This window comes from Microcoleus sp. S13_B4 (assembly GCF_036700885.1).
Taxonomy (GTDB): Bacteria; Cyanobacteriota; Cyanobacteriia; order Cyanobacteriales; family Microcoleaceae; genus Microcoleus.
Window position 1 is genome coordinate 41,052 of the sequence record NZ_JAUBPU010000006.1, and the last position, 57,671, is coordinate 98,722.

40 protein-coding genes and 3 pseudogenes (1 of these 43 only partly in view) are annotated in these 57,671 nt (G+C 46.1%); 17 read left to right on the forward strand and 26 right to left on the reverse strand.

The features are described from left to right. Positions 1–265: 265 nt before the first annotated feature. The 8 genes from QT994_RS05795 to QT994_RS05830 all read right to left on the reverse strand — a co-directional run bounded on the left by QT994_RS05795 (position 266) and on the right by QT994_RS05830 (position 13,387). Positions 266–1,546, reverse strand: a complete 1,281-nt coding sequence (locus QT994_RS05795; protein WP_333044909.1) for a glycosyltransferase family 4 protein — start codon at positions 1,544–1,546, stop codon at positions 266–268. Between the two features lie 81 nt (positions 1,547–1,627). Beyond that, positions 1,628–2,344, reverse strand: a complete 717-nt coding sequence (locus QT994_RS05800; protein ID WP_333172438.1) for a class I SAM-dependent methyltransferase — start codon at positions 2,342–2,344, stop codon at positions 1,628–1,630. Further along, on the reverse strand, positions 2,335–3,348 hold the full coding sequence (locus QT994_RS05805; RefSeq protein ID WP_333044913.1) for a class I SAM-dependent methyltransferase: 1,014 nt from the start codon (positions 3,346–3,348) through the stop codon (positions 2,335–2,337). The genes QT994_RS05800 and QT994_RS05805 overlap by 10 nt, the downstream gene beginning before the upstream one ends. Next, positions 3,305–8,656 (reverse strand): glycosyltransferase, encoded by a 5,352-nt coding sequence (locus tag QT994_RS05810; RefSeq protein WP_333172440.1) that lies wholly within the window; start codon positions 8,654–8,656, stop codon positions 3,305–3,307. The genes QT994_RS05805 and QT994_RS05810 overlap by 44 nt, the downstream gene beginning before the upstream one ends. A 48-nt stretch (positions 8,657–8,704) precedes the next feature. Then, positions 8,705–10,204, reverse strand: a complete 1,500-nt coding sequence (locus QT994_RS05815) for a methyltransferase (RefSeq protein ID WP_333172442.1) — start codon at positions 10,202–10,204, stop codon at positions 8,705–8,707. A gap of 15 nt (positions 10,205–10,219) precedes the next feature. Then, complete coding sequence (locus QT994_RS05820) at positions 10,220–11,632, reverse strand: ABC transporter ATP-binding protein (protein ID WP_333044918.1); 1,413 nt, start codon at positions 11,630–11,632, stop codon at positions 10,220–10,222. Positions 11,633–11,811: 179 nt separating this feature from the next. Continuing rightward, a complete protein-coding gene (locus QT994_RS05825; RefSeq protein ID WP_333044920.1) occupies positions 11,812–12,666 on the reverse strand; it encodes an ABC transporter permease in 855 nt (284 codons plus the stop codon). Between the two features lie 181 nt (positions 12,667–12,847). Further along, the gene (locus tag QT994_RS05830) at positions 12,848–13,387 is read right to left on the reverse strand and encodes a hypothetical protein (protein WP_333172444.1); all 540 of its coding nucleotides are present in this window, start codon (positions 13,385–13,387) and stop codon (positions 12,848–12,850) included. 71 nt (positions 13,388–13,458) lie between these two features. Here QT994_RS05830 and ruvB point away from each other — a divergent pair, with 71 nt between their 5' ends. From ruvB to QT994_RS05885, 11 genes are all read left to right on the forward strand, one after another. Then, positions 13,459–14,547, forward strand: coding sequence for a Holliday junction branch migration DNA helicase RuvB (gene ruvB / locus QT994_RS05835; RefSeq protein WP_333172446.1), 1,089 nt, complete (start codon positions 13,459–13,461; stop codon positions 14,545–14,547). 12 nt (positions 14,548–14,559) lie between these two features. Further along, the gene (locus QT994_RS05840; RefSeq protein ID WP_333172448.1) at positions 14,560–15,123 is read left to right on the forward strand and encodes a Uma2 family endonuclease; all 564 of its coding nucleotides are present in this window, start codon (positions 14,560–14,562) and stop codon (positions 15,121–15,123) included. A 101-nt stretch (positions 15,124–15,224) separates the two neighbouring features. Beyond that, on the forward strand, positions 15,225–16,979 hold the full coding sequence (recN, locus tag QT994_RS05845; protein WP_333172450.1) for a DNA repair protein RecN: 1,755 nt from the start codon (positions 15,225–15,227) through the stop codon (positions 16,977–16,979). A gap of 600 nt (positions 16,980–17,579) precedes the next feature. Continuing rightward, the gene (locus QT994_RS05850; RefSeq protein WP_333172452.1) at positions 17,580–20,762 is read left to right on the forward strand and encodes a GAF domain-containing protein; all 3,183 of its coding nucleotides are present in this window, start codon (positions 17,580–17,582) and stop codon (positions 20,760–20,762) included. A 453-nt stretch (positions 20,763–21,215) separates the two neighbouring features. After that, positions 21,216–21,764 carry an inorganic pyrophosphatase gene (locus QT994_RS05855; RefSeq protein ID WP_333172454.1) on the forward strand — a complete coding sequence of 183 codons (549 nt, stop codon included), beginning with the start codon at positions 21,216–21,218 and terminating at the stop codon, positions 21,762–21,764. 161 nt (positions 21,765–21,925) lie between these two features. After that, the gene (locus tag QT994_RS05860) at positions 21,926–23,269 is read left to right on the forward strand and encodes a serine/threonine-protein kinase (protein WP_333172456.1); all 1,344 of its coding nucleotides are present in this window, start codon (positions 21,926–21,928) and stop codon (positions 23,267–23,269) included. Positions 23,270–23,289: 20 nt separating this feature from the next. After that, positions 23,290–24,657, forward strand: a complete 1,368-nt coding sequence (locus tag QT994_RS05865) for a serine/threonine-protein kinase (protein ID WP_333172458.1) — start codon at positions 23,290–23,292, stop codon at positions 24,655–24,657. Between the two features lie 251 nt (positions 24,658–24,908). Beyond that, positions 24,909–25,421 (forward strand): inorganic diphosphatase, encoded by a 513-nt coding sequence (locus QT994_RS05870; RefSeq protein WP_006634582.1) that lies wholly within the window; start codon positions 24,909–24,911, stop codon positions 25,419–25,421. 483 nt (positions 25,422–25,904) lie between these two features. Continuing rightward, positions 25,905–26,813: an MBL fold metallo-hydrolase gene (locus QT994_RS05875; RefSeq protein WP_333044932.1), complete on the forward strand. Its 909-nt coding sequence runs from the start codon at positions 25,905–25,907 to the stop codon at positions 26,811–26,813. Positions 26,814–26,833: 20 nt separating this feature from the next. Next, the gene (locus QT994_RS05880) at positions 26,834–27,400 is read left to right on the forward strand and encodes a diheme cytochrome C (protein WP_333172460.1); all 567 of its coding nucleotides are present in this window, start codon (positions 26,834–26,836) and stop codon (positions 27,398–27,400) included. A gap of 455 nt (positions 27,401–27,855) precedes the next feature. Beyond that, on the forward strand, positions 27,856–28,413 hold the full coding sequence (locus QT994_RS05885) for an HPP family protein (RefSeq protein ID WP_445243874.1): 558 nt from the start codon (positions 27,856–27,858) through the stop codon (positions 28,411–28,413). Here the strand turns inward: QT994_RS05885 and QT994_RS05890 are convergent. The 4 genes from QT994_RS05890 to QT994_RS05905 all read right to left on the reverse strand — a co-directional run bounded on the left by QT994_RS05890 (position 28,408) and on the right by QT994_RS05905 (position 33,621). After that, a complete protein-coding gene (locus QT994_RS05890; protein ID WP_333172462.1) occupies positions 28,408–28,566 on the reverse strand; it encodes a hypothetical protein in 159 nt (52 codons plus the stop codon). The two genes, QT994_RS05885 and QT994_RS05890, sit on opposite strands and share 6 nt — an antisense overlap. Beyond that, positions 28,559–29,695 carry a phosphodiester glycosidase family protein gene (locus tag QT994_RS05895; protein ID WP_333172464.1) on the reverse strand — a complete coding sequence of 379 codons (1,137 nt, stop codon included), beginning with the start codon at positions 29,693–29,695 and terminating at the stop codon, positions 28,559–28,561. Before QT994_RS05895 ends, QT994_RS05890 begins: the two co-directional genes overlap by 8 nt. Positions 29,696–29,831: 136 nt before the next feature. Beyond that, positions 29,832–32,957, reverse strand: coding sequence for a phosphoenolpyruvate carboxylase (gene ppc / locus QT994_RS05900; RefSeq protein WP_333172466.1), 3,126 nt, complete (start codon positions 32,955–32,957; stop codon positions 29,832–29,834). A gap of 421 nt (positions 32,958–33,378) precedes the next feature. Beyond that, positions 33,379–33,621: a hypothetical protein gene (locus QT994_RS05905; RefSeq protein WP_333172468.1), complete on the reverse strand. Its 243-nt coding sequence runs from the start codon at positions 33,619–33,621 to the stop codon at positions 33,379–33,381. 614 nt (positions 33,622–34,235) lie between these two features. Here QT994_RS05905 and QT994_RS05910 point away from each other — a divergent pair. Together QT994_RS05910 and QT994_RS05915 are read left to right on the forward strand one after the other, a co-directional pair. After that, a complete protein-coding gene (locus QT994_RS05910; protein WP_333172470.1) occupies positions 34,236–37,754 on the forward strand; it encodes a hypothetical protein in 3,519 nt (1,172 codons plus the stop codon). 106 nt (positions 37,755–37,860) lie between these two features. Then, positions 37,861–40,734 carry a zinc-dependent metalloprotease gene (locus tag QT994_RS05915; RefSeq protein ID WP_333172472.1) on the forward strand — a complete coding sequence of 958 codons (2,874 nt, stop codon included), beginning with the start codon at positions 37,861–37,863 and terminating at the stop codon, positions 40,732–40,734. A gap of 252 nt (positions 40,735–40,986) precedes the next feature. Here QT994_RS05915 and QT994_RS05920 read toward each other — a convergent pair whose 3' ends face one another. From QT994_RS05920 to QT994_RS05985, 13 genes and pseudogenes are all read right to left on the reverse strand, one after another. Further along, positions 40,987–41,610 carry a Uma2 family endonuclease gene (locus tag QT994_RS05920; RefSeq protein WP_333172474.1) on the reverse strand — a complete coding sequence of 208 codons (624 nt, stop codon included), beginning with the start codon at positions 41,608–41,610 and terminating at the stop codon, positions 40,987–40,989. Between the two features lie 382 nt (positions 41,611–41,992). Continuing rightward, positions 41,993–42,277 (reverse strand): HNH endonuclease, encoded by a 285-nt coding sequence (locus QT994_RS27755; RefSeq protein WP_445243875.1) that lies wholly within the window; start codon positions 42,275–42,277, stop codon positions 41,993–41,995. Further along, complete coding sequence (locus QT994_RS05930) at positions 42,264–42,518, reverse strand: hypothetical protein (protein ID WP_333172478.1); 255 nt, start codon at positions 42,516–42,518, stop codon at positions 42,264–42,266. The genes QT994_RS27755 and QT994_RS05930 overlap by 14 nt, the downstream gene beginning before the upstream one ends. Positions 42,519–42,550: 32 nt before the next feature. Continuing rightward, positions 42,551–42,685 carry a hypothetical protein gene (locus tag QT994_RS05935; protein WP_333172480.1) on the reverse strand — a complete coding sequence of 45 codons (135 nt, stop codon included), beginning with the start codon at positions 42,683–42,685 and terminating at the stop codon, positions 42,551–42,553. Positions 42,686–43,023: 338 nt separating this feature from the next. Beyond that, positions 43,024–43,578: a hypothetical protein gene (locus QT994_RS05940; protein WP_333172482.1), complete on the reverse strand. Its 555-nt coding sequence runs from the start codon at positions 43,576–43,578 to the stop codon at positions 43,024–43,026. A 124-nt stretch (positions 43,579–43,702) separates the two neighbouring features. Then, positions 43,703–44,804, reverse strand: a pseudogene (locus QT994_RS27760) (ISAs1 family transposase). A gap of 52 nt (positions 44,805–44,856) precedes the next feature. Further along, a complete protein-coding gene (locus QT994_RS05955; protein ID WP_333172487.1) occupies positions 44,857–45,306 on the reverse strand; it encodes a hypothetical protein in 450 nt (149 codons plus the stop codon). A 570-nt stretch (positions 45,307–45,876) separates the two neighbouring features. Beyond that, complete coding sequence (locus QT994_RS05960) at positions 45,877–46,113, reverse strand: DUF433 domain-containing protein (RefSeq protein ID WP_333172489.1); 237 nt, start codon at positions 46,111–46,113, stop codon at positions 45,877–45,879. A gap of 123 nt (positions 46,114–46,236) precedes the next feature. Beyond that, positions 46,237–46,476: a DUF4926 domain-containing protein gene (locus tag QT994_RS05965; protein ID WP_333172491.1), complete on the reverse strand. Its 240-nt coding sequence runs from the start codon at positions 46,474–46,476 to the stop codon at positions 46,237–46,239. A 10-nt stretch (positions 46,477–46,486) separates the two neighbouring features. Continuing rightward, a pseudogene (locus tag QT994_RS05970) lies at positions 46,487–46,807 on the reverse strand (DUF6883 domain-containing protein); the annotation flags it as partial. Positions 46,808–46,876: 69 nt separating this feature from the next. Continuing rightward, complete coding sequence (locus QT994_RS05975) at positions 46,877–47,122, reverse strand: DUF433 domain-containing protein (protein ID WP_333172493.1); 246 nt, start codon at positions 47,120–47,122, stop codon at positions 46,877–46,879. A 154-nt stretch (positions 47,123–47,276) separates the two neighbouring features. Beyond that, complete coding sequence (locus tag QT994_RS05980) at positions 47,277–48,254, reverse strand: heme o synthase (protein ID WP_333172641.1); 978 nt, start codon at positions 48,252–48,254, stop codon at positions 47,277–47,279. Positions 48,255–48,387: 133 nt separating this feature from the next. Then, positions 48,388–49,302 (reverse strand): heme A synthase, encoded by a 915-nt coding sequence (locus tag QT994_RS05985; protein WP_333172495.1) that lies wholly within the window; start codon positions 49,300–49,302, stop codon positions 48,388–48,390. Positions 49,303–49,865: 563 nt separating this feature from the next. On the opposite strand from QT994_RS05985, the gene QT994_RS05990 reads away from it, so the two are divergent. The 4 genes and pseudogenes from QT994_RS05990 (at position 49,866) to QT994_RS06005 (ending at position 52,685) form a co-directional block, all read left to right on the forward strand. Beyond that, entirely contained in the window at positions 49,866–50,072 is a 207-nt protein-coding gene (locus QT994_RS05990; protein ID WP_333172498.1) for a hypothetical protein, read from the forward strand. Between the two features lie 220 nt (positions 50,073–50,292). After that, positions 50,293–51,726, forward strand: coding sequence for an ABC transporter substrate-binding protein (locus tag QT994_RS05995; protein WP_333172500.1), 1,434 nt, complete (start codon positions 50,293–50,295; stop codon positions 51,724–51,726). 109 nt (positions 51,727–51,835) lie between these two features. Then, positions 51,836–52,245 (forward strand): annotated as a pseudogene (locus QT994_RS06000) (XisH family protein). Next, a complete protein-coding gene (locus QT994_RS06005; RefSeq protein ID WP_333172503.1) occupies positions 52,236–52,685 on the forward strand; it encodes a XisI protein in 450 nt (149 codons plus the stop codon). The pseudogene QT994_RS06000 and the gene QT994_RS06005 overlap by 10 nt, the downstream one beginning before the upstream one ends. A 353-nt stretch (positions 52,686–53,038) precedes the next feature. Here the strand turns inward: QT994_RS06005 and QT994_RS06010 are convergent, their stop codons facing one another. After that, positions 53,039–57,671 carry the 3' portion of an AAA family ATPase gene (locus QT994_RS06010; protein WP_333172506.1) on the reverse strand. Its footprint extends 713 nt past the window's final position, so 4,633 of the gene's 5,346 nt are visible here — the last part of the coding sequence; the start codon falls outside the window, past its right edge — the gene reads right to left on this strand; its stop codon occupies positions 53,039–53,041.

A 57,671-nucleotide genomic window follows, 5' to 3' on the forward strand; every position in this document is an offset into this window, starting at 1 on the left:
GGACTGCCTTCCATTATGCAACGCCGGAAAATAAGCCGGACGGGCGGGACGCCCATCCCACAAAAAAATCAAAATCATCCCGCTATTATGCAACGCCTAAATTATTGCTCTCGAAGCTAGTTTGCGACTAGCCTAGAAGGGATTAACGGACTGCCTTCCATTATGCAACGCCGGAAAATAAGCCGGACGGGCGGGACGCCCATCCCACAAAAAAATCAAAATCACCCCGCTATTATGCAGCGCGTAGTCCTGACTAACTTTATTGCTAAATTCTCACGGCAAAAGATGCTGCTAATTCCCGTTCTGGTTCCATACCAACTGTAGGTGGCATGGAACGATTGGCTACTTGCTCGATCAGTTGTAAATGTTGTGGCAGCATTTTAGCTAAACTGTAGCGTTCTAGGGCTGTTTGACGGGCTTTGACGCGAATTTCTGCCATGCGGGTAGGATGGTCTAAAACTTCATCAATGCGATCGGCTACTTGTTTCGGTGAGAAGTAATCGACTAGCAAACCGTTTTCTCCGTCGCGGATAACTTCTCTGACTGGCCCTGTGTCGGAACCGATTACTAAACATCCGGTTGATAGAGATTCAATCATGGACCAAGATAGCACAAAAGGTCTGGTCAAATAAACGTGTACGTCGGATGCTTGAATTACTTTTAAATACAGTCCGTAAGGTAGGGGCCCGACAAAGTGAACTCGCGACAAATCTAGGGGTACTTTTTTGAGCATATAGTCTTTGTAAGACTCGCCGTTGGGTAAAGAACGCCCATAACAAACTCTTTCGGAACCAACGATTACGACGTGACAGTTGGGGCGGCGTTCTTGCACATAGGCGATCGACTCAATGAATTCGGGAAAACCCCGGTAAGGTTCCATTCCCCGCGATACGTAGGTGACAATTTCATCAACGCCAGACAAGTCTAAGTTAGGCAAAACCAGTTTAGCACCGGGGTCTGGTTTGAAGTAATCGGTATCTACGCCGTCGTGGAGTGTGGATAATTTTTGTTGTAATTCGGGCGGAAATTGCGATCGCTGCCAATAAGTGGGTGATAAACCCCAATCACAAGAGTATAAATCGATCAGAATCGGCGCATTTTTGATTCTAATTCTGGCCATATCGTCAACTGTTAAAGGTTCCGCTGGGTCGAAATCTGCGTCTGAACCAATAGCATGATAAAACCACTCGAAATAACACAAAAGCGGCGTATTTGGAAAAGCTTCTTTGACAAATAAGGTAGGCCCCCAACCGGAATGTCCGCAGATAATATCGGGTACAAAACCGTCTGCTTTGAGTTGTTCTGCCATTCTAAATACGGCTTGTCCGTAGATGACGGCACTTTCTAAAGGGCGGACGTATTGGTGAGTCTGCGCGTGGGGTTCGCGGCTGGGTGTAAATGCTGCTTTGCGAACGCCGGGAATGTTCCACTCTGGGCGCTCGTTTTTAGTGCCGAAAACAATTTGATTTTTGGGATCTGCGCCTAAAGCCGTGATAATGTGGCGGTATTGGGCGGGGAAGTTGGGATGGAGAAATAATGCTTTCATTGTCAGTTGTCTGTTGACTGTTGTCTGTTGACTGTTGTCTGTTGAAATAAAATATTTTGATTCGGCTAAAAAGCTTTGGTTTTATTCATTGGGTGTTGGTGCTTTGCAGATCCAGACACAATCTCGCGGTACTGAAGATGTATTTTTCAGGATGATTTCATAGTTTAAATGATGGAGAAATTTTTCCATAATTGTATCAGTCATAACTGAAAATGCTGTGCCGTCTCTGTGCCCGAGCAAGTTTTTGTCCCACTCGTCGGCAAATTTTTGCCACCCTAATTCGCTGAAAATATTGGTGTGGTGAAAGACGCAAATTCGATCGCCCCGCAGCAGTTTGGGAATTCGAGTCAGGTAGTTGAATATATCTACCGGCTCTACGTGTACCATTGTATCGTAACAAAAGCAGACATCGGCTGAACCTGGGGCGATGCTGTCTAATGTTAAACCGTCAAGTTTGAGGTAAGAAACGCGATCGTCTCCCAAGCGCGATCGGGCGGCTTGCAGCATTTGACTGGAAATGTCGGCACAAATTAGTCGATCGCAATATTTCAGCAACAGGGAACCTGTTTTTCCGCCGCCGATACCAATTTCTAAAACCGTATGTTCTTTTTTGATGTAGGGTGCAATAAATTGCTGTTCTATCAGGGCTTCGTATTCGGCTAAGGAGTTGGCGGCACCGGCAGCTTTACCTATCCATTCGTCGCCCAAATAAGCGAGTTCAGGATTATTATCTTTCCATTCTTGGGCGTAGCTGTCCCAAGCCCCTTCGTAGTCTATTTTAGGCGGTATTATTTCCATTGTTTTTTTTTAGGTCTCAGAATACACAAACAAAAGTCACTTGATAGTCCTCCCGGCTGCTCCATTAAGATTGTTTCAATCTCAAGCAATAATTTTATTATTGTTTCACTCTTGGGTTCTCCGTCGGAAAGTTGATCGTGAGCTAAGAAAGGGTAAAGTTCGTGAAGCAACCCTCCACCGGCTGGATTCAAGACTTCCACATCAAAGTAGAATTCTAAAAACGGAAGTATCAGCTTTGACCGGACTGCTTCTGAAGGGTCTCTCGCCAATACTTTCTCAATACTTGGACTCGAAAATTTTTCAGTTGTTCCCGACCTTAGCGTGTAGTGAAAACATTGGTAAATGCGATTAATCAAATCCACTTGAGCTTGATTATATATATTGTAGCAATCTCCTATGTATTCATTGACAATAAAATATCCGTCTGGTTTTAAACATTTCCGAACAATTGATAAACATCGTTCTAGTTCTCTGACGTGATGCAGCGAACCTGAGCAAAAAACTATATCGTATTTTTTACTATCATCAATACTAAATGAATTAAAATTATCTTGATAAAAGTTAACATCTACTCCTGCTGCGGCGGCATCTTTTCTAGCAATTTCTAAAGATTTTTCGGAAAAGTCAAAGGCATCAATTTGATTGACAAATCCTAATTTAGCCATCAAAATTTCGTGATTTCCCACACCACAACCAATAGACAAAAGGTTATCAAACCGTCGTTTTTTGAAAAAATTATTGATTAACCAGGTTAGCCAGTAACCCTCAGTCTTGCCACCTGACAGCCGATGGTTTATAGCTTTTTCAATAATCGGATTAGACAACCAGTAACCCTGCTTCCCAATAGCGGCTGTTGGGTTAGTCTCCCAGTAAAATTTAGCTGTTAATTCATTGGAGGTGTTCTCTTGCCTGATGCTCGAAATTTGACGCCATACTTTCTTACCATTGAATTTTGAACGATTAGTTTTTAGGAGTGAAATAAGCTTCTCTAAAAATTTGACCATAAGCTTCTGTCATTTCTGCAAAAGTATTCAACGACTCTAACACATATTTAGCATTTTCTGCTAATCGCCGACGCAAAGATTTATCCTCCAATAAAGTATTCAATGATGCTGCTAATTCCTCCTGGCGATCTGGCGTATAAAACAAACCATTAATTCCGGGTCTCACTTGTTCTCTAATTCCAAAAACAGGCGTTGTAATAATTGGCAAATCGCAGGCCATCGCCTCCAAAATCACTCTCGGAAAACTTTCGACGCGAGAAGTGCAAACAAAAATATCAGCCGCTTTGTAATATTTTCCCGTCTCCCCAGTTTCCGGGACTACTGTCACCCTTTCCCGCAACTCTTCCGGCAATTCACCCACCATATCAGCTAATTTATTGCTGTAAATACTTGGGCGATCGCCCACAATAAAACACCTAATTTTATTGTGCCATTTGTCAGGTAAAAGTGAAAGTGCCTTAACTAAATCTTGCTGTCCTTTGCGTTCGCATACCGTTCCCAGCAGCAAAATCACTACATCTTCCGCTGCAACACCTAAACTTTTTCTAGCCAATTCAGAATTCTCCGAATTTTCCAGTTTGCTCAAATCTAAGCCGTTGTGAATCACTGTAAAATTGTGGTGGCTGTTGAGAGGCAAATACCTGTCCCGCGTTGCATCCGCCACAAAAATAACTTTGTAAGGAAAGCGAAAACACTCTAAAGCTCTCGCCGCAATCTCCGAACCAAACCTATTAAAATAAGTTTGCCAAGGTTCGCTTTCGTGCACGTTCCACACCGTCGGAATTCCAATTTGCCACGCTGCGTCAACTACAAAAAAGTTTTCTAAAGTATTGGCATAAATTGCATCTATTTTTAAACTTTCAATTTCTTTGCTAAAACTGCGGATGGCTTCATCATAAGCATCGCGCTGGTAGATGTGTTCGAGAGGATTGTCGCGCACAATTACTTCAATTCCCTGCTGTTCGTAAGCTTGACGCAGAGGCCCCTCTGTTGTGCAAAGTACGATCGGCTTAATCACGCCTTCAGCCGCCAATTTCACCGCAATTTCGTACTGATGCAGCGGCGCACCGGTGAAATCCAGCGAATTGCTGCACATCAAAACTTTGATAGGATTTACAAAATTATTTACTGATATCAAAGAACCCAAATTACCAAATTTTAGTTCTTCCTTCTCCCCTGCATCCGTTACATCCGTTACACAATCCGTTGCCGAACTTCCTTCTTCTTTCATAAAAACCCGTCGGGGTTGAATATGAAAATACTCATCTTCTAAAGACAAGTGAGGACTGTAAAAACTGTCATTTTTTCCCCCATACTTGCGCCTAAAAGTCGCCACTTCTTGAGGATTGTCGGTAAAACCCCTAGAAGTTCCCTCTTTGTGCAACAACTCCGCATCGGGACAATATACGCACCGATAACCCCGTTCTAACAGCCGGTATCCGTAATCGGCATCATTGTAAGCAACAGCAAAATTCTCCTCATCAAAACCGCCCAATTCTAAAAACAATTGACGCGGAGTAATAGTGCAAGCGGCTGTTACCGCAGAGTAATTTCGCGTTACCATCGCTTGAGAAAGATAGCCTCGATTTTCGCTGTTCATCAGCTTAAAAGCGTGACCAGCTAAGCCGTGATGCAGCCCGTGAATTACGCCCGCGTGCTGAATTCTGCCGTCGGGATATAACAGCCTCGCGCCGACTGCACCCACGCCAGGGATTTGAGCGTATCCCACCATTTGACTCAGCCAGCGCGGGTTAATTACTTCAGTATCGTTGTTCAAAAACAACACATATTCGCTATCTACTTGTTCGGCAGCGCGGTTGTTAATTGCTGCAAAACTAAACTTGCCACCAGGATTTTTTATCCGCAAAACTTGGCAACTTAATTCCTTGAAATATTCCAGAGTGTTCGGCTCGTCGCTTTCGTTGTCGATGACTGCCACTTGATAATTTTTATAGGTTGTAGTTTCTAGAGAATCCAGACAGGCTTTCAGCAATTTGAGCTGATTTTTAGTAGGAATAATCACTGTTACTGATGGGCCGTTATCCGGGAAATCCTGGGCAAATATGCCCAAATTTTCTTTAATCGCCCATGCGTGCTGAGCGACATTACCGTTAATTTGGCGGCGGTTTAGTGCGTCTTGAATGGCTTTTTGACCTGCGGCAAAACTGGCGGGTTTCGCGGCCCCAGATATGGCTGTAGAACCGGGTGCGGTTCGCCAGTGATACAGCACTAACGGCAAGTGCGCGACATGGCGAGAAATTTCGGTGGCTCTCAAGGCAAAATCGTAATCTTGCGAGCCTTCAAAACCTAGCCGCAAACCGCCTATTTGTTCAAAAATGTGTTTTTTCACGGCGCACAAATGACCGAGATACATATAGGAAAGCAGCAGTTCCGGCGACCATTCCGGTTTGAATTGCGGGGCGAATCGGCGACCTTGGGTGTCGATTTTGTCGTCGTCTGAGTAGAGAAAATCGGTGGCTGGATGCGCTGCAAAATATAGGGCGACTTCGCCTAATGCGTCGGGAGTTAGTTCGTCGTCGTTGTCTAAAAACAGGATGATGTCGCCTGTTGCGAGGGCGGCGGCACTGTTGGTTGCTGCGCTGATGTTGCCGTTTTCTGTACGAAATGTGATGCGGATACGATCGTCCTTTTGAACCCAGCTTTTCAAATTTTCAGCAACAGTAAGTTCGGTGCTGCAATCATCGGCAATGCAGAGTTCCCAGTTTGGATAAACTTGATTGATTACGCTGTTAATCGCGCTTTCTAAAAAATCTATCTGCGGGTTGTAAACAGGCATTACCACCGAAATTTTTGGCAGCGGTTGCCGGCAGGATTTTAACCTATAAATTAAGTAATCGCGCGCGCGATCGTTCCACTGATTCACCTCCAGCCATGCGTCATATCTATCAATGGGTTGAGGCACCACAAAACCCGCCGGCGGTAGCAAATCTCCCGGCGCAGTAAACTGTTTTTGCTGACGGTAAATCTTCCCCAACTGGCGGAGCACTTTCACAATTTCCCAAGGCATCGGCACAATCCTGCCCAGACGCTGTTTTCTTTCCCTCGCCCGCTGCTGAATTGCGGCTGTAAACCTTGATAACTCCTCAAATTTATCTGTACTTCGCTGCCAGATATTGTAGCGCCGCACAGTCAATTTCTTCGGCGCTTGAAAAGACAAAATTTCCCCGGTTTCTAACTCAGCTTGCAGAGAAACGTGCCATTCGCCCGGAGGCAAATCGACAAGGGCCTCAAAACCGCTTTCCGAACTGTTAACCCAGTCGGGAAACACTTCGCCGACATCTTTTCGCCGCAAACCGTAGGCGCATTCTACAGAAGTATCGCCGCACAACAAGCTTAATTTACCAATTTTGCGATCGTGGTGGCAGCACCAACCTGCAAACAAAATTTGACCCTGACGCTGTTCCCACACCACCGGTACATCTAAAGATGCTTGAATCGTTGAAACTAGCAACGGATAAGCTGCCAAAAGATGCCATTTACCTCGATCGTCTTGCGCTTCCAGTAGCACTTCGTGCCGTCCGGCAGGCGCTTCCAATTGAATTGTAAAACCTGATTTCTTCGCAGCGGGAATATTAGAGTGTGCTAGCGCTATATCACTTCTCTCTATGCCGTAAACGCCTACGAAACTCTGGTCTTTAATTCTGACGCGGACTGCTGTAGTCTCTCTTTTTTGGTTAAAAACCCAGCCCACAATTAGCAGGTTGGAATCACAAACTTGCCAAGTAGTGGGTTGATCTAACGAAAAAATAAATTTAGGGAACAAGTCGCGGATTTGGCGCTGAACTTCCCACAACTTTTCTCTCACTTGCCACCCTATTGAAGACTTGATTATAGCAAGTTCTGCCCGAAACTTTTCATTTTCCTGGCGGGAGTGTTCTAATTTTTCCTGAGTATCCTTTAATCTTTCCTGATTTTGACTTTGTGCTGTTTCTAGCTGAATTAACTCAGCTAACTTTTGCTGCAATATAAATTCAGTCTCTTCAAATTGTACCTGAGTTTGCCCTAATTCTGCTTCTAATTCTAATACTTTCGCTAAAGCTGTTTGAAATTGCGATTCTGTGCCGGCAAGCTGTACCTGAGTTTGTCCTAATTCTGTTTCTAATCCGAGGAGTTTCGCTAAAGCTTCTTGAAAATTTGATTCTTGGCCGGCAAGCTGTACCTGAGTTTGCCCTAACTCTGCTTCTAATTTTAATATTTTTGTTAAAGCTTCTTGAAATTGCGATTCTTTGCCCGCAAGCTGTACCTGAGTTTGTCCTAATTCTGTTTCTAATCCGAGGAGTTTTGCTAAAGCTTCTTGAAAATTTGATTCTTGGCCGGCAAGCTGTACTTGAGTTGCTCCTAATTCTGTCTCTAATCCCAAAACTTTCGCCTGGGCCTGGTGAAATTGTTCTTGCCACTGTTTGAGTTCGGAAGAGCTAGTTTTTTGCTGTTTTTCCAGCAAGCGGATTTTTAGCCAATCTTCAAATGGCCCGACTGGAGATGCTGGGAAAGGAATAACTTGAGCGATCGCACCTTTCGACTCGCTGCTCAGATTTCCAGCTTGGGTTTCCAAAAGTTCATATAGTTCTAATGCTTCGGGAAAATATTTTTCTATTAAACTCGGTCTGTGACTTTTGACAATATCGTTGACTAATAAAGATTCTTCAAAATTGTCGCCCGGTATAGCACCTAAGTTAACATTAAATTTTTCGTTGACTCGATCGAGGAAAAGTTCAGGAGTGTTGCCGATGGGGTAAACATTGGCTAGGAGACAGCGATCGGGGAAACGTTCGTAAAGTTCTAAAACTTTTTGATTGTAGTGAATCCACATTTTTACTGCCATTTCGGGATTTTGCAGCAAGCTGACATCGGTTCCCCGGCGGTAAAGGGAATCGACTACTTCCCAGGGCGATCGATAAACACAGATAAAATTAGCTTCGGGGAGCAAAGTCAGCCAAAAATCCCAAAAAAGGGCTGTTCGCGGGTCTTTCCAACCCCAATGTTTGTGAGTTTGTTGATTTTGCTCGATCGCCCGTTTGGCGATTTCGACGTATTCCGCTGCTACCGGAATCGTTTTTTCAAACGTACAGCCGAGTTCATCAATACCGTGCGATCGCAAAACACTTTTGTGAAACTCCACAAAATCAACATTCTCGAAATGACCTTTCACATTTCCGTCGGCCGGCCCCACTAATTTTTTGCCAATATCAACCCCGGCTTTCTGAAACAAAGAAGCTGTTAAAGACGTACCGGAACGGTGCATTCCGGTAACAATAAAAACCGACGGTTTGCTGTCATTTGTACTCACAATTTCTCTCCCTCGCCCTAATTCCCACACCAAATTTACTCGCTATTGCTAGTCTCCCACTAAGCCCAAGGATCGCCTGACTTCAAACCATGCGCTTCTGATCTTCCAGAACTTGCTGCTTTCCATTGCCAAAACCCGACACTTCGCTTGCTCTAGTTCTTGCTTGACATTAATTAGTTGATTTTCAGTTTTCTCTAACTGCATTTGCACAGATACTAACTGATTTTGAGTTTGCTCCAATTGCGTTTGAGCTAAAACTAATTTAGTTTGAGCTTCTTGCAAATCAGTTTGAGTAATCATTAACTTACTTTGGCTTTGCTCCCATTCTATCTTAGCCGAAGCTAACTGAGTTTCGAGTAATTTGAGTTTTGTCTGAGTAGACCCCAACAAAGACTGCGATTGCCTTTGGTTAACCAGCGATTTAACCGTGCAAGTTTCCAGAATCCATTCCCAACCATAGTTATTGATTGCTTTGACTATTAACACATCCTCCAGCGCCACGGTGTTTTTGGGTAAATAACAGCTCCACCCCGACTGCAAAGCCCCATCAGTTTCAAAATATCCAGCCACATCCGGGCGATCGTAAAAAGGCTCGCACCTCTGTACCACCTCCCCATTTACCAGCACTTGCAGCTCCTCAACTCGACCGTCGAAATTCACATCAGCCACCCATCCTTCCAGATACAAATTCTCCTTATTCGTAAAAGCAGCAACATCAATATATCCTTCCGGGTGATGATTGAATTTTAACTCCGAAAAATCTCTAACTAGCTCATTTGTGACAACATACAAATCCTGAAATCTGCAGATGCCTTTTTTGATGCGATGAACAAAAGCTTTGCCTCCGCTAACTCGCGCCACACATTCTCTCACAAACTTTTCAGTTACATAAGTTGTGCCGTATTCCTCCTTATCTAAAGACTGGCTTTCGCTTTGAGGACTAAACAAAATACCATTAGCCGGCATTTCTATATTGGCTAGGCGCAAACACTCATCGTGAACGCTGAACATCAAAATGCCGTTAGGAGTCAACAAATCGTACAAATTTTGCAACCAACTTGTAAAAGTTCTTTCCGGCATATGGCTGAAAAAAGAATTAGCCAGAATGCAGTCAAACTTGCGGTCAATTAAATAATTTTCTGGTTTTCCAGTTGAGACAATACCATTGACGCCCAAGTATTCAGTTTGAAACTTAACCGCGTTAGCATAAATATCAGAAACCCAAATTCGTTCCGGCGGTATTTCCTGAATCAAAAACCTGGTAAATCGACCGTAACCGCAGGCAAAATCTAGAAAAGAAGGTACCTTTTCAAAACTGCCAAAATGCCATTCCACAACTTGTTTAACCGTATCCAAGATGCGACGCCCGATCGAATAATAGCGCACCAAAGCCCGATCGCGATCGTCTTTGACGTTGTTCAAGCTGAACAAATACATTTCATCGTCTTCGCAGATATTCAGTTTAAAATTTTCGGGAAACTTAGTTTGATCTTGAATAAATGCTTTGATTACGGGATTTTCGACTAAATCTAAATTGATATCGCTCATTGTTTTTACAGAATTTTAGATAACCTCTGTTGACTGCTCTTTCACTAGAGAATCAGCATTAACAACAGTTAAACACGGTTCGATCAGCAAGTCAACGATGCCGTTACCGCAGGACTCAGTACAAGACTGAACTCTAAACATCGCCACATCAACACAGCGATCCAGATAAGTTAAATCTCCATCTACGGTTCCCACAACGCCAGCATTCAAGAAATAAACCCCGGGATTCAGCAAGCATTTAAAATTAAACTTAACTACAATTGTCGTTCCCGCTTCCACATACCTAACTGACTGAGTAGAAGCCTTCAAAGAAGCACCCGCCAACTCAAAACCGCTAATTGTTTTAATCAACATTCCAAACCTAACTTTGGAAGTTGACCGGGAGAAAGTGACAGAGTAAGTATAAATATAATCTTGACGGCCGATCAAGTGATTTACCACATTTCCCTTCAGCGTCTCGATGTGGGGGTTGATAATTTCCGCTCCGCGAGACGGATACCTTACCGTATTTGACGGTATCATCCCCGGATCGTAAAATTCATCATAATATTCCTTGGGTTTAGAGAGATGTTGCTCTGGTTTAACTTCCCTCTTTGTGCTTTCTAAATTAGCCTCCTGAAGGTGGTCTTGACTTTCCTGTTTTGTCAGTTGGTTCAGAGCTCGAATATCTGACTTCAACCCCAGAACCTGATCCGGATCGGCATAAATCAGCTTTTGATACTTAGAAATTACCACCTTCGGCGTGTGAGCGAGCAGCAATTCACCGCTATCCATTAAAATCGCCGAGGTACAAAGTTGCACCACAGAAGTAGCAGCGTGAGAAACAAATAAAATCGTTCCGCCACCTTCCTGAATGCTTTGCAAGCGGGCAAAACACTTGCGCTGAAAAGCTTCGTCGCCCACCGAAAGCGCCTCGTCAACCACCAAAATATCTGGCTCGACGCTAGTTGCAACAGCAAAAGCTAGCCTGACAAACATACCGCTAGAATAAGTCTTGACTGGCTGTTCGATGAAATCGCCAATATCAGCAAAAGCAGCTATATCGTCAAATTTTTCTGCAGTTTCTTTTTGATTGAATCCCAGTAACTGAGCGTTAAAAAACACATTTTGACGCCCGGTAAATTCCGGGTTAAACCCGCTTCCGAGTTCCAACAAAGCGGAGACTCGCCCTTTAACATCCACGCTTCCTGCGGTAGGCGTCAGCGTCCCTACAATTATTTGCAGGAGAGTGCTTTTTCCCGAACCGTTGCGACCGACGATTCCCAGAGTTTGTCCTTGAGGAATTTCCAGATTGATGTCGTGTAGGGCCCAAAATTCGTCAGCAAGTTTTTTCCCGGGGTAAATAATTTCCTTTAAGCGGTCTCCTGGACGATCGTACCGCTTAAAGCATTTGGAAACATTTTTGAGTGAAATTACATTTTCTGTCATGGGCGGCAGTCAATCGATTTTAGATTTTAGATTTTAGATTTTAGATTGACTTGAAATCTAAAACATATTTACAGCACAGTCGATTTTAGATTTTAGATTTTAGATTGACTGTAGATCTCAAACAAATTTACAGCACCCTGGATTTTAGATTTTAGATTGACTGTAGATCTCAAACAAATTTACAGCACGTCAGCAAAAGCGGGACGCAAACGCCGGTAAACCGCCAAACCTCCACAAAATATAGCAGCAGAAATTACCGTGGCGACACCCCATTCCCCCCAATGCTTAACTTCTCCAAGCAGTATGAGATCTCGATAAACCTCCGAGATGGCCGCCATTGGATTCAGCCAAAATATCCACACTCGCCACTCTTGGGGGATTACTGATGCTGGGTAGACGATCGGCGTCAAATAAAACCAAAAATTTAGAATAACACCTAATGTCTGAGGAATGTCTCGCAAAAATACAGTCAAGCCGGCTGTCAAATATCCCAAACCAGCAGTTATCAGCAACTGAGGCACCCACACCAACGGCAGCAACCATAAAGTAGCGTTGAGCTTTTGCGACGACACGGCTACTATCACAATCAAAGCTGCTAAACCCAGAGAACTTTCAAGAAAAGCTGTAAAAATCGGCACTAGGGGCAGCAAACCGAGAGGAAATACCACTTTTTTCACTAAATTCGGCTGCCCCACCACGGATACTGCCGACTTGATCAAACCGCTGGTGAAGGCAGTCCAAGGCAGCAAACCTGCAAACAACCAGACTCCAAATGTAATGTCGCTGTTTTCTGGGAAGCCTGTAAGGCTGAGCTTTACCTTGAGGACGATCGAAAATACGTATGTGTAAATCACCAATTGCGATAGCTGATTCAGCAGTGGCCACAAATTGCCCAGAATCGAGCCTTTGTATTGAGCTTCCAAGTCCCGGCGCACCAATGTTGCCAGCAGATTCAGCTTCGCCCACCGCCGTTCGCGTGTACTTGCCGGCCGCCTGCCGCCCAGCCTTCGGGCCTTTTGGGCAACTCCTTTCACCGTTCTCAGCAATTTTTTCGCCCTCGTTCACTACCTTCACACCTAAATCAACTCAAGCTACAATTGTGCAGCTTTTGTTAAACCGCAATTATTCCACAGCCCCGCCGCTTTGATCAAGGATCTGCCACCCTAGCTTCGGCTGCTTCTTTCTTTCTTCTTTCCTCTTCCTTCGGAGGTTATTTTAGCCGATCGCCGATCGAACTGCCGAACCGATCGCTAGTTTTTGCTCGTCGTCGTACCCCCACCGCTGGAAAAATTTTTCATACTCGCCGTTGGCACTCTGCAAACTTTCTAGCATTTGCGACGCTCTAGTTTGACAGGTTGGCATTTGCAGCATTTGAATTAAATTGCGCGATCGCTCCTGCACTCTAGCAGAATCGGCCGCCATTTCCTCCTTTTGCTGGCGCGAATGATGTACAACCATTGCCGCCGACATCGCCAAATTTTTCACCAGCAGTTCTGCTACGATCTCAGGAGCCGATCGCAGCGCCTCGACTAATCCGGGTGACGGGTGATCTGCCTCCTGTCGATCGTCCGTTAGATAGGTGACAAAAAACCCCCTAGCACCATTTTGTGTTTTCACCAGAGATGTAACAGCTTGCTGGATGTCGGCTTGTAAAAGTCGATCGGCCTCAATGAACGACAGTAAAGATTGAGTCAGCTCGATCGCCCCCTCAAAAGTTATGCTTTCCGATGCTAATAAAGAAGATGGAATACTCATAACGAGCTCAATAATTTTAAAGATTCTGCTAACAATTGTAAACAATTCCCGCTGCGCGATCGCAAATAAATATGGCTATTATCTCCTCCAAACAACAGCCCCCCGACCCAAATCTACCCGAAGACATAGCCCCAGCCCGGCGCAAAAAAGTGGCCAAACCCCAGGCGGAATCTTTGCTAGAATCGCAAGAACTACCCGACGAAATCAACAGCAAACAAGACGACAAAATCCGCCCCCAGCGCTTAGCTGAATACATCGGGCAAAAAGACTTGAGAGAAGTTTTGGCGATCGCAATTGCAGCAGCAAAATCTCGCGGCGAACCTATGGATCACCTGTTACTCTACGGGCCTCCAGGGTTGGGAAAAACCACAATGTCGCTAATTCTAGCAGCAGAAATGGAAGTTGAATGCAAAATCACCACCGCCCCAGCTTTAGAAAAACCGCGAGATATTGTCGGATTGCTGATCAACCTCAAAGCAGGCGACGTGCTGTTTATCGACGAAATTCACCGCTTATCTAAAGTTACAGAAGAAATCCTCTATCCGGCGATGGAAGACTGTCGGTTAGATATTACGATCGGTCAAGGCAAAAGCGCCAAAATTCGCAGCATTCCCCTCAAACCCTTTACGTTAGTAGGAGCAACCACAAAAGTCGGGTCCCTCACATCTCCATTGCGCGATCGCTTCGGCTTAATCCAAAGATTGCGCTACTACGAAATAGACGAACTTAGTCTAATTGTCCAAAGAACCGCCCAAGTTCTAGACACTAAAATTACCCCAGAAGGAGCCATAGAGATTGCCCGCAGAGCTCGCGGAACGCCCCGAATCGCTAACCGTTTGCTGCGGCGAGTTAGAGACTACAGCGAAGTCAAAAACTTAAAGCCAATTGATGCCGAAGTTGCCTCGCTAGCCCTGGAATTATTCAACGTCGATCCGCTGGGTTTAGATTGGACAGATCGACGGATTTTGACAGCAATGATTGAAAACTTTAACGGTGGTCCAGTCGGATTAGAAACCCTCGCAGCTTCGACAGGAGAAGATACTCAAACCATTGAGGATGTATACGAACCGTACTTAATGCAAATCGGATTTTTGCAGCGGACAAGTCGGGGCAGAATGGTAACTCTTGCTGCTAGAAAACATTTAGGTTTTATGGAATAAAAAGAGTAAAAAATGGTACAAATACAAACAAAAACACTAACTTTGTCCGAGTTTCTAAAACTGCCAGAAACCGAACCAGCTAGCGAATATATCAACGGTCAAATAATCCAAAAACCTATGCCACAAGGAAAACATAGCCGGATTCAAGGTGAATTAGTCCCAGCCATCAATGTCGCGGTTAAGATTCATAAAATTGCCTTAGCTTTTCCTGAATTGCGGTGTAATTTTGACGGCAGGTCAATCGTGCCAGATGTCACAGTATTTACTTGGGAAAGAATACCAGTTGATGAAAATGGGGATGTTGCTAATGTATTTGAAACTTACCCAGATTGGACAATTGAAATTCTGTCTCCAGGGCAGAGTCAAACTAAAGTAACTGGGAATATTTTACACTGTCTGAAAAACGGCACTCAAATGGGTTGGCTGATCGATCCGATGGTGCGCTCGATCTTAATTTATCCCCCTGGAAAGCAACCGGAACTTTTAGCAAAACCCGAAGAAGTGTTGCCAGTTCCAGATTGGGCAGCAGAATTGCGGCTGACGGTAGGAGATTTGTTTGGGTGGTTGAAACTATAGCCGAAGTCAGTTGACAGTTGACAGTTGACAGTTGTTACCAATTCCCAATTACTAATTACTAATTACTAATTACAATTACTAATTACAATTCCCAATTCCCCATGTTAATATCCCTGAGAATAGAAAACTTTGCCTTAATTGACTGCCTGGATCTAGAATTTGGCCCGAGTTTGAACGTATTTACAGGGGAAACCGGCGCTGGTAAATCGATTATCCTAGATGCGATCGATGCAGTGTTGGGCGGGAAAGTCGATCGCCGATCGATTCGCACCGGAGCAGCGCGGGCAATATTGGAAGCTACCTTTGAATTGGACAAAGCCGCAGCTTTGTGGCTGGGCGAGCAAGAAATCGAACCCATAGACGGAAATTTAGCCGTTTGCAGCCGGGAAATTAACGCATCAAGCGGTGCTCTACGCACCAGATCGCGCTTGAACGGAATTCTCGTCAACCGCCAATTAATGGATCAACTGCGCGATCGGCTTGTCGAAATTACCGCCCAAGGCCAAACCGTCCACCTCGGACAAGAAACCCTCCAGCGAGAATGGCTTGATTTATACGGCGGCAAAAAGCTTACTGAAGCGCGATCGATCATCGCCTCCGCTTGGCTGGGAGCAAACAACGCCAAAACAGCCCTCAAACGCAGGCGTCAGTCGGAACAGCAGCGACTGCAAAGACTTGATTTGTTAGAATACCAAGTCCGAGAACTTGGCGAAGCCCATATCGAAGACGCCGACGAACTCGAACAGCTAGAACACGAATCAATCCGGCTAGGCCACGTCGTCGAATTGCAGCAGCAGAGTTACCAAGTCCACCAAGCCCTATACCAAAACGAGGGCGACAGCGCATCAGCCGCCGACTTGTTGAGCAAAGCCGAAGTAATTTTAAGCGACATGGCGGTTTACGATGTGCAGTTGCAACCAATCCTCGAAATGGTCAGCGATGCTTTAGCTCAAGCCACAGAAGCCAGCCGGCAAATTAGCAGCTACGGCGAACAATTAGAAGCAGATCCCGAAAGACTCGAAGAAGTAGAAGATCGGATTCGCGAACTCAAACAAATTTGTCGCAAATACGGGCCGCTCAAAGAAGCGATCACCTACTACCAAAGCATTCAAAACGAACTAAATGAACTTTTAGAAGGAGGCGAGTCAATGGAAGCCTTAGAACTCGCATATCAGACTGCTTTAGAGCAATTAAAAGATGCTTGTAGCCACCTCACCACCCTGCGACGCGAAACCGCCCTCAAACTAGAAACGCACCTCGTAGGAGAACTTAAACCATTAGCAATGGAAAAAGTGCAATTTCAAGTCGAGATTTCGCCTTGTACCCCAACCGCTACCGGTGCCGACCAAATCGCCTTTTGTTTCAGCCCCAATCCGGGCGAACCTTTGCAACCCCTGGGCGCGATCGCCTCCGGGGGAGAAATGAGCCGCTTTCTACTCGCCATCAAAGCCTGTTTTTCCCAAATAGAAAGTGCTGGTACGCTGATTTTTGACGAAATCGACGCCGGAGTCTCCGGGAGAGTCGCTGGGGCGATCGCCAAAAAACTCTACCAACTCTCAGACAAACACCAAGTTCTCTGCGTCACCCACCAGCCGCTGATCGCCGCGATGGCTGATTTTCATTTTCGCGTCAACAAACAGACGATCGAAGCAGAACCAAGTATCGGCGAACCCGCAGCCCACTCCGAACCAATAGAACGTACAGTAGTCAGAGTTGCCGCCCTCAACAGTGAGCAGCGGCGCGAAGAACTGGCCCAACTCGCCAGCGGCCGCTCAGCAACAGAAGCCATCGCCTTCGCCGAATCCCTGCTTGTCGAAGCCGCCGGATTGCGCCAAACTCAGTCGGCAAAACCCTGACGAGACCCTCCAGCCGATCGGGGGGCCAAAAGGCGGAGTTTTTTTAGAGTCGGAGGTTACACTAAAAATATCAACCGCAAATTTTACAAAAAAAAGCTGAAAACCCCGTGAATTTAGTGGGATGAAAGCAAAGAGCAGCAAAATAGAGAGAAATTCTAGTTAAAAACCACAATTGTGTAGAGAAGGGCACACATCACTAGCAACTGGTAGTGTCACAATTGCGGCTAGTCCCACAAGGCCACCCCTCTTTCAGCAGTCCTCCCGCCAGTACGCATTCATGTTCCTGCGGGCGATCGGCTCTTAAACCTGCCGAACCTACTTAAACCAGGCACGCACAATGTCAAAATCAGTTAATAAACCATTTAAACAAGATTTGCGCTCTCTAAAAAGATTGCAGCACTCCCACCGCCTCGTTACTCTCCCACCCTCCGTTCAGCAGCAAGGCCCACTGAATTTCCCTTGCCTGGTGGCCGGAGTTCTGTAAACTGGGAAATACTTTCACACATACTTGAGTCTTGTGCGACAGGTGACTCACTAATCAACTTCCCCGCTCTCTTCGCTTAGAGACTAACCCTTACACTTAAGCTTCTGTAAAGGTCTATGAAATCTGCATCTTCCACCAATTACTCTTCTCTGGACAACGTGATTGATGTCGCTGTTGTCGGCGGTCAAAATCATCATCAGGAAAATTATTCTCCCCCGGAAATTAGGAGCGGTGCAATTATCCCGCGCCAAGGAAACCTCTCCGGCATTCTCGACCTTCTAAATAAGCAAAGTTTTACAGTAGTAGTTAAGGAAGTAGAAGACAAACTTAAGGTTGTCAATCAAACCCTGGGAATGCTCGACAATATCCTGGAGAGCGAGGGATTTGATGCCATCCTCAACGAGATGTTGCAGTCGATTACCCTCAAAACAGGGGAATTGCTGAATGCTGCTCGCAGCACGATATTTTTATTAGACGACGAGAAAAATGAACTCTGGGCGATCGTTGCTAAAGATGAAAATGGCAAAAACCTAGAGCTCCGATTTCCCGCCCATGTGGGCATTGCCGGAGAAGTAGCCACGGAAAAAAAAGTGGTGAACATTCCTTATGATTTTTATAACGACCCCCGATCGACTAACGCCAAAAAAACTGACAAAGAAACAGGATATCGCACTTATACAATGCTTGCGATGCCCCTGATCAACGAAGAAACAGGAGAGTTAGTAGCAGTCGTTCAACTGATTAATAAACTCAAGCCCAACCACGAACATTACGGTATTTTAGAGGAACAGATTGACAAGGCAGGGTTTACTCAAGAAGACGAACAAGTTTTTAAAGAATTTGCTCCCTCGATTCGCCTAATTCTAGAATCTTCCAAATCTTTCTACGCAGCAACTCAAAGACAACGGGCGGCCACGGCGCTGATGAATGCCGTCAACGCTCTTTCTCAGAGCAGTTTAGACTTAGAAGATACTCTAAAAAGGGTGATGGATCAGGCAAAAGAACTGATGAATGCCGATCGCAGCACCCTGTGGCTGATCGATGAAGATAAAGACGAACTCTGGACGAAAATCCCGACGGCGGACAGCGTGAAAGAACTTCGCATACCCAGAACAGCCGGTTTTGCAGGCATCGTCGCCGAATCCGGCGAACCCCTGTTGATTCCCTTTGACGTATACAATGACCCCCGCGCAGAAACTTCCAAAAAAACCGATCAACAAACTGACTACCGTACTTGCAGTATGCTCTGTATGCCAGTTTTTAATGCAGACCACAAATTGATCGGAGTTACTCAATTAGTCAACAAAAAAAAACAAGGAGAATACCCTCCCTATAACCCCGAAGATTGGCCGCACGCCCCCGAACAGTGGAAAGCCAGTTTCAATCGCAACGACCTACAATTTATGGAGGCGTTTAATATCCAAGCAGGAGTCGCCCTACAAAACGCCAAACTGTTTGCCGAAGTCAAACAGCAAGAACAAAGACAAAAAGATATGCTGCACGCCCTGACTAACGGCGTGATTTCTACAGATAAAAAAGGCAATATAGTAGCGACCAATCCCAGTGCCAAAAAATTACTGGGTGTCAGCGATGCCGAATTAGCCGAAGGTCAATCTTTGCGCGAGTTAATTAAGTTAGAAAAAGGCGATTTTGCCAAATGGTTTGATGCGTCTTTGTCTCCAGAAGACGATAAGGACCGCCAGCAGTATTACCCGGATCAAGTTTTGCTGTCCTGTGAAGCAAAATCGCAGAGTATCAATCTCTCGATTAATTCAATGACCGACGCTACCGACCCCAGCAAGGTCAACGGCGCATTAGTTGTCATGGAAGATATTAGCAGCGCTAAGCAAGTCAAAAACTTGATGTACCGTTACATGACCCCAGAAGTAGCCGAAGCTTTGTTAGCTTCAGGGGATACTGGATTGGGCGGTAAGCGCAAAAATGTTTCGGTGCTGTTCTCAGACATTCGCAGCTATACCACACTTACGGAAAAATTGCAAGCCGAAGAAGTGGTAGTGATGCTGAATAAATATTTTGAAGTGATGGTAGATGTCGTATTCGAGTACGGAGGCACTCTCGACAAATACATCGGCGACGCTCTGATGGCAGTTTTTGGCTCTCCAGCGCCGCTAGAAGATCATGCTTGGTGCGCGATGCAAACCGCAGTGAAAATGCGGGAAAAACTGGCTGAGTTCAATCAAGATCGCATGGCAAATGGCGAACTGCCGATCGGCATCGGTATGGGCGTCCATTCCGATGAAGTTGTCAGCGGCAACATCGGCAGTAGCAAACGCATGGAATTGACTTCGATCGGAGACGGCGTAAACCTCGCCTCTCGCTTAGAAGGCGCTAGCAAGCAATACGGCACCGACTTAATCATCAGCGACAATACTTACAGAGATTATGCCGATCGGCTCTACGTGCGAGAACTCGACTTTATTACTGTCAAGGGCAAAAGCGAACCCGTAATCGTTTACGAACTCGTCGGCATCCGCGAGGGACACTCGCCAGTGGGCAAGTCACTAACCGAAAAACAGCAAAAAATTATAGAACATTACACCAAGGGGCGCGAACATTACAAAACTCCAGTCACCCAAAGACTCTCAGAAAGTGAGGTGAAAAATATCTTAAAGGATGTCGCCGAAATGCCGGAGGCAGAGATTAAGAAACTGTCCTACACTCTAGAGCAACAGTTGGAACACGAACTCAAGAACCTGTTATATCAACTGAAAAAGCTGTCAGAGTACGACCCGAAAAACCTATCCGAAGCAGACAAACTCATCGTACTGTTGCAGACAGAAATCCAACTGCTGAAATTGGAAGGCATCAAAAACCTCTCGGAAGACGAAGCCAAAATGCTGCTGCAAGCAAAAATCAAGCCCCTATCAGCAGACGATATTAAATACTTGCAAGAAGGCGATGTCAAAAAGCTGTTGGAATCAGACATCTTAGAACCATCAAATCCTCAAATCAAGCGGCTAAAACCTGCAGAGATCAGGCAGCTATTGCAGGCTAAAATTAAAAGTCGGGCCTGCGAGACAGTTGCAGAAATGTTAGATGAGGAATTTGAAAACCTGGGACTCGATCGGGTGAAAAAACTGCTGAGCGAGTTTAAGAAAGCTTTAGAACCAAAAGCCAAGCAAGCCTTTAAAGACGCTGCAGGCGAATTTGAGGTCGTTCTGAAAGTTGACCCGAAAAACAAGGCAGCTAAATTGCACGTCGATCGCTGTATGTTATTTCAGCATAGTTTTTCAGACGTACTCAACTGGGATGGTGTGTGGAATCTCACAGAAAAATAGCAGTAGCCCACAGCAAATCCTCGCGGTGGCGCCAGGGTTCCGGGTGGGGGCGATCGCGATCGGGGGTGCGCCTCCCATCCCACCACCAATTAACCTTAATATCCTATTGAGATAATTGTAAATAAGCTCCAACAGGTATTATGGTTATATAACCGGATTTGAATTTGCAAGCGAGATGCCGGGGTTGCGCCCTACGTGTTTCGTTCGCACTACCTACCGCAACAAACTTAGCACTTCTATTATTTGAAGCGCTTAAAAATAGTTAGGACGGGCGGCAGCGTTACCCGGTTTCTGAGAAAAATCTTGGAGAAAGGCGACGAAACATCCGCTCAAAAACCGGGTTTCTCACCCCGCCCGCGTAAGTCTTAATAGCGTTAGCGGCTCCTAAAAAGAGCTTCCTTCGCAAATAGTCAATGTTCTAGTCTTAGATATAGAAAACCACTAGCGTCAGTTATGAATAATTGGAATTCGCAATCGGGAGATGTTGAGTGGGTAGATCAGGTTTACCAACTATTGCTGGAGATTGCTCGGAGCTCCCTGTCAGATATCCCCAGAATCCCGGAAAACATCACTGTTAAGGCTATCCCTCTGATCCAGAAGGTACAAAGCATTCAGCAAAGACCTGATGGGCAAGTGTTCAAATCTGGTTCCTTTTCAGTAAACGATCACGAATGGGTCGATCGAGTCTGCCAACTATTGGTAGAACTAACCAGCGCGTCTTTGTCCGAACAGCCCAAAATGCCCGAAAACCTTGCAGGCAGATCTTTAGCCCTCGCCGATCGAGCACAAAAAATTAAAGAAGATATCGAAGAAAATGCCGCCCAAACCCCAGCAGATGAAGAGGAGAATTCCTTACAGTCTCCAGACGCGCTGCTTTCCCTCTTGCACCACAGTTTGAAAACTCAGCGCGCCAAAAGCTATAACCCCGATGCTCCCGAATGGCAGCAAGTCTTGAGCCTGCTCGACGTAGTGCAGTCAATTTACAAGCAAATCCAAAATTAAATTCAAGCTTAACTCAGGGGCGTCTTCCCCAGTGCGAGATCGCTGGCTCTTAAAGGCAGTTGCTCTTTGACATAAAAATTTTTTTGCCGTAGCCCGAACATTTCCGATTATTGGACTTTTGTCAACTACACTAGGTTTAATCGGTTCTAGGGCAGGACAACATGAGCGGACAAAACATCGGCGATTTGTCAAAAGAAATATTAGCCGATCGCTATCAGTGCGATCGGCGGCTCGGCAAGCAAGCAGGACGGCAAACTTTACTCGCCCGCGACTTAAAAACCCAACAGCAAGTAGTAGTCAAACTACTCTCATTCAGCAGCGACTTTAACTGGGAAGACTTAAAACTGTTCGAGCGAGAAGTCGAAACCTTAAAATCCCTATCCCATCCTGCAATTCCCCGATATCTCGACTCCTTTGAAATCGACACCCCCAACCGCAAAGGATTCGCCCTAGTTCAGACTTACATCGAAGCCAAATCCCTACAAGAATATCTGTCAGACGGCCGCACCTTCAGCGAAAGCGAAGTCAAACAATTAGCCACAGCATTATTAGACATCCTCGCCTACCTGCACCAGCGACAGCCCCCGGTGATTCACCGCGACATTAAACCCAGCAATATTTTACTCAAGAATCGATCAGGTAACAGCGTCGGCGAAGTCTACCTAGTCGATTTCGGTGCAGTTCAAACCCTAGCAACGCAACAAGGAAAAACAGTCACCGTTGTCGGAACTTATGGCTATATGCCGCCAGAACAATTTGGCGGGAGGGCCGTTCCCGCTTCCGACTTGTACGGGTTGGGAGCAACATTAATCGCCTTAATTACCAAGCAGCATCCTGCCGACTTGCCGCAGAAAGATTTGCAGATTGAATTCGAGCAATTCAGCCAACTGAGTCCCGCTTTTACCAACTGGCTGAAGTGGATGACACATCCCAGTTTAGAACGCCGTCCCGCCTCAGTCCAGATCGCAAAAGAAGTTCTAGAAAAACCGCAGCAAATCAATAAATATTCCCTGCCATTGAGACAGGGAAAAACCGTGAATACCTCTAGCTTGTTCAACAATGCGATCGGGCTTAGCACTGCGGCAGGAACTATAGCTGTAGGAATTTGTGCAGCATTTTACGCTACCCTTATGTTCCCGATTCTGGGGACAATTGCGGGAGGAATCCTCGGCCTTTTTCTCGGCGCGCTGCTGGGTTTGGAGAACGGAATTATCATCTCACTTGTGACGATCGTGTGGTTTTTTCCCCTAACTAATCCTCAACTTCACCGACAAGTTTTAACTGCGATAGGTATGGCCATCTGTACTTTTACAAGCATTCTCTTTATGAAGACGCTCGATTTGGAGTCTCTTTTTTTTGGCACTGGGGACGATACGTTTAGTTATGTACCCTCATTGACTGATTATATTTTTGTAGTTGTGGCACCATCGCTCATTGCAGGGCTATCAATGGGGATAGGTAGCAAGTCTTTTGCCCGGTGGTATCAAAAAGAAAGTGGACTTTAATTTAAATTAAGGGAAAAAACATGACTGGCAAAATATTAGCAGAACGCTACGAAATGCAGCGGTCACTGGGAAAAAAAACTGGCCGCCAAACACTGCTAGCTCGCGATTTGGAAACTCTAGAATTAGTTGTCATCAAACAGCTATTCCTCGGCAGCGATTTTGAATGGCAAGACATCAAGCTATTTGAACGGGAAGCGGAAACTTTAAAAACGCTTTCTCACCCAGCAATTCCCCGCTACCTCGATTACCTGGAAATTGACGAACCAGACAGTAAAGGATTTGCCTTGGTACAGACTTATGTAGGGGGAAAAACTTTAGAAGAGCATTTGCGTTCGGGCCGTAATTTTAGCGAAAGCGACGTAAAAGAATTAGCTAAATCGCTGTTAGAAATTTTGATTTATTTGCACGAGCGAAATCCCCCTGTCATCCACCGCGATATTAAACCCAGCAATATTTTACTGCACAACAGATCCGGTCACACTGTCGGACAAGTTTATTTAGTTGATTTCGGTTCGGTGCAGAACCAAGCTGCAAAATTTGGCGGCACGATTACAGTAGTGGGAACCTACGGATATATGGCGCCGGAACAATTTGGCGGGCGATCCGTTCCGGCTTCGGATCTCTACGGTTTAGGCGCAACTTTAATTTATTTGGTAACGGGTTTGCATCCCACAGAACTGTCGCAGCAGGATTTAAAAATTTTATTTGCCGATCGGGTAACGCAACTAAATCCTAATTTAATTGATTGGCTGGAGTGGATGACAGAACCGAGTTTGGAAAAACGGTTATCTTCGGCTGGAGAAGCATCGAACTCCCTCGCAAATCCCCGCGAGATATCCAAAAGGATTATGCCCGTGCAGCCGCGAGGCAGCGATATTAAATTAACAAAAAATTCGGAGTTGATAGAGATTGTAATTCCGCCGCATGGATTCGCTTTTGATTGGGTTTCCATACTTTCGGGTGCGGTTGCTGCGAGTATCGCATTGTGGACTAATTATTACCAAAGTCCGATAAATCCATTGGTTTTGAGGATGATATCAGGAAGTTTATTAGTAGCGGCTGGAGTAATGTCGATATTTGCACTATTTCGGGAATTGCATCTGGTAATCGATCGCCAGCAAATCTCCTATAGCAGCCATCTGCTGGGGTTGAGATGGAATCATTCCAAGCCAGCCCGCAGACAGGACATTTGCCAGTTGGAAATTGAACAAATTGGATACAAAGTTTCTCACATGATTATTCAAATCGGCAACCAAAAATATCGACTAGGAGTGAAGCAGGGGCTAAGTGAATCAGAAATCGAGTGGTTAGCGACAGAACTAAGCCAGTGGTTGGGATTGAAAATTCAAAGAACTTTGACAGACGGTAAAAAGAATATATCGATGTGAAAATATCTCTCTATCGCCACAACAAAGCATTACCCTCTCAATGTGTGGGATGCGTTCCGCCCCTCCGGTGTATTTTCACAGCAGGTAGGACACCCCACAAGCCTCATCCTCAAATTGTGTAACCCCGATCGCACTCCCCCGCTTTTGGTCAATCTCATGCAGCCGAAAGGCCCGATCGCCCGTAAAATGCTATCAAAGGGATTTGGCAACTAGCACTCATCCCGATCATCTGTTAACTTGGAGATATTGTTGTGGACTTATCGCTAATTCCGGCACAGCCGAAACCAGGACTGCTCAACGTCCTCATCGAAATTACCGCCGGTAGCAAAAACAAGTACGAATTTGATAAAGACTTACAAGCCTTTGCTCTCGATCGGGTGCTTTCTTCCTCAGTCCAATATCCGTGCGACTACGGCTTCATACCCAACACCTTAGCCGATGATGGCGACCCCCTCGACGGCATGGTGATGATGGATGAGCCCACATTTCCAGGGTGCATAATCGCAGCCCGTCCGATCGGAATGCTAGAAATGATCGATGGAGGAGACAGGGACGAAAAACTTTTGTGCGTTCCCGACAAAGACCCGCGCTACGCTCACTATAAGTCCCTCAAAGACGTAGCACCCCACCGCTTGGACGAAATAGCCGAATTTTTTAGAACCTACAAAAATTTGGAGAAAAAAGTCACGGAAATTCTGGGTTGGCAAGATGTTGATCAAGTCATGCCCTTAGTGGAAAAGTGCATCGCAGCAGATCGCAAATAAGCCCCTAGGCCGCACTCCTCGACTGCAACCCGACTAAAAACTCAGGGGGCCGAACTTAAGGCGATCGCTCCAGGTCTAGGGATGCAGTCGAGGAACGGGTAGCTAGAAGGTCAAATCAGTCGTCAATGCCGAGTCACCGGAACGGCATTCCTCAAAACCCTGCCCCGGCCCCAATCTTGAAAAAAATACTACTCCTAGAGTAAGATTAAGCGCACATTATACCCGTGGGGAATGCGTTCTACGTTTGAGGAAATTTTACCCTAACACTTAGATAGATCGGCGCTATCTTAATCTCAGAACACAGAACACGCCCGGCAGCCCGCATCATGCAAAAAATAATCTCTCAAGCGTGACATCTCCTACACAAACCCGTAAGGTTTCCCGATAAAGCGCTTAATTATAGTACAGATTGCTAAAAACTAAAAACTAAAAAGTAAAAACTAAGATTTCAATTCCCAAGTTCCTGCCGCCAAAACTAAAAAAATGCCAGATTCCGCACCCTCTCTACCCAATCCACAGCCTTCCGATCACAAAGCCACTATGGAAAATAGTCCTTTGACCGAGTTTGTCGTTCAGTTTTGGGGTGTGCGGGGCAGCATCGCCACCCCCGGCACCAAAACACTGCGCTACGGAGGCAACACCTCCTGTGTAGAAATGCGCTTGGGCAAAAAACGCCTAATCTTTGACGGTGGTACGGGCCTGCGAGTTCTGGGCCTCAACCTGCTGCGGCAAATGCCGGTGGAAGCCCATATGTTTTTTAGTCATACTCACTGGGATCACATTCAAGGGTTTCCGTTTTTTACTCCCGCCTTTATCCCGGGGAACTGCTTTCACATTTACGGTGCGATCGCCCCCAACGGCACTACCATCAAACACCGTCTTGCCGACCAAATGCTGCACCCCAATTTTCCCGTCCCTATCCAGGTAATGCAGTCAGACCTCAAATTCAATGATTTGACGCCTGGGGATATTCTCGAACTCGACGATGTGAAAATAGAAACGGCACTGCTGAACCATCCCAACACCGCGATCGGATATCGAGTCACCTGGGAGGGACACACGGCCGTCTACTGCACCGATACAGAACACTTTCCCGATCGCCTAGACGACAATGTGGTACACCTAGCTCGCAACGCCGACGTGCTGATTTACGACGCCAACTACACCAACGAAGAGTATTACAACTTCAAAACCCCGAAAGTCGGCTGGGGACACTCGACTTGGCAAGCAGGAGTAGAAGTAGCGAAAGCTGCTGGAGTCAAAAAAATCGTGATGTTTCACCACGATCCAGGCCATGACGACAATTTTCTCGATCGTACAGAAGCAGAAGTGCAGGCAGTTTTCGCCAATAGCTGCTTAGCCCGCGAAGGCATGAGCATACCAGTGATTTAACCAAAAATAAATTCAGAATTATGAAACAGGAAAAACCCCGCAAACGTCGCAGAGTAGGCTTGCGGGGGCTTTACTCAACTTTGCTGGTGTTGATAATTGTCTGCTGTACCGGAGGCGGATGGGTTGCAGCTCAGACTGCCTACTCTCGCACTCCGGCGCGACTGGCTCAGGTGTCTTCGATCGAGGATACTGGAACTGTCGATCGCATCCCCGAAGGCTACCAACTGGGACAGCAACTGTACCTAGAAAACTGCGCCACCTGTCACATCGGTTTACCGCCACAAGTATTACCTACAGAAACTTGGCGCAGATTGCTGCAAGATCCCCAACACTACGGACAAACGATCAAACTGCTAGTAGACCCGCCCCGCCTGTTAGTGTGGAACTACCTGCAAACTTTTTCCCGTGCCCAAGCAAAAGACGAAGAACTCGCCTACCGAGTAGCCAGTTCTCGCTATTTCAAAGCTCTGCACCCCAAAGTCAAACTGCCACAACCCGCAAATATCAGCAGTTGCGTTACTTGTCACCCCGGTGCATCTAAATACAATTTCCGCAAGCTTACCGCCGAGTGGGAAAACTCTCCGTAACGAAGATTAAGTTCGTAATTATATCCGAGTGCGATCGAGACGATCGCACTAACCAGAAAACGGCGATCGCATTCTGAACTAGAGACTTATCCAAAGTGTGGGTCCGCTCTTTCAATTCATGCTTACTGGGCATCGCACCTTACAAATAACCGACCAAACTCGCTAGTCTGTTCCAACTGAGATGTTGCACCATTGTCAATAAGCCTTTAATGAACGGGCTCTGCGGTCCTTTCCACAAGCAGAAAATCTACTCTTTGTGGAACAGGCCGGAAAGCCTGTTCTTGAGAATGGTGCAAGATATGAGTTCCAACCGAGTGGTTAGCTGGTGCTTGAGCGGCATAGAAGTAAAAAATCTGTGCCTTTAACTACTTTTTGACGAAATGTTATGATATCTTAACTTTAGCGAAGGCTAGTTCCGACAATTTAAGAAGCCTGGTTATCAAGTAACCTGATTTATGATTGACAGTAAAAAAATTCGACTGAAATGGGAAAGTTATTGGTTTAAAACCTTTGGGAGATGGGGATCGTGTCCATTGACCTGCCCAATAGACCGACCTCATCCTCGGCATATTTTTTGGAGTTGGATTGGCAGTTTTTTGGCAATTACTGCAACGTCCTATCTTGCTGTAAAAACTAATTCTCCTTTACTCATGGCTCCGTTTGGTGCTACAAGCGTTCTGATCTTTGGTGTCCCTGACAGCCCTTTGGCTCAACCCCGGAATGTCATTGGGGGCAATTTCTTAGCTGCTCTCACCAGTTTAATGATTCTGCATTTTGTCGGTTCTTCTCCCTGGGCGATGGGAATGGCTGTTTCTAGTGCGATCGGAATTATGCAGATTACCAGAACTCTACATCCCCCTTCGGGAGCAGTTGCCTTAGTGGTCATGATGACCCAACCAGACTGGAAATTTTTGCTAACACCTGCTTTTGAGGGATCAATAATCTTGGTCTTGTGCGCCGTCATCTTTAATAATTTAGCGGCAGAAAGGACCTATCCCAACCACTGGTTATAGCATTGTCTCTAATTCTCTCATCCTTCCCTTGGGAGCACTACCCAAAATCTGGATGCTCCCTCGATTCCTTCTTCCTTCTTCGTTCTTTCTTCCATCCGTTACATCCCGATCGCGTGCAACGGAAGCCGAACTTCCTTCTGCTAGATCAATCAAAAAAAACGGACGGATCTGGGGAAGGTCGAGATCCCTTTTGAAAGCGTTCCCAGGACTGCTTTAACTGAGTCGGCGCTGGATATTCGCGATCGTAAACCACCAGGACATTCGTCAAATTCCGTCCCGGCGGCAATAAAATCTGCCCTTGATGAGCCAAACCCACCGAAGCGCCCCCGTCCAAATTCATCGCTTCAAAACAGCCGATCGCCTGCATAACTTTAGCCTCTGCTTCCAAAGACAAACTGTCAAGAAAAGTCACCAAAAATAACTTATCTCTGGAAGCCGGAAAGCCGATTGCCGTTCTCGAACCCACGCCCAAAACATGAGAATCTTTAAAACCTTCCGATAAAGGACACAGCCAAACTTTCCCCCCTTTAACCAATCTCGGCCCGCAAGTCAGAGAAAACCAATGTTGGCTCCAATCCGGCTTACCTTCGATTCTAGCCGTCACCATTTCCAATTGATTTCCCGCTTTAATCCCCAAAGTCGTGCCGTAATTTTCCCATCGGCTGTATTTCAGAAACTTACCCGCCGCCACCATATTTCCCAGCACAGATTTCTGCTCATCTTTACCAAAAAAAGTCCCGTTAGCAACAATAGCAGCTCGGTAACGCGCCACCATATTTTCAAAAGGTTCGTCGCCCCGCGTGAGTTTAGAATTATTTGCAAAATCTGCATTATTAGCTAACCCAATTGTGATATAAATTTCCGGATCTGCAAGGTCAATAGTTGTGAGATAAAAACTTGCGCCCGCTACATTTTGACTGCTGACTTGTAGGGGTTTTGCTTGCTTAGCTGAACGTCTAATAACTTGAGTTTGAGACGGCTGCGTAGCCAGAGAATTTTCTGGCGATTTTACAATAGGATTACTCGGCAGAGGTTGATTGGTTTTTGCCGATTTTATAATGGGATTGTTAGGGAGAGGTTGAGGAGTTTGATTTGATTGTATACTTGATAAAAAAGCGAGTGACTTTTGCCACAGTTGACCCATGAGACTCAAGAAACTATCTCGGTTTTTGGCGAGCGCAAAATAGTCAGCCACAAACCGCGCCAAAGCTAAGCCTGTTAAAAATAAAAAAGTGCGCCGCAGCATCGGGCGACAACCTTCAGACTGTTTGCGTTTAGACATAAAAAATCTCAGCTAGGATAGCGAACAGTTTCCTATGGCTGTGACTACAATGGGCGATCGCGCGAATTCTGAAACTACCAGTAGCAAGGTGCGCTAGGCGCACCTCACCACTAATTAAAAACTCAAAACTATTCCCCTAGCCCGTATTCCGCATCCCCGCAGCAATTCCATTAATCGTCAGCAAAGCTCCCCGCAACAATTCACCCTTGCTGTAACGCGAGTGAATCACCCCCGGAACCCCGCCACTACCGTGCTGCCGCAAGCGTTTCAGCAGCGAAACCTGCAACAAACCCAAAGGCACAATCGTCGCATTTCGCAACTGCACCGAACGCTGCAATGCCGGATCTTCGTCCAACAAACGTTGGTGTCCGGTAATAGTTAAAACCAAATCGCGGATTAAGTGAAATTCGGCAGCAATTTGATCGAATAAAGCCTTAAAACGCTCCTTATCAGCAGGCAAAGCTAACTCCTGCACGTAGTGTTCTGCAATCTGCAAATCCACCTTAGATAAAGTCATTTCCACCTTAGAAATTACCATTCTAAAAAATGGCCATTTCAAGTAGAAATACTGCAAAAGTTTCATGTGTTCTTCCGGTTCCTCCAGCAAAAACTCTTGCAAAGCTGTGCCGACACCGTACCAAGAAGGCAGTAAAAAGCGGCTTTGAGTCCAGCTAAACACCCACGGAATTGCTCGCAAACCGCTGATGTCTTTTTTGCCACCGCGACGGGCCGGGCGAGAACTAATCTGCAACTGGCTGATTTCTTGAATGGGGGTAACTTGGTGGAAGAAATCGACTAAATCCGGCTGTTCGTAAATTAAATGACGGTAGTGCGATCGCGATCTGGCAGACAACTCCTCCATAATCTCATTCCAAGGGTCGATGCCATCAAAACCAGTGTGCAGCAAACTAGCTTGAATTACCGCCGCCGCCACCGTTTCCAAATTGTAAAGCGCCAACTCCGGCAAAGAATATTTAGAAGCCAAAACCTCGCCTTGTTCAGTAATCTTAATTCGCCCGCTAATACTCTTTCCAGGCTGAGCCAAAATTGCCTTGTAAGCAGGCCCGCCGCCGCGCCCTACAGAACCGCCTCTGCCGTGAAAAATCCGCAACTCTACATTGTATTTTTCCGCAACCATTTGCAAAGCCTTTTGAGCTTTGTGGATTTCCCAATTGCTGCTGAGGAAACCCGAATCTTTATTGCTGTCGGAATAGCCCAGCATCACCTCTTGCAATTTGATAGTGTCGATTGGACATTGGATATTTTCTTCGCTTTTTTCCGCTAGTTCCTGCGCGTATCCTCCTGTTAGTAAAGCCCTATAAAGCGGCAGTTCAAAGATTTGCTGCATTACTTCGGGCGCTTTTTTCAAATCTTCCACTGTTTCAAACAGAGGAACTACTTGAAAGCTGCTAATTCCTGTTGCCGGATCGTAAAGCCCGGCTTCTTTTGCTAACAACAAAACCGCCAGTAAATCGCTGACATCGTGGCTCATGCTGATCACGTAAGTTTCGCAAATTTCCGGACCAAACTCCTGCTGCATTTGCCGCAATATTCGGAAGGTATTAATCGTCTCGCAAGTTTTGGGAGAAAAGGGTAATTCTGCTGGAATTAAAGGGCGGCGAGTTTGCAGTTCTGTTGCCAGCCAAATAACTCGATCACCTTCCGACATTTGATTGTAAGGCTTGGGCAAAATTTGCAAGTATTCAGCAATTTCGGTCAAAGCATCGGAGTGTACTGTTGACTCTTGGCGGATATCTAGGTAAGCCAAATTAAACCCGTAAATTTCTACTTGGCAGAGGAGATTTTCCAAGTCCCGACAGCTCAAACCTGTTTCCACTAAATTGTGCTCGATAAGCTGCAGCTCGGTCAAAAACTCAGCGCCCGATCGATAAAGGCCGGTCATTCCGGGATGTTCTGACAAAGCTTCGCGTTCCCGCTGCAACTCGTCTCCTTTGTAGAGCCGCCAATTACGATCGCGCGTATTTTCCAGTCGTTGCTGCACGTAGGCTAGCTTCAACCGATAAGGTTCTTGCCGATAGCGGATTGCCCACTGCTCGTAAACCTCCGGAAATTCCGATCTGTCGCGATCGAGAGATTCCAGCAATTCCGGCAGCACGTCGCTCCAGTGCAGCGACAAACTCAACAGTTCATTGAGGCGTTTCACGGCGTTGATGTACTTACACAGCACCAAATGGCGCTGATAACAAGCTGTTTGCCAAGTAACTTTCGGAGTCACAGAAGGGTTGCCGTCCCTGTCCGATCCCACCCAAGAACCGAACTTGCAAAAATTGTAACTCGGCGGTTTCAGATAAGGATAAGAAGCGTGCAGAGCTTGCTTTAAGCGGTGGTAGAGTTCGGGAATCGCATCAAACAGCACTTCATCGAAGTAGTGGAGAGTGTATTCCACCTCGTCAAGCACCGTCGGCTTGAACTGGTGCAGTTCATCCGTGCGCCACCAGAGGCGAATTTCTTCCATCAGTTGCTCTTGGAGAGCCGCCGCAGCCCAACAAGACACTGGGTAAGGGCTTTGAGGGTCTGCCCCGAGCACCTGAAATTTCTCGTCAACTTGGTCTAGCTGTTGGAGAATCTTCGCCATCCGCCGCTGCTTGGTGCGGATCGTGTGGCGGACAATTTCCGTCGGGTGAGCGGTGAATACCAAGCGGATGTCTAACTGATCGATCAAGCGCTGAATTTGCTGGCTGGGCACGTTCAAGCGCAGCAGCATCGGGAACAGTTGGTGAAAAGTGCCGGCATCTCGGGCGATCGTCTCGCTGCTGTCTGCATTGCTCAGAACCGTTTGGACGGGGCCTGGGCCTTCCCTGTGCCGCGGGCGATCGGGGGCATCGGTTGCTTGTCCTGGCAGCTTAGAAAACATCCGCCCACCAGCATCGTTGCTGCTAGCGTAAGCTAGCTGTTGGTCTCGCTGTTCGTAGTGCTGTTCGACAATGTTGATCAACTGAAAATACAGCGCAAAAGCCCGAGCGGCGCGGATGGCGGCGTTAAGGTCGAGCTTTTCGATTAGCTGTACGACATTCGACTCGCGAAAGTGAGTGGCCTGTCCCTCGGCGGAATTGACCGATCGCATTTGTTGGAGCAAATCCACCAATTCCTGCCCGCACTCCTGTCGCAGCACCGATTCCCACAAGTCCTCTACTACTTTGAGGCGATTTCGCAGAAACAGGTCTGATTTTGAGTAAGCGGGAGAATGGGAAATAGATGTTGTATCAATAGCCTGTTCTGAAGACTGGAGGACTGAACTCATCGGGCTGTTCCTCAATAGCTGCGGGTGTCAAGAAAATTGTATGGTTTAGTTTCGCCTAAAACACTTTTGTTTGCAGTCAAATTTGAGACAACTTATTGCAACGTAGAAAGTAGAAGGCACTTATGTACAAAGTATAAGGAAAGATTAATTGTTGAAGCACGGATTGTACGGATTGTCAAGCTTTCATATCAGTTGACTTGCGATTTTAGATTTTAGAGGATCAGCCTGAGACGTTCGGCGAGCGCTCAGTTGAGTCGCGCTCAGTCGAACAATTTTAGATTTACTCCAAAGATGAATCTGGGAAGTTGAACTAGGGTAGAAAATTTTTATCTCTCCACGACAGGAGTACGTGGCACCGTATCCATTTTTAGGCGGGGTCAAAAAATTTAACTTCTAGCTGCAGCATCCTTCCTTGGGCTTTCTAATCCTGTGATTGAGGAAAGTTGAGAACGGGGAGGCGCGAACCCCGAAAGACTTCTTCGCTTTCAACGCCGATCGACCCAACAAACTCAGCAGCAGCTTTAGCCACCAGCAACCCACCCAGCATGGGTAAGGCGACCAAGCTCAATAAAATGTCTGAGGGAACTGGCAACTTTGGACTGTTAGATGTTTGAGTTTTGAGCAAGTCTTGGTTTTCCGACGGCATAAATTCCTCCTGTGTCAATCCCTAATCCTCAGTTTACAAGGCAAATAATCATCTTGACTGCTGCCTTCAGACTAATGACTTTTGAATATCAAATCCAGTGACATCCGAATGATATCCTGCAAGCGATCGTCCCCGCGTAGCCAAGTCTATAAATATATTCTCGCGAGATCTTAAGCTCGCACTCGGAAAAAACGCTTTGTATAAAATCGGGATACTCCCCGAATCCTATCGTGTGCCTCTCTCCGCGGAGCATGACGAAAGCACAGCGCTACAGTCGGAAAATAATAGACATTTCCAGAAAAGCCAGTCTTGAACAGGCATCCTGCCTGTTCCACAAGAATTATGAGAGAGGTCTAATTATTATTCGGATGCAAACGGAAACGATATGACTAATGACGAATAACTTGTTGCTTGGCTTAATTTGGGCCTATCTGTGCCAAAATGTCGAGGTATTATCAAAAAAATATTCCCCAACGGCTCGAAGTCGAGGGGATACAAGGCAAGACACTAAGTCGAGCATGGCTTAAACCAGACAAAAGGGTTAGGCTCGGCAAATCAAATAATTGTCTGTAAAATCTGTAACTGTGCTATTTCTAGAAAACAAAACCAGCTTTGGCAAAATTTAGAGTTTCATGTTGAATGCGAACGGGAGCATATTGGCAGACAATCGATCGAGCGCGTCGCAGTGGGCCGGGGAAGCTTTAGGGCTTCCCGAAGTTCAAGTACAAGCGCGTTTGCGGGGAAATCACCTGCACATTTTGTGCGAAGCAGCGCAGTGTCCGTCTCAAGAATTGGTGACGGCGAGATTTACCAACGCCCTCGAACACACTGATTTAACGCGACTGCTGCCCGATCGACCTAAAATTTACCAGTTGTTTCTGTGCGGCCGCAAAATCGGTTCCCGACAAAATGACTGGACAGTCCGGCTCGATTGCAGCAGTCCCAAGCGACAGCAACAGCCACAGCAACCGGAAGCAAAAGTTGCCGAAGTGCCGCCGCCAGCGAGTTCCCCCGACGAACCGCCAGCAAGCCCTAAAAGAGGCGGATTTTTCGGCAAATTTAAGAATGACAACCAGAAACTCAAACAGACACCAAAACCGGTAGAAACAGCCGCCCACCCGCCCCAAGTACGGGAAGAACTGGATTTTGACGCCGAAAGTCTGCCCATCGCCTCCCGGATTCAATACCCAGAAGCTTTTGAAACTTCCCCCGTGACGATCGACACTTCGGCTGCTGCGACGCGGGAAGCTTTCGCTTCGGCCGTTCCCCCGCAGCAGAAAGCGAACCGTGGCGCGGTAGCTTTGATTCAATCCCCCGAAGCTGACTCAGGCGGGGGCGATCGCGATGGAACATTAACGGTTTCGCCGGAAACGTTGGCGCGCCGGGGCTATCCAGATGCGATCGCCAGCTATCTCAGCGAAATCCTCGGGCCGATGGGAGTTTCGGTGAAAGTAAGCATTCGCGAAAAAGAATTCAAAAGCAACGGAGAAACCCTGCCGCTGAACGGGTCGGAAAATATCAAGCCCAAAGAACGGCGACTGCTGGTGCTATGCGAGTCAGCTTACAGCCCCGACCCTTCCTTGCTGGCAGAACCCATCGCCGGCAGGCTGCGGAAACTGCAACTACAGGATTTCCGGGAAGCCGTGATCGGCAGCCAAGTCAGCGGCGAAGCGAAGCCGGACTGGGTGCTGCGGGTGGATTTGACTTCGCCGGACAAAATTCTTAAGGAATGGGCCAGGTGGGGAGACGTACAGTCGATCGCCAAACTGCTAAACCAACACTTGGCGGCATCGAGAGTCGAAGTGCGGGCTACCCTCAAAGAAGCAACCCTCCACCTGTTTTGCAGCAAAAGTGCCAAAAAAGGACAAAAGCCTAAACGGCAAGAATACCCCGACAAGCACCAAACCACCGACGCGATCGCCCCTTTGTTAGCCTCCTTTGCGCCCCAAGGCATCCGCGCAGCTACTATCTACGGCGTAGAACCAGCCAAGGACTCTCAGGCCGCGCCGGAGTCCCCCGTGTGGATAGACTGGGTGGACTTGCCTGCCGCCCACCATCCCGACTTGGCTGCGAGCGCCCGAACGCTGGCGGCTGAGGGCGACCAATTGGCTCTGACTTTTTTATTGAACAGGTTGCTCAACCCCAATCTCAGACGCAAGCTGGAAACAGGAGGGATGCGGGCTGTCGTGCTGCAAAAAGCCGACGTGCTGCACGTCATGACAGAAGCTCTGACTTGCCCTTCTCAGTCGAAGGTAGGGCCGCCGGTGGCGAAATTTTTGCGACACTTACAAATTCCGGGAGTCGCAGGGGTGCGAGTATACGGGCGCCGCGCCGGTCAGAAACTGCCCCTGTGGCGCTACGCAATCGACCTCAGAACGGCCGTTGGCGAGGAATCAGCGACGGCACCCGCACCGGTCCCCTCCCAAGTAGCTGTGTTGGAAAAGGAACCGGTGCCGGAGTTTGCGCCGGCGGAGGATGGGAGTTTTTCGGGTTTGGGCGACAATTTGGTGTTCGATGCTCCCATGCCCAACTCCTGGCGGCCCCGCTTCAAAATCAGACTCCCCGGATACAATCTGGGCGAGCAGTTAGTTCAAGCTGCGGTGCAACCGCTTGTCGCTTCGGGTTTGTTTGTTCCCAACGATGCTTTGTCAACGAATGCTGCTGCGCCGGGGGGCGTGAGAGCCGATCGCGCGGCGGGAATCGCTTTGATTTGGGCGCTCGCCGGCTGTCTGCTGACTTTCAATGCCGATTGGCTCCTCGGTCTATTTCTGCAATCTGTGACTGTCAGTCAAGCTCCTAGCGCTTCCGAAGTGTGCAGCGGCCCAAATTGTCAAAATTCATCCCCCAAGGCTGTGGACGACGTTACAGTCCGACTTCCGAAGGAAACCCCGAACCCCGTTCCCCCTGCTGATGAGGTGAATTTGCCTCAAACTCCGTTGCTGCCGTCGCCGGCAGCCAACCGGGAAGAGGCTTTTAATGGCTCTGGGTTTACGAAACCGGGAAATACTAGCGTTCCTGTAGCTGATGTTTCGGCTCCTGCGGTGTTCCCAACTTTGAGGAGCGAGCAGCTTGACGAGCAGATAGCGCGCTATCAAGAGTACATCCACCTGCACAAAAAACCACCAGATATTTTAATTGTCGGTAGTTCGAGGGCGCTGCGCGGTATCGACCCGGCGGTGTTGGAAACAGCTTTGGCAGCTTCGGGCTACCCGGGGCTAAGCGCTTACAATTTTGGAGTTAATGGAGCTACTCTCCAGGTTGTAGATTCGATCGTCCGCCGGATTTTGCCGCCGCAACAACTGCCGAAATTGCTGGTGTTGGCGGACGGGGCGAGGGCTCTCAACAGCGGGCGACCGGATTTGACTTTTAGTGCGATCGCTTCTTCTGAAGGTTACAGGCAATTGAGCAGGGGTAGTTTTCTGATCCGCACCAATCAATTAGAATCCGAAACATCGAAGGAAAGCGCCAACAATCCGGTGGCGAGTGCCACTGAATTGGTCAACAATTTGGGACAAACTCAAGCTAACGTTCAGCAATTGGTGAGTCAAAAGTTGGTCGAGGGTTCTGCAATTTACAAAAAGCGCGATCGACTCAAAGGGTTTTTGCGATCAATCGTTAATCCCTCCGCCCCTGTTGCAATCGACAGCCCCCAACCCGCAGCCCTGGGTGAACAAACAAAGGAAAATGCCCAGCCCGCTGCTGTGAGTAAACCAGTCAGCGAGTATCAACCAAATGGCTTTTTGCCGATCGATATACGCTTCAATCCCGAGACTTACTTTCAGAAGCACCCGAAAGTATCTGGTTATTACGACTCCGACTATCAAAATTTTAAATTGATAGGCGAACAAGCTCTAGCACTCAAAAATCTCATCGAATTTACCAAGGTTCGCAACATCAATCTCGTGTTTGTGAATATGCCTCTGACTGAAGATTATTTAGACCCGGTGCGGACAGGTTACGAACAAGAATTCCGGCAATATATGCAAGAATTAGCAGCTCAAAGCGGACTAATTTTCCTAGATAAGAGTTTATTGTGGCCCCAGGCGCGGGAATCTTTTTCCGACCCCAGCCACCTCAACCGTTACGGTGCTGTTGCAGTTTCTAAGCGGTTGGCTCAAGATCCCATGATTCCCTGGCCGGCGAAACAATAGTTTTGACTTTTGAATTTTGAGTTATTTTAGAAGTTAAAGGAGCCCAGCGTGGCGAGTGGGGCGCGGCTCTTTCAAAACTATTCTTTCCGGCGACTGGATACTGAAAATGAAAAGATTGATATTTCCTGAGAATAGCAAAAATCAACAGATAAAAATTCCGAGAAAAAATCTGCCTTTGATATTTTTTATATTATCTTTAGCATTTTTCTGTTTCAGTTTGTATAAAGGTTTCTTTTTACCTTTAGCTTTATCATCTGGGCCGCCCAGCAACGAACAAAGTAGCGAACAGCAAACTCTGGCACCTTTTGAACAGGTTGTCCAAGGCGCACAAAAGTTAGAGGGACTATTTACTCTTTACCGCAATCAAGCAACTGATAAAGTATATCTGGAAATTAAACCGGAACAACTCAACAAAAAGTTCCTGTGCTTTGTGACATTGGCATCGGGTTTGGGGGAAGCGGGCATTTTGAGCGGAATGCCGATCGGCGATTTCTTATTTCAACTGCGGCGCGTCCAAAATAAGGTGCAGTTTGTGATACCAAATATAAATTTTCGCACAAGGCCGGGCGACCCGCAAGCAGGTTCGGTAGAACGGGGATTTAGTGAGTCAATTCTCTATTCTTTGCCACTCAAAAGCATTCATTCGCAAAGACAAACTCTGCTGATCGATTTAGGCGATTTGCTGATGAGCCAAAAGCGGGATTTACCAGGGGTAAAAGCGATTTTGCCGATGATTTTGGGCGCTTCTTACTCGATCGATGAAGACAAGTCTTATTTTAAAGATGTTAAAGCGTTTCCGCTGAATGTGGAAATTGCTTCTATTTACGGTTTTTCTAGCGATAATGACAGTGAACTTAACTATTTACCTTCGGTTCCTGACAGTCGGGCTTTTAACCTCCGCATTCATTACAGTTTCTCGGAAGTGCCGCTAAATAACGGCTACCGCCCCAGACTTGCGGACGAGCGAGTGGGCTATTTTCTTACAGCATATAAGGACTTTTCTGACAAGAGCAGCCGGGAGCCTTTTGTGCGCTATATCAATCGCTGGCATTTGCAAAAGCAAATCCCGACGGCGCCGATGTCGCCTCCGGTGCAGCCGATCGTCTTTTGGATTGAAAATAATGTGCCTCCCGAATACCGAAACGCAATTCGCGAGGGGGTTTTGGAGTGGAACAAAGCTTTTGAAAAGGCTGGTTTTACTGAGGCAATTCAGGTCAAACAAATGCCGGACAATGCTAAATGGGACCCGGCTGATGTTCGCTACAATACTATTCGCTGGTCGAGTTCTTTTGAGCCTCAGTTTGCCGGCCTCGGGCCATCTCGCACTAACCCCCTGACTGGGGAAATTTTGGATGCTGATATTCTGTTGGATGCTAATGTTGTTCGGGAAATGAAACAGGGCTATCGGTCTTTGGTGGAACAAAATCGATCGCTATCTAAGAGTTTTCAAGGGCGAAACGGTTCTAATACTAATCCCTGTCAGTTCGGGATGTATTCTCGCTATTTGAAGGTGCTAGAAAATGGGGATTTAGGAAAAAGCAGCGGGGAAAATGCTCAAGGTGGAATTGCTGATGATTTGCCGACTTTGGTAGAAAGATACCAGGAGCAAAAACGCTCGCCTTTATCGCGGTTGATGTCGAGTTCTGATATGTGTTTTGGGGTGGAATCTAGTCGCCAATTTGCGATCGGGGCAATGTCGATGGATCTGTTGGAAAATGCAGCGCCTAGCAGTGGGACGATTGACAATTATGTGAATGAATATATTAGATATTTGACGGCGCACGAAGTCGGTCACACTCTTGGTTTGAGGCACAATTTTCACGGGAGTACGATGCTGCAACCGGAGGATTTGAACAATACTCAGGTAACTCGCACGCAAGGTATGATTGCGTCGGTGATGGATTATGTGCCGATTAATTTGGCACCTGCGGGAACTGTTCAAGGCGACTATTTTCCAACGATTGTAGGGCCTTACGACGATTGGGCGATCGAGTATGGTTACAAGGTGATTGGCGGCGCAAACCCGAACAGCGACTTACCAGCGCTGGAACAAATTGCCAGCCGCGCTGCAGAACAGCAATTAGCTTACGCGCCGGATGAGGATTCTGTTGATCTTCTCGATCCCGCTGCGAATACTTTCGATCTCAGCGCCAATATGCTGAGGTACTCGCAATGGCAATTGGATAATGCGAGGGCGATGTGGAAGCGTTTAGAAAAGCGAACTCCGCTTGGGGAAGAGGGTTATAACGAACTGCGGGTGATGTTTGATTCGGTGTTCGGGTATTATGTCAACCAGGTGATGAATGCGACTTTGTATGTGGGGGGACAGTCGTTTAATCGGATTCGCCCTGGGGATACTAATGCGAAGTTGCCGTTTGTGCCGATCGAACTTTCTCAGCAGCGAGAAGCTTTGGCTACACTGGATAAGTACGTTTTTGCGCCGGATGCGTTTAGTTTTGCGCCGGAATTGCTCAACAAATTGGCGCCTTCGCGCTGGGAGCACTGGGGAAGTCCGGCTTTGGTGTTTCCTCTAGATTACCCGATCGGGGATCGAATTACTTTTTTGCAGCGGTTTGTGTTGCGAGTTTTGCTATCTCCGACGCGGCTGGCGAGGCTGCGGGATGCCGAGTTAAAATCGGCGCCGGAAACTGCTTTGAGGTTGCCGGAAGTGTTGGATACTGTGCAAAAGGATATCTGGAAAGAGGTTTTGCAGCCGGAAAAGAAGATGCAAATTTCAACTTTTCGGCGTTCTTTGCAGCGGGAACATTTGGCGATTTTGATCGGAATGGTGCTGCGAAAAACCAGTGTTCCAGAGGATGCGCGGAGTTTGGCTTGGTACGAGTTGCGACAGTTGCGGGAGGGTTTGAGCAAGAGTATTCGGAATTTGGATCGGAATGCTGATGCTTATACGCGGGCTCATTTGGAGGAAACGCGCGATCGAATTTCTAAGGTTTTGAATTCGCAAATTCAGTCGAATTAATTTGGGGGTTCAGAAACCGGGTTTTTGAGGAAGATATTTCGTTGCAGCCCGCAGATTTGCTCAAAAACCCGGTTTCTTAGAATCTCAGTCAACTTAAAATAATAGCGATCGCCATCAATGGACCAGACCTCCGGGATCTCTGACTTTAACCAAGGGGATGGTGGATTGCTATCGTAATCGATGAAATAATTGGCTCCCAATTGCTCGTACATTTCGTCAACTAACGATTGCAAGTCTAATAATTTGTAAACACTAAACTTCTGTCATCGCAACGATTTGAGCGATGGTTAATACCAACTGAGGAAACGTTGGAGAAACAATAATGGCTTCTCCTTGATATCGCTGTGCCTGATATTCACCATCGATTAAGCGGTTGATGGTCACCGTAGACTGTTTTGGAGAACCAATATACTGAACGCCTCCCAACCCTGCATAATCAACGATCCAATACTCCAGGATTCCTAAAGTTTCATACTCATTCAATTTGATGCGGTAATCATCCCGCCAATTCGTACTGACAACTTCGATCGCCAAGGGAGGTGGAATATAGGCAGCAGCAGAGGCAGAACTTTCACGCATTCTGACCCATTCTTCCTTGGCAAACACCACAATGTCGGCTTTACGACTCGATTCACTTTCGCCCGGGGGTGCGTTCAATCTGACTTGTTTACTTTGTCGAGGAACGTAGGGAAGGTTCAAGGATTGGCAATGATCTACCAAGAGACGACATAAACCATCGACGACATCCTCATGTTTGGCTGTGGGTTCACTCAGGGGCATGGCAACTCCATTGACTAGCTCGAATGACCTACCTGAGTCGTCATCCCAGTTGAGAAATTCCTCGAAGGAAAGGGTTTTTTGGGCGATGGCAACCATTGATATTAACCTTTTGCGTAGGTTGGCTCTCTGTTGTCTGTTTCTAGCTTAACGTGAGATAGATCGCTGCTCTTGTAGGGTGCGTTAACGAAGTATACCGTAAACTTTGACACCTCTTCTCGGTTTTACTGCCCGCGTCCTGGTTTGCAATCTACGAAACCTCATGCTTCTGTGTCGAGAAAACTGGCTAGCGAAATGGCGATCGCCGCTGCGATCGGATATTCAATTACGAATCATTGTGAGGTGGATGTAGAGCGATAGAATGCAGGACTCCTCGAAGATTGACTACTCCTTCTCGGTTGAGTTGCAGCCGATCGATGGTAGCGCGTCCAGTTGGTGTTAAGCCCAACATTTGAGTCGAATCGCTGCTCCAAGTAAAGTGTTAGCTCCAGTTATCCCGTCGAGGATGATAAAGTGGGACAGAGCCACCTGTAACGGGGTCGATCGCCTCACTATGACTGTATTTGAAATTGTTGCACCCTTGACAAGCGATCGCCAGATTATCCAAATCACTGGTGCCACCTTTGGAGCGAGGGATAATGTGTTCAATGGAGAAGGGGTCTGGAGAGAATTTAGCTTGACTGAGACAATACTCGCAGCAACCATTGGCGCGTTGTTTAATGAATAGTCGTTGCTGCTGTGTGAGGCGGGATTCAGGGATAATCAACGATCTCGGGATGAGGATTGATGCCGAGGGTTTGCATGAGCTCCGTCAGAGGTTGGTTGCGGAGGGTTGCGAGTTGAATTAAGGCTTGAATGCGGGCAACATTGAGTTGTTCAAGGCGATCGCTCATTTGGATCAGTTGCTTGTGTTCTTCGGGAGTCAGGGTTTCCACATGACGCTTGGCGATGAGGGCATGGTATTCTTCCCAGGTTTGTGCACTAAAGCCGATGTTAATGGTGGTCATGGTTGTCTTGGCAGCAACATCTGTTCATCATTTTAGCGATCGCAGGCAGCAATTTCACTCGCGTCAACTTCAAAAGCTCCAGTTTCGATGTCAACAGCCACAATTTTCCCATGATTACCCTCCTCAACTTGGCAGCGCACCTGAGAATTCATAGATTTCAGTGCCACGTCGAGCGAACTCTTCTTTGCTGTAGCGGGGTTGTCGAACTGTCATCGGCATGACCTCGATTTCAAAATTACCCCTCTATTAGACCTCTTGCAAAAGTCCTTTTAATCAAATTTTGGGACGGGCTAGAAGCCCATCCCACAAGAAAAAAGATTTTTGTGGAACGGGCATCTTGCCCGTGCCAGCTATTTTTGCAAGAGGTCTATTTTACCCTGAGCAACAAAGATGGCGATCGCTCAAGTGAGTTGAGCAAAAGTGAAGTGGTTGGGTTGCCTACGTCAACCCAACTTATGAGCGATAGCACTTATGAATGTTGAACCATTTGAATCGGCAAGAGGTTCTACTTGCAAACGCCTGTATAGTTCATAAATCTAATTGGATCTATATCAATACGACCAAAACTGTGTTGTTGAGGGCGCGATCGCTTATGTGAATCAAATGCGGGGGGATTTGGAAACCCACAGAATGTACCATTTCCTACTGAGAAATAGACAGTAGCTCCATTGTCAAAATAACCGCTTGGCAAGGTGCAGATACCAGCGTTTTTACCAAAACTGCCTGGATCTTGCCTTCCTAGACTGGGGGCTTTATTTACTTTTTGGAAAAATTCTAAATGCTTTGGACTAACAAAACCGCAGTAGGACGTTCCGTTAGCATAAAAAACTGTTCCCCCATCGTCAAAGTACCCCACACGAGGCTGATTAGGAGTTCTATCGACCCAAATCATTGTTTTGGGTCTTATACCTTTTTTATGGAAAATTTCACTCGCAAGCCCATCACCAATTCTCCAGTCCCATTCACTTAAGAATTGGTTATAAGGCTTTTCATAAGTTCCACCATCAGTATCAGTGTAATAAATCTTTTGTTCCCGATCGTTAAATCCATGGACTGCCACCCAGTGCATTTCGGGCCATGTACCAAAAACTTTTCCAGGTTTGAAGCTACCAACTCGCCGCAATACAAGTACAGGTTTTCCTTGACTCAGCAGGTTTTTCAGTTGATCGAGATTAGCCCCAGGGCTATTTCATTCTGAACAAGATTTTGAGTGTGTTAAGATTAAAGCCAGCACTTCGTTGCGCTTGAGCCATGTTATTAAAACCGTTATCTCGGTACAAATTGAGGGCAAAATTGCGGGCGATTGCCCAAATTTGCACCAGTGGTGGGGTGCGAATACGAGAAGCATCCTCGCCTTGAGTTACGTCTCGAACATAATGGACTTTGTTCTCAACGCCCCAGTACCCTCGAATTCGTGCTGCAAAAGCTTGAACCGTATCGATAAATGAGGCAACGTAATAGCGAGTTTCGGTGGAGACTTCAAAGATGGTCCCCCGATGCACAAGGCGTTCGGACTGAACTCGAATCAAGGTTTGTAGTCCAGGGAAATCGGGAATTCCATCAAGGATATGACTAATGCTGACGGTGCGTTTTTCAATGCGACCATGCCCTTTATTGATTTGTTGGGTCGTTGCTTGTGGTTGAAAATTGGCTACTACAGCTGCAAGTAAGCCTGACTGATTGCCTTTGAGTGCACCGATATAGTCGTTATGGCTGTCAATGATTGCAGTCGCTGTTTTTTTGGGTGCTGATGGCATCAAAAGCGAACACCACTCCTTGTAATGCCATCTGTTTGATGAAGGCAGGCAAAGCAGTGATTTCATTCGTTTTCGACTCGACTTCGTAGGGTTCTAGAATCAAGCCCCGCTCGACAATATAAGCCGTGACCAGCATAATCGCCGGATGTGAGTCTACTGTGGGGTCATCGCTGATGGCTTCATAAGAGCCTCGCAGCACCTTGCCGTCGGTGGCAATGGTTTCTCCAGGTAAAGGTTGAATGCCGAAGAATCGAGATAAACAAGCCGAGTAATCCCGGTAATCGAGTCGCAACAGTGTCCGCCGAATTGTGCTGTAAGACGGTAAGCGCCCTTTGGGTGGCGCAAACATGGCTACCAATTCATCATGGTAGGCCCAAAGCCAGTCTCCAATCGCCAGAAATCCACGATTTCCAGCCGTCACCGACAGAGTAAACAAAGCTAAACATAGAGCTTGCGTATGGCGTTGTCCTGCGGTACGCCGCGTATCAGGCAGGGCTGTAAAAGCTTCGACAATGGCAAGTTGAGACATCGTAGACGCGCCTGATAGTGAGAATCAATCCAATATCATATCAGCCTTTCGATCAGAATGAAATAGCCCTGAGATTAGCCCCGCTTACATCTTTAGCATTTCCTCCTTCCCATCGATTCATTACATCTCGTATTTCTGATGGCTCAAGCCCTGTTTTAAAGCTACTTGTATTTGCACAGGTCTTTAGAATCCCTGAACCAATACAGACCTGTTTAGGGATGATTCCATGATCGCTCTGGGCAACAGACCTTACACTATCGTAGTCAACTCGATTACCATAAAATGCTAAAACTCTAGCAGCAGAATTCGGTCCGCAACTCCAACTATCATCCTGATTACCTGTACTGGGTAATGTAAGCCAAGCGTATCCATTCCTTACATTTACCTGCTGTGCATTTGCAGGATTTGGAGATAGAAGGGAATTTGGCAAAACTAGAGAAGTTATGCTGCTGCCTATCGCAACTACAAAAGCTAAAAATATTGACGGATACCATCTTTTCATCAGCGTTACCTCAAAAGATCAGAGCAAAGATTGAGAAAACAAAGAGCTACCGAGATTTATAACCCACGGCTATAGATCTCGTTCTAACTGAATTCAGCCTAATCTCCATACATCTACCTTGTAAGTCGGATAAGGTCAGGAGAAAGTCAGATGCACTGTACAAATAATCCTGCGATCGCACATTAATACAGTGATGTAAACCCACTTTAGAGATCGCACCCCACCAACAAATTTTCGACTGCGCCCTGACAGATAACTTCGCGCTCTAACCTATAATTGTATCGCAGTTGCGGTACAATACCCAATAGACATCTCCCATAATTAGGTTTTTGTCCATGTAGGGCAATGCTTCCAGAATCTTTTTAGGAGATGTCTAATACAATAGAAAAATACCGCCGATCGCTGATATGTAGCCTTTCTCAAAAAGGTGAGGTACGAATTTTGAGCTGGAAAGCTTGACACTACAGGGTTTCTGTATACCTCATTTATCTGAGAACCGCTATATGTCACCAAAGGTGGCAGTAATCCACACAGAAGTCGCTGGTGATAGATGAGCATTCAACCAAATTGTCATGCAGCTAAAAAGGGATGGTCGAGTTTGCGGACTGCATACAGAAGCGCAGCTTTAATATCCTCAAGTTCCAAGTCTGGCAATTCTTCGAGAATTTGTTCAAAACTCAAACCTGCAGCTAGCAACTCTAGGATATCGATGACTCGAATCCGCATTCCCCGGATGCAGGGACGACCGCCACATTGTCTTGGGTTCACTGTGATTCTGTCAAACAGATAAGCAACGGATGCTGGCATTGGTTAAAATTGTTTGAAACCTTTGTCTCTAGCTTACTTCATTTATCGCCCCCAACTCACACCGCGATATAATTCTGCGATCGCCACTTCCAACTCAATACTTTGTAAAGTATTATTCGTAGGTTAGGCGTAGGCAGGAAGTGGATCATAAACGAGTTGCATGAGTTTTTCTGAAGTAACGGTTTCCATTGCATAGGTATTACCTTGAGCATCGGCAAAATCTACTAGATAAGCGCGATCGTCAAAGCTCATGAGAATAGTGCCAACTTGTCCCGGTCGCAGCAAAATCGGCTGAGAGGTTGCTTTATGGATTGCGTGAATTTCTTCGGTCAAGGCAACAACATCATACTCGTGTAACGTCATCACAGTATCCTCACTTATTGACAGGATAGGTATTAGTTAGCCTGGGAAAGTCTTCATCGGTGCGAATCATCCAACATGACAGCACCCAAGAGCTTCCGGTTTCCGTAGTCATGAAAAATTTGATATCATACTGGGTTCCATAGTTGTCTGTTTTATAAATTTCTGCCTCCTGATTGACCGCACATTCTAATAAAGCGACTTCTAAAATAGCTTTGTTTTCTAGTGTAATCCCCAATCGATTTCTAAACAGGATGGCTTTATCTTTTCCTTTGGGATGCTGCATATTTAGTGAGTATCGCTCAAGCTTGTCGCCAAGCAGTGCCTTCTCTCCGTTAGGTAATTTCCTCTGTCGAAATGGTCAAGTCACTTGGTAGAAAGTTTTCATTGGCCAGAAACCACATTAACTTGCCTCAGCAAAGAGTAAAGGTGTGTAAAATACGTCTTCTTTGAGGCATTCGGCAGCGAAAGCAAACACTGCTTGGATAGATTCAGGATTAAGGATTGGGTAGTTTTCGATAACTTGTTGCTGAGTCCAACCTTCTGAAAACAACCCTAAAACAAACTCCACGGATAGTCGTGTCCCCTTAATTACAGGCTTGCCAAGCAGAATTTTAGGATTTGAGTGAATGTGTGCTTTCCAGTTCACGATCAGTTCGCCTCTATGGAATTTTTATTAGCTCTTTTTTTAACCGCAGATGCACGCAGATTAACGCAGATGGGAGAATGACTACCGCTATTTTACCATAAACAAAACCCGCAAGATGCGGGCTTCATTTTAAGAATTGCAATTTAACAAAAGACTACATCACAACTGCACTAATTAAAGTTTGCACATTTTGTACAACAGCAGTAGTAAAATTATGAGTCACAGGCAAACTGTCAACCACTATTCCCGCGCACAATAGCATCAGGTACAGAATAGAGTATTTAAAGAGCGATCGCGCAACAATCTTATCCTCAGGAGTCTGCAACAGCAACCAAGCTTTTTGGGCAAAAATAGCACCGAGGAAAATAGCTGTTCCCGCATACACCGCGCCCGCTAAATGCAGGGGGTAAACTAGCAGCAAAGTTGCAGGAATCATCAATAGCGTGTAAATCCAAATTTGGCGGGCTGTGGCTTCGTCGCCCTCAATTACGGGTAACATCGGGACGCCTACTTCCTTGTATTCATCGCGAATCATCATTGCTAATGCCCAAAAATGTGGCGGTGTCCACAGGAATATAATCCCAAACAGTAGCCACGCACCCCAACTCAAATCTCCTGTCACCGCAGCCCACCCAACTAGCGGGGGAATCGCCCCTGCTGCACCGCCGATGACGATGTTTTGCACGCTGTGACGCTTCAGCCAGTGGGTGTAAATTAGGACATAGAAAAGGATGCCTGACATTGCTAGCAATGCGGCTAATAAGTTGGCAACAACTGTCAGCAATGTAAAGGATATTGTAGCTAGGGCGATCGCAAATATCAAAGCATCCCGCTTCTTGACACGCCCGGAAGGAATCGGTCGCCACCGGGTGCGCTCCATAATATAATCGATGTCACTGTCGTAGACACAATTAATCGTATTCGCCGACGCAGAAGCTAAAGCACCTCCAGTAATAGTTGATACCAGCAATAGCGGATCGACTTCTCCTTTGGCGGCCATCCACATTCCTGCTGAGGTAGTGATTAGCAGCAGTAAAATAATTCTGGGTTTTGTTAGTTGATAGTAACTTTTCACCACTTGCGAAAAGTTTTCGTGGAGGCGGGGCCTGTCGTTGGAAAGGATTTCTTGCATCGGTTGTAAGCTGTTAGTAATTATTTGCGAATTCGTCATTAGTCATTAGGTTGGAGTGGCGGGTTTTACGATAAGTTATTGGTGTAGCTACAAGGATTAATAAACCCGCCGCCTCTTACTTTAGTCTTATCTCTCAAGCTGATAAAACTCGATCGCGCCAAGCTAAAACACTAAAAGCTATCAGGGTTCCCAGCAAAGCAGCACCGACTGCTTGGTGGGCGACTGTCAGCGGTTCTACCTGAAGGTGCAGCCGGAAAGTTGCTAATCCGAGAACTAATTGAGCAATGAGGCAAACACTCGCCCAATTAGCCAGTTTTCGCAAATTTGGACTCAGTGCAGGCTGGCGCCAAGCCATGACTGCTACGGCTAAAGTCGCTGCTGTAGCTGGTACGATACCGACGATGTGGCTGTTCATTACCGAGCACAATTCTGAGGAGTCCAAACATTGGTGCAGTGCCCATCTAGAGCCTACTAATGCTCCTAGCAAACTTTGCAGGTAAACTAACAATGCTGCGATCGAACTTACCCAAGCTAATTTGCCGACATTTCCTGTAGCTTCGTAGGGAGTCAGCATGAAACCGATGACTAGCAGCGCACCAAAAAACAGTAAAGCTGTTCCCAAGTGAGCCGTAACGATGTCAAATCTGAGCAGTTGTGTTACTGTCAAGCCGCCCAATACGCCTTGAAAAACGATTAAAAATACTGCCCCAGCGCTCGCCCAAGGCAGCCATTTTGGCAGGCGGCTGCGGTAAAACAAAGATAGTCCTAAAAGTGCGATCGCGCTTAAACCGATCGCTGCTGCGTCCAACCGGTGAAACCACTCCAGAAATACCTGCAAATTCATTTGCGCTGCAGGTATTAATTGACCGTAGCACAGCGGCCAGTCGGGGCAAGCGAGCCCCGCATTCATGACTCGCGTGGCGCTGCCTACAGCCATTAACAGCCAGGTTGCGATCGCAATTTTCCACACTAGGCCGCGGATAATATCTTTTGGCTGCCACTGCACTCCTGCTGCTGCGTTTGGCTGATTTAAAACTGAGTTTGCCATGGAATTTACCTTAGCCTTTGTTATCGATCGAACTTAATTAAATATCGAGGTTTTGCTTTGGCTGAGCTTACCCTAGCTTAACACTCTTTTTCTGTGACCAACCGTCATTTTTACTACCTTAGCGACACTTTTATCCAATTAGTTTGTCTTTATAGTTTTTTCAACTTTCTTCTTTATATTACAAAAGATGTCGTTTATTTTGTCAAACTTAAAAAAAGTTTAATCTTTCCTCGCTCCTGGATAATTAAAAACTCCCCCAGTGTCTAGGTTGGGCGGAAAAATAAAGATTTAATTAAGAAAAAGAATTTATTCAATAATTGTGATACGAACCGCTCAAAAATGTTTACAAAAAGCTAAACAACATAAAAAAACCTATAAAGTAGGATTCGCCACAGACTATATTTAGCTGATTGTTCTACCTTAGTAGGAAGTATGACCGCAAATAAAACGGCCGTCAACAAGTTAAGTAAGCTATAAACCAGCCACTGTTTACTCCATGCCTCATAGCCGCGAGCAAGGAGTTAAAGGATGGAAAAAAAACAGGGAAAATACCGGGTTCCCTAGTGGCCCTAGTTGGCTGCATAGCGATCGCACCCCCACCGATCGCAGACTCAGGAGACGCGGTGCCTGAAACAGCACCAGAAATCACACCAGAAATGGCTCCCACCCCCAGCAGCGCCAAATACGACGAAGAAGCCAAACCCTCAGAGACGGGACACTCCGCAGGTATCACAGTCAACCTCACTGGATCTAAGCTGCTACGCAGTTAGATTGTAGAATATCAAGTAGAAATAAATTACCAAGCGCTAAAATATATGTATATGTCAGCCAAAAATCATCTATCTCCAGTAGAACAATTAGAATAATGGCTACATAAATTGTTGAATGAAGGAAAACTTGTTATTAAATGCGCTACATCCCGTACATTGCTCGTTGCCGAACTTGCTTCCTTCTTGGAATCTAAAACCTAAAATCTAAAATTCTGCAGCCATGTCCCAAAAAAACGAAACCGCTGTTCTGGTATTATCGCTCCTAATTACGATCGGGCTAGCCGGTGCAGGTATTTGGTGGCTGACAAGCCGAGGCGGCATCAATCTCGGAGGTTCATCACCCCCAAATCAGACATTTCCAAAGTCTGCGACGGGGAATTCGCCGCAATCAGAGGAGGCAATTGGGCAGCGTCTGAGTGCCGGACAAAAACTGTTAATTCCAGAGCAAGCCACAACAACTAAACAAGCAGCAGTGCAGGCGATCGCATCTGGCAACTATAACGCAGCTATTTCCGACTTACAAGCTTCGCTGAAAACCAATCGCAACGATCCCGAAGCACTAATTTACCTCAACAACGCCCGCATCGGCGATCGCAAATCCTACACAATTGCCGCCGCAGTTCCCATTGGCGCCGATATCAATGGTGCTCAAGAAATTCTGCGGGGCGTCGCTCAAGCTCAAAATGAAATCAACCAAAGCGGCGGCATTAGCGGTACTCCATTAAAAGTGGTAATTGCTAACGATGACAACAACCCAGAAATTGCCGCGCAAATTGCCAGCGCGCTCGCAAATAACTCTGAAGTTTTAGGAGTGATCGGGCATTTTAGTTCTGACGCAACGCTAGCATCCAGCAAGATTTACCAGCAAAATCAATTAGTAGCAATTTCTCCGATCAGTACCTCGGTGCAACTCTCTGGAATTGGCAGCAATATATTTAGGACAGTGCCGAGCGATCGATTTGCTGCGAATGCTCTTTCCCGCTATATGCTGACAAAATTGCAAAAGAAAAAAGCTGCTGTATTTTTCAATTCTGCTAGCAATTATAGCAAATCTTTAAAAAGTGAATTCACTACTGCTCTTTACGGAGATGGCGGACAAGTAGTATCGGAATTTGACTTTGCTAAGGGTAATTTTAATGCGACCGACAGCTTTAAAAGCGCGATCGCCCAGGGAGCAGAAGTGATTATGTTAGCAGCCAATACCGCCACGCTCGACCAAGCTTTGCAAGTAGTGCAAGTAAACGCCAAACGCCTGCCTTTACTCGCAGGAGACGACGTTTATACTGCTAAAGTCCTGCAAATCGGTGGCGCGGCAGCAACAGATATGGTGCTGGCAGTTCCTTGGCACATTCTCGCAGATCCGCAGTTAAGCTTTCCCCAAACATCCAAAAAACTTTGGAATGCTGAAGTCAGTTGGCGCACAGCTTTAGCTTACGATGCGGCGATCGCCTTAATTGTCGGTTTAGAGCGCAATCCAACTCGTACAGGCATTCAACAAGCTTTATCGGCGTCAGATTTTTCGGCAAATGGAGCATCCGGCCCGATTCGGTTTTTACCTTCGGGCGATCGTAATCGAGCAGTTCAGTTAGTAACTGTTAAACCCGGAAATCGCACCAGTTACGGTTACGAGTTTGTGCCGATATCCGGTTTGTAAACTATTGGCAATCGCCCCATTTAGGTTATAATATTCATTGGTAAGTTCTAGGGCGGGTCAAGCAAAAATACTTACAAGATGAGTAGTTATCTGCAACTAGAAAACTTGTATGGTAAAAGATCGGTTTCATGGTGTTGTTAAGACTGGTTTAGAAAAGCAAGGTTGGCAGATTACGGCCGGTCCTATGAAATTAATGTTGATGATGTAGATTTTGAGATTGATTTAGCAGCGGAACAACTGTTAGCCGCCCAGCGAGATCATCAGAAAATAGCTGTAGAAGTTAAAAGTTTCATTAGCCCATCCAATGTTTCAGATTTTCATACTGCATTGGGATAATTTCTCAATTATCGCGATGCGCTTGAAATGATTGAACCCGATCGCCGCCTCTATCTAGCGGTGCGAGTGCCAATTTATGAAAGTTTCTTTCAACGACGGTTTATTGTGGCTGCGCTTGGGCGATATCAACTACGATTGATGATTTATGATGTGCAACAGGAGGTTATTGTTCAATGGCTATAGAGCAATATCGGCAATACATTCGTCATCTTCTTTCAGAACGGCGAGAGCGCATTTCGATACAACGAAATACGCAAGAATACGAAGTGCAAACCCTTTTTGATACTGAGCAAGATCATTATCAATTTCTGTATGTGGGTTGGCGTGGAAATAAACGCGATTTTGGCTGTATTCTGCATCTTGATATCAAGGGTGGAAAAATTTGGATTCAACATGACGGTACTGAAGTCGGAATTGCGAACCAACTCGTCGAACTGGGAGTGCCTAAAGAAGATATTGTTTTAGCATTCCATGAACCCGATGTACGCCAGTTTACTGATTTTGGTACTGAGGGCGCTCGCCCTCAGTTTCGGGTAGCTAAATTAGGTGTAACCGATTGGGCGAAGGAGTTATTTCTGCTACATAAGATTGACATAAATATAACTTATACCAATTTTTTATGAGGCTGCATAGAATCAGATCCCCCCTAGCCCCCCTTATTAAGGGGGGGACAAGATTCCGCTCAAAGTCCCCCTTCTTAAGGGGGATTTAGGGGGATCGAGATATGTGCAACTTCACATTAAATTGGTATTACGCAAAAAACCCGGTTGAGCCGAAAAATAGTGGATCTCTCGCCTGAGAGATTGACGGAGAAACCAGGTTTTTGCCCCTGGATACGTCCAGGAATGATAAATCTAAAATTTTCAATTCATGTCCCAAAAAAATTAGGTATAAGTAGTCAAGCAAAATTAATTATATATTTTTCTCCAAAGCCTCGAAAGATATTTGACACTGCCGCCACTAAATTTTCCCATACTTACTTCTGTTTGATTACTACCAAAGTAATGTCATCAAAGACTTTTTGCTCCCCGATGTATCGCCGCACGTCGTCAATAATAGCTTGCTTGATTTCTGCTGCTGACTTTTCCCTGTTAAGGGCAACAAGTTCAATTAAGGGCTCGATACCATATTCATCTTTATTCATATCAAAAGCTTCGGTAATTCCATCTGTGTAGAGTACGACAACATCCCCGGAATTTAACTGTATTTCAGTAGTAGCAATGAAATCGGCAATATCTGGTTCCAAGGCGATCGGAAAGCCTAACTCCATAGTATCAATCCGCTCTACTTCGCCGCTAGAACGCAGGACAATCACCTCTTCGTGCTGTCCGCTCAAACGCAGGATGTTGTCTCCCCGATATTCCAGCAAAGAAAGGCTCATACTTTTACCGCAATTCATGCGCTCTACGTTGTCAAAAAGCGTTTGGTTGACTGTCTGCAATAATTTCACTGGGTCGGTTTCATTGTGAACCAATAAAGTGCGAATTGCTGTTTGCGCCATAATCATTAATACGCCGCTTTCTAAACCGTGTCCTGTCACGTCGCCGATGCCAATTGTGGCTTTACCGCCGTGATTTAGTACGTCGTAGTAGTCGCCGCCAACTTCATCAGCCGGTTCCATGAATGCAGCAATTTCTAACCCTTCAATTGACTCTAATTCCTGCTGTTGAGGCAAAATCATTTGTTGCAGGCGGCGGGTTACGTCTAGTTCGGCACTCATGCGAATATTTTCTACTTTTAGCCGTTCGTTCAAACTCAATATTTGTGTATTAGCTTGGGCTAATTCTGCGGTACGGTCTTCTACTTTTTGCTCTAAAGTTCGGTTGTAATCTTCTAATTGTTCGTAGAGACTTGCATTTTCAATTGAGATCGCAGCTTGAGCGGCAATGATTTTTAAAGTTTCCACTCTTTCCGAGGTGAATGCGCCGAGCGCCAAATTATTTTCTAAGTAGAGAATACCACCTAGTTTGCCTTGATTGAGTAGGGGAGTGCAGAGGATCGATTTGGGTTGAGTAGCGGTAATGTAAGAATCCCCAGTAAATAGTCCTTCATCGGTGGCGTTATTTAATACTACATTTTCGTGGCTGCGAGCGACGTAGTTAACTATGGCGGTTGACAGCAAGGGCATTCCAGTTGCAGGATCTACGGAATCTACGGGAATGGATTGCATAATGGTAATGATCTCGCATTCTACTGCTGCTTCCGCTTCAATCGCCCAATTTCCGCCTTGATCCAGAATCAGAAAACCTTTTTGGGCGCCTGCGTTTTCAATCACAGTTTTCATCACCTGGTTTAACAATTGTTCTAGAACGATTTCACCGGAGATAGCTTGGGATGCTTTCATTACTGCGGCAAAATCTAGCGCTTCGCCGGAATTGCTACCAGTTGTGGTGATTGGATTAATGATATTATTTTCAGTATCTGTTCGGGTTGAACTAAGCGACTGAAGGGCTAAAAATTGCGGGTATCGCGCTTCCAAATCTTTGACTTTAGCTACAGCCCCCCAACGCTGATAGGCATAGTGGGCATCTTGCAGGTAGTGACGGGCAACATGATTTTGATTCCTGGCTAAATAAAACCTGGCTGCTAGTTCGTAGGCGAGGGCCTCTTCGTTGAGATATTCGTTTTCGCGGGCTAAGATGATGGCTTTGTCGTAATATTCTCTGGCATCCTTATCGTTGCCTAATACGCGATCGCGTTCCGCTTCGACTAGATAGAATTTGTGCAGGTAATTCATGGGAGCCTGCTTTGCCCATGTTTCCATTTTTTCTTGTTTAGCAGCTACCTTTGCCAGGATTTCTTCTTTTTCCGTCTCTGAGGAATTAGGATATAGCGCCAATCGGGCTAACATATCGTATAAATAGACAACAGGGAGAATAAAAAAGGAAGCTGCATTAGCTGAGTATTCTTCAAAGCGGTCTGCATTCTCCACAGCTTGCTGAAATTCCTCGAAAAGATAACAGAGGATAACTTTATGGGAATAAGCGTGCATGAGCGCAGTTCGATCGCCACCTGCTTGATGGACTGGCATCATCTTTTGTTCGTCGTATACTTCGCCAATCAAATAGCAGGGATTTTCTACTTGTTCCACCAAGTTCAGGATCGCCTGCATCAAGATTTGATTCCAATGAATATATGCTTCCTGTTTAGTTTGATAAGTAACTTCAAGGGATTTCGCCATCTCTTTCTTGGCATCGCTCAGCTCCACACCGCTGAGGTACAAAGCATAAGCATAGCTCTGCCTAATACTAGCAGCATATTCAAGATCTCCAGTTTCTATCCCACTTTGATAAGCTTCTATGCACAAAGAAGATGTGTCTTTGAGCGGTTCATTCCAATGCTTGAGAAATCCCTTATATATTGCATAAACTCTTGCTTTGAATGTTCTATCTTTGAATCGTTCTAGTAATTTCAAAGCAAGTTGACCAAACTGATAGCCAGCGTCAAGCTCTCCTGACGAGCAGAGGATCAGTGCGTAACCTACATACGGAAAAGCAGAGCCAGCAAAATTACCATACTGAATCGATAAATTTACCTGTCGGCACCAATTTAACAAGCTCAGTTGATTAATTGCTATGAACGCAGGGCCAAATAAGTAGTTCATCACCCGCATAGCTGCTAGTTTATACGGGTCGGTCATTTGCGGTAAGTCGATTAGATCCTGGGCTTGCCTGCCCGCTAAAGCAGATTTTATCTGCTCCATCTCTTGTGCCAGATCGGATTGGTTCGGTCGTTGCGGTAATTCTACCCCTAATAATTTCATAACTTCTAGCCCAATGTCGATCGCCTCTAGGAATTTCATTTGGGCGCAATAAGCTTGCATTTTAATTTCATAGAGTTTTACTTTCTCTAACAACGTTTGGGCTTTTTGTAAAACTACCCCAGCTAAGCGCTCCATTTCATCGTAGTTGGCAATTGTATAAGCTGTTTCTGCTGCTTCTAAATGCAAATCTAAGGTAAGGTTGTACTGCTGCAACCAACTCTTTTTATTTAACAAACTTAAGCCGATCTGAAGGTAATTGAAAGCTGGTTGGCTAGCCGCTGAAGATTTGGCTTTTTTACCTGCCTTTAAGTTTAATCGAGCTAACTCGTATCGCTCTATTTGTCGCTCGATCAGCGCACGGCCTTTGTTTAACTGATTGACAATATCAAACAGCTTCTGTGACAATTCTTCAGATGATGTATTTTGGAGTAATAACCTTCCCACTCGCAGATGTACTGACTGTCTATCTGCTTCGGAGATGAGAGAGTAAACTGCTTGTTGAATGCGATCGTGAGCAAATTTGTATTCTGCAACTAACCGATCTGACAAACCTGCTACATCAAGTTCCGCCAACTGATAAGCATGGCTGAGGGGTATAATTAGATTAGATTGGAGTGCTGACCGTAAATCTGTTGCTGTTTCTTGAAGAGATTTTTCGTAGATAATCGCTAGTGTTTTCAAGTCAAACTGATTTCCTACGCAAGCTGCTAATTTTAAGACTGCCTGAGTTGCTGTCGGGAGTTTTTTTAAATTTTTGCTCGTTAGTTCTAAAACGTTATCTGTAAGCGGTTGCGCTTTGATTCGTTCTAAGTCCCACTGCCATTGCTGAGATTCGTAGTTAAAATACAACCATGCTTCAGAATGCAGTGATTTTAAGAATTCATTGATAAAAAACGGATTGCCACCAGTTTTTTGTTGGAGCAATTCGGCAAGTGGCTTAGCATTTTTTGATTCCGCAAGAAGTGTATCAACTAAAAGTTGCGTAATATCGGTTAATGCTAAAGGTGTCAAGAATATTTTATTAATTGTTGTTGCTTTGGCTTTCTCAATATTTTCCAATGTATGAATTAGCGGATGTGCCGAGCTTACTTCATTATCGCGATATGCGCCAATAAAAAATAGATATTTACGATCTGCTACTGTCATCAGCAGTTGAATTAATTCCAGCGAGGCTCCATCTGCCCACTGCAAATCGTCTAAGAAAATTACTAACGGATGTTCGGGCTGAGTGAATATATTAATAAATTTTTGAAAAACCAAATTAAAGCGATTCCTCTGTTCTGCTGGAGGCAGATCTGGTAGGGGTGGTTGGGAACCAATAATTAGTTCTACTTCAGGAATAACTTCAACGATTACCCCTCCAGCTTCCCCTAATTCTGCTTGGATTTTATCTCGCCACTTGCTAATTTGGGCATCGCTTTCTGTTAGTAACTGCCGTACTAATGAACGAAATGCCTGAATTAAGGATGCGTAGGGAGTATCTCGTTGAAACTGGTCAAATTTACCCGAAATAAAATAGCCCCGTTGTTGAGTCAGCGGCTTATATATCTCCTGGATTAATACTGTTTTTCCAATCCCAGAATATCCAGAAACCAGCATCATTTCACTGGTTTCTTGACTAACTCGCTCGAAAGCAGCTAATAAGGCAGAAACTTCCCGTTCTCGCCCGTACAGTTTTTGGGGAATTTGAAATCGATCGGAAATATTGTGCCGAGCAATTGGGAAAGGATCAATTTGCTCTTTGCTCTGCCACTGTCTGAGACATTCTTGTAAATCTGCCTTTATTTGATATGCTGACAAGTAGCGTGCCTCAGCATTTTTTGCCATTAATTTCAACACAATGGTC

What these genes read in the sequence shown, in the direction of transcription:
- ppc (WP_333172466.1), bottom strand. Translation starts at nt 32,957, where the DNA reads ATGAGTTCAGTCCTCCAGTCTTCAGAACAGGCTATTGATACAACATCT.
- QT994_RS05865 (WP_333172458.1), top strand. Translation starts at nt 23,290, where the DNA reads ATGACTGGCAAAATATTAGCAGAACGCTACGAAATGCAGCGGTCACTG.
- recN (WP_333172450.1), top strand. Translation starts at nt 15,225, where the DNA reads ATGTTAATATCCCTGAGAATAGAAAACTTTGCCTTAATTGACTGCCTG.
- QT994_RS05895 (WP_333172464.1), bottom strand. Translation starts at nt 29,695, where the DNA reads ATGTCTAAACGCAAACAGTCTGAAGGTTGTCGCCCGATGCTGCGGCGC.
- QT994_RS05850 (WP_333172452.1), top strand. Translation starts at nt 17,580, where the DNA reads ATGAAATCTGCATCTTCCACCAATTACTCTTCTCTGGACAACGTGATT.
- QT994_RS05805 (WP_333044913.1), bottom strand. Translation starts at nt 3,348, where the DNA reads ATGGTCAAATTTTTAGAGAAGCTTATTTCACTCCTAAAAACTAATCGT.
- QT994_RS05965 (WP_333172491.1), bottom strand. Translation starts at nt 46,476, where the DNA reads ATGACGTTACACGAGTATGATGTTGTTGCCTTGACCGAAGAAATTCAC.
- QT994_RS05830 (WP_333172444.1), bottom strand. Translation starts at nt 13,387, where the DNA reads ATGAGTATTCCATCTTCTTTATTAGCATCGGAAAGCATAACTTTTGAG.
- QT994_RS05955 (WP_333172487.1), bottom strand. Translation starts at nt 45,306, where the DNA reads ATGAAAAGATGGTATCCGTCAATATTTTTAGCTTTTGTAGTTGCGATA.
- QT994_RS05910 (WP_333172470.1), top strand. Translation starts at nt 34,236, where the DNA reads ATGTTGAATGCGAACGGGAGCATATTGGCAGACAATCGATCGAGCGCG.
- QT994_RS05795 (WP_333044909.1), bottom strand. Translation starts at nt 1,546, where the DNA reads ATGAAAGCATTATTTCTCCATCCCAACTTCCCCGCCCAATACCGCCAC.
- QT994_RS05860 (WP_333172456.1), top strand. Translation starts at nt 21,926, where the DNA reads ATGAGCGGACAAAACATCGGCGATTTGTCAAAAGAAATATTAGCCGAT.
- QT994_RS05880 (WP_333172460.1), top strand. Translation starts at nt 26,834, where the DNA reads ATGAAACAGGAAAAACCCCGCAAACGTCGCAGAGTAGGCTTGCGGGGG.
- QT994_RS05960 (WP_333172489.1), bottom strand. Translation starts at nt 46,113, where the DNA reads ATGCCAGCATCCGTTGCTTATCTGTTTGACAGAATCACAGTGAACCCA.
- QT994_RS05800 (WP_333172438.1), bottom strand. Translation starts at nt 2,344, where the DNA reads ATGGAAATAATACCGCCTAAAATAGACTACGAAGGGGCTTGGGACAGC.
- QT994_RS05985 (WP_333172495.1), bottom strand. Translation starts at nt 49,302, where the DNA reads ATGGCAAACTCAGTTTTAAATCAGCCAAACGCAGCAGCAGGAGTGCAG.
- ruvB (WP_333172446.1), top strand. Translation starts at nt 13,459, where the DNA reads ATGGCTATTATCTCCTCCAAACAACAGCCCCCCGACCCAAATCTACCC.
- QT994_RS05815 (WP_333172442.1), bottom strand. Translation starts at nt 10,204, where the DNA reads ATGAGCGATATCAATTTAGATTTAGTCGAAAATCCCGTAATCAAAGCA.
- QT994_RS05980 (WP_333172641.1), bottom strand. Translation starts at nt 48,254, where the DNA reads ATGCAAGAAATCCTTTCCAACGACAGGCCCCGCCTCCACGAAAACTTT.
- QT994_RS05840 (WP_333172448.1), top strand. Translation starts at nt 14,560, where the DNA reads ATGGTACAAATACAAACAAAAACACTAACTTTGTCCGAGTTTCTAAAA.
- QT994_RS05820 (WP_333044918.1), bottom strand. Translation starts at nt 11,632, where the DNA reads ATGACAGAAAATGTAATTTCACTCAAAAATGTTTCCAAATGCTTTAAG.
- QT994_RS05920 (WP_333172474.1), bottom strand. Translation starts at nt 41,610, where the DNA reads ATGGTTGCCATCGCCCAAAAAACCCTTTCCTTCGAGGAATTTCTCAAC.
- QT994_RS05930 (WP_333172478.1), bottom strand. Translation starts at nt 42,518, where the DNA reads ATGACCACCATTAACATCGGCTTTAGTGCACAAACCTGGGAAGAATAC.
- QT994_RS05885 (WP_445243874.1), top strand. Translation starts at nt 27,856, where the DNA reads ATGATTGACAGTAAAAAAATTCGACTGAAATGGGAAAGTTATTGGTTT.
- QT994_RS06005 (WP_333172503.1), top strand. Translation starts at nt 52,236, where the DNA reads ATGGCTATAGAGCAATATCGGCAATACATTCGTCATCTTCTTTCAGAA.
- QT994_RS05915 (WP_333172472.1), top strand. Translation starts at nt 37,861, where the DNA reads ATGAAAAGATTGATATTTCCTGAGAATAGCAAAAATCAACAGATAAAA.
- QT994_RS05875 (WP_333044932.1), top strand. Translation starts at nt 25,905, where the DNA reads ATGCCAGATTCCGCACCCTCTCTACCCAATCCACAGCCTTCCGATCAC.
- QT994_RS05995 (WP_333172500.1), top strand. Translation starts at nt 50,293, where the DNA reads ATGTCCCAAAAAAACGAAACCGCTGTTCTGGTATTATCGCTCCTAATT.
- QT994_RS05855 (WP_333172454.1), top strand. Translation starts at nt 21,216, where the DNA reads ATGAATAATTGGAATTCGCAATCGGGAGATGTTGAGTGGGTAGATCAG.